Annotated in this window: 57 protein-coding genes and 2 tRNA genes (2 of these 59 cut by a window edge); 43 read left to right on the top strand and 16 right to left on the bottom strand. The window is 62.9% G+C overall.

From position 1 onward, the window contains the following. The 16 genes from D4Q51_RS14355 to D4Q51_RS15805 form a co-directional block, all read left to right on the top strand. Positions 1 to 228: the 3' portion of a GatB/YqeY domain-containing protein gene (locus D4Q51_RS14355; protein WP_120078503.1), read on the top strand. Its footprint begins 225 nt before the window's first position; the window shows 228 of its 453 coding nt (coding positions 226-453); the start codon falls outside the window, past its left edge; its stop codon occupies positions 226 to 228. 56 nt (positions 229 to 284) lie between these two features. Then, positions 285 to 2,192 carry a DNA primase gene (gene dnaG / locus D4Q51_RS14350; RefSeq protein WP_120078502.1) on the top strand — a complete coding sequence of 636 codons (1,908 nt, stop codon included), beginning with the start codon at positions 285 to 287 and terminating at the stop codon, positions 2,190 to 2,192. A gap of 8 nt (positions 2,193 to 2,200) precedes the next feature. After that, a complete protein-coding gene (gene rpoD, locus D4Q51_RS14345) occupies positions 2,201 to 4,231 on the top strand; it encodes an RNA polymerase sigma factor RpoD (RefSeq protein ID WP_120078501.1) in 2,031 nt (676 codons plus the stop codon). Between the two features lie 26 nt (positions 4,232 to 4,257). Beyond that, a complete protein-coding gene (locus D4Q51_RS14340; protein WP_120078500.1) occupies positions 4,258 to 4,806 on the top strand; it encodes a DUF2059 domain-containing protein in 549 nt (182 codons plus the stop codon). Between the two features lie 6 nt (positions 4,807 to 4,812). Further along, positions 4,813 to 5,364 carry a pseudouridine synthase gene (locus tag D4Q51_RS14335; protein ID WP_120078499.1) on the top strand — a complete coding sequence of 184 codons (552 nt, stop codon included), beginning with the start codon at positions 4,813 to 4,815 and terminating at the stop codon, positions 5,362 to 5,364. 78 nt (positions 5,365 to 5,442) lie between these two features. Continuing rightward, positions 5,443 to 6,075 (top strand): ParA family protein, encoded by a 633-nt coding sequence (locus D4Q51_RS14330; RefSeq protein WP_120078498.1) that lies wholly within the window; start codon positions 5,443 to 5,445, stop codon positions 6,073 to 6,075. A gap of 105 nt (positions 6,076 to 6,180) precedes the next feature. Next, the gene (locus D4Q51_RS14325) at positions 6,181 to 7,620 is read left to right on the top strand and encodes a sensor histidine kinase (protein ID WP_120078497.1); all 1,440 of its coding nucleotides are present in this window, start codon (positions 6,181 to 6,183) and stop codon (positions 7,618 to 7,620) included. Next, positions 7,617 to 7,979: a response regulator gene (locus D4Q51_RS14320; RefSeq protein ID WP_120078496.1), complete on the top strand. Its 363-nt coding sequence runs from the start codon at positions 7,617 to 7,619 to the stop codon at positions 7,977 to 7,979. The genes D4Q51_RS14325 and D4Q51_RS14320 overlap by 4 nt, the downstream gene beginning before the upstream one ends. A 127-nt stretch (positions 7,980 to 8,106) precedes the next feature. Then, entirely contained in the window at positions 8,107 to 8,541 is a 435-nt protein-coding gene (rpiB, locus tag D4Q51_RS14315; protein ID WP_120078779.1) for a ribose 5-phosphate isomerase B, read from the top strand. Positions 8,542 to 8,551: 10 nt separating this feature from the next. Continuing rightward, positions 8,552 to 9,868 (top strand): serine hydroxymethyltransferase, encoded by a 1,317-nt coding sequence (glyA, locus tag D4Q51_RS14310; protein WP_120078495.1) that lies wholly within the window; start codon positions 8,552 to 8,554, stop codon positions 9,866 to 9,868. 17 nt (positions 9,869 to 9,885) lie between these two features. Further along, entirely contained in the window at positions 9,886 to 10,107 is a 222-nt protein-coding gene (locus tag D4Q51_RS14305) for a hypothetical protein (protein WP_120078494.1), read from the top strand. A gap of 3 nt (positions 10,108 to 10,110) precedes the next feature. After that, positions 10,111 to 10,596, top strand: a complete 486-nt coding sequence (gene nrdR / locus D4Q51_RS14300) for a transcriptional regulator NrdR (protein WP_120078493.1) — start codon at positions 10,111 to 10,113, stop codon at positions 10,594 to 10,596. Continuing rightward, positions 10,583 to 11,314: an RNA methyltransferase gene (locus tag D4Q51_RS14295; RefSeq protein ID WP_120078492.1), complete on the top strand. Its 732-nt coding sequence runs from the start codon at positions 10,583 to 10,585 to the stop codon at positions 11,312 to 11,314. The genes nrdR and D4Q51_RS14295 overlap by 14 nt, the downstream gene beginning before the upstream one ends. 71 nt (positions 11,315 to 11,385) lie before the next feature. Further along, a complete protein-coding gene (locus D4Q51_RS14290; RefSeq protein ID WP_120078491.1) occupies positions 11,386 to 11,718 on the top strand; it encodes a hypothetical protein in 333 nt (110 codons plus the stop codon). A 170-nt stretch (positions 11,719 to 11,888) separates the two neighbouring features. After that, positions 11,889 to 12,503, top strand: coding sequence for a 30S ribosomal protein S4 (gene rpsD, locus D4Q51_RS14285; protein WP_120078490.1), 615 nt, complete (start codon positions 11,889 to 11,891; stop codon positions 12,501 to 12,503). 120 nt (positions 12,504 to 12,623) lie between these two features. Next, positions 12,624 to 12,800 (top strand): hypothetical protein, encoded by a 177-nt coding sequence (locus tag D4Q51_RS15805; RefSeq protein ID WP_162925345.1) that lies wholly within the window; start codon positions 12,624 to 12,626, stop codon positions 12,798 to 12,800. 277 nt (positions 12,801 to 13,077) lie between these two features. Here D4Q51_RS15805 and tgt read toward each other — a convergent pair whose 3' ends face one another. The 9 genes from tgt to D4Q51_RS14240 form a co-directional block, all read right to left on the bottom strand. Continuing rightward, positions 13,078 to 14,217, bottom strand: a complete 1,140-nt coding sequence (gene tgt / locus D4Q51_RS14280; protein ID WP_120078489.1) for a tRNA guanosine(34) transglycosylase Tgt — start codon at positions 14,215 to 14,217, stop codon at positions 13,078 to 13,080. Then, entirely contained in the window at positions 14,207 to 15,151 is a 945-nt protein-coding gene (locus D4Q51_RS14275) for a DUF481 domain-containing protein (protein WP_120078488.1), read from the bottom strand. Before D4Q51_RS14275 ends, tgt begins: the two co-directional genes overlap by 11 nt. Before the next feature lie 20 nt (positions 15,152 to 15,171). Then, positions 15,172 to 15,939, bottom strand: a complete 768-nt coding sequence (locus D4Q51_RS14270; protein WP_120078487.1) for an ABC transporter permease — start codon at positions 15,937 to 15,939, stop codon at positions 15,172 to 15,174. Further along, positions 15,936 to 16,880: an ABC transporter ATP-binding protein gene (locus tag D4Q51_RS14265; RefSeq protein WP_120078486.1), complete on the bottom strand. Its 945-nt coding sequence runs from the start codon at positions 16,878 to 16,880 to the stop codon at positions 15,936 to 15,938. Before D4Q51_RS14265 ends, D4Q51_RS14270 begins: the two co-directional genes overlap by 4 nt. 36 nt (positions 16,881 to 16,916) lie before the next feature. Next, entirely contained in the window at positions 16,917 to 17,951 is a 1,035-nt protein-coding gene (queA, locus tag D4Q51_RS14260; protein WP_120078485.1) for a tRNA preQ1(34) S-adenosylmethionine ribosyltransferase-isomerase QueA, read from the bottom strand. Between the two features lie 12 nt (positions 17,952 to 17,963). After that, on the bottom strand, positions 17,964 to 18,671 hold the full coding sequence (locus tag D4Q51_RS14255) for a peptidylprolyl isomerase (RefSeq protein WP_120078484.1): 708 nt from the start codon (positions 18,669 to 18,671) through the stop codon (positions 17,964 to 17,966). 89 nt (positions 18,672 to 18,760) lie between these two features. After that, entirely contained in the window at positions 18,761 to 19,273 is a 513-nt protein-coding gene (coaD, locus tag D4Q51_RS14250) for a pantetheine-phosphate adenylyltransferase (RefSeq protein WP_120078483.1), read from the bottom strand. A gap of 378 nt (positions 19,274 to 19,651) precedes the next feature. Continuing rightward, positions 19,652 to 20,557: a polyprenyl synthetase family protein gene (locus D4Q51_RS14245; protein ID WP_120078482.1), complete on the bottom strand. Its 906-nt coding sequence runs from the start codon at positions 20,555 to 20,557 to the stop codon at positions 19,652 to 19,654. A gap of 5 nt (positions 20,558 to 20,562) precedes the next feature. Then, complete coding sequence (locus tag D4Q51_RS14240) at positions 20,563 to 20,811, bottom strand: exodeoxyribonuclease VII small subunit (RefSeq protein ID WP_120078778.1); 249 nt, start codon at positions 20,809 to 20,811, stop codon at positions 20,563 to 20,565. A gap of 63 nt (positions 20,812 to 20,874) precedes the next feature. On the opposite strand from D4Q51_RS14240, the gene D4Q51_RS14235 reads away from it, so the two are divergent. The 4 genes from D4Q51_RS14235 to D4Q51_RS14220 all read left to right on the top strand — a co-directional run bounded on the left by D4Q51_RS14235 (position 20,875) and on the right by D4Q51_RS14220 (position 24,690). Then, the gene (locus D4Q51_RS14235) at positions 20,875 to 21,276 is read left to right on the top strand and encodes a DUF2177 family protein (protein WP_120078481.1); all 402 of its coding nucleotides are present in this window, start codon (positions 20,875 to 20,877) and stop codon (positions 21,274 to 21,276) included. A 77-nt stretch (positions 21,277 to 21,353) separates the two neighbouring features. Continuing rightward, entirely contained in the window at positions 21,354 to 23,588 is a 2,235-nt protein-coding gene (gene purL / locus D4Q51_RS14230) for a phosphoribosylformylglycinamidine synthase subunit PurL (RefSeq protein WP_120078480.1), read from the top strand. Next, positions 23,588 to 24,007, top strand: coding sequence for a DUF3052 family protein (locus D4Q51_RS14225; RefSeq protein WP_240624759.1), 420 nt, complete (start codon positions 23,588 to 23,590; stop codon positions 24,005 to 24,007). Before purL ends, D4Q51_RS14225 begins: the two co-directional genes overlap by 1 nt. Continuing rightward, positions 24,004 to 24,690 (top strand): nitroreductase family protein, encoded by a 687-nt coding sequence (locus D4Q51_RS14220; protein WP_240624757.1) that lies wholly within the window; start codon positions 24,004 to 24,006, stop codon positions 24,688 to 24,690. The genes D4Q51_RS14225 and D4Q51_RS14220 overlap by 4 nt, the downstream gene beginning before the upstream one ends. On the opposite strand, the gene serB is transcribed toward D4Q51_RS14220, so the two are convergent. Then, on the bottom strand, positions 24,687 to 25,568 hold the full coding sequence (gene serB, locus D4Q51_RS14215; RefSeq protein ID WP_120078478.1) for a phosphoserine phosphatase SerB: 882 nt from the start codon (positions 25,566 to 25,568) through the stop codon (positions 24,687 to 24,689). The two genes, D4Q51_RS14220 and serB, sit on opposite strands and share 4 nt — an antisense overlap. Between serB and miaA the strand changes: the two genes are divergently transcribed. From miaA to leuA, 7 genes are all read left to right on the top strand, one after another. Then, positions 25,561 to 26,508, top strand: a complete 948-nt coding sequence (gene miaA, locus D4Q51_RS14210; RefSeq protein ID WP_120078776.1) for a tRNA (adenosine(37)-N6)-dimethylallyltransferase MiaA — start codon at positions 25,561 to 25,563, stop codon at positions 26,506 to 26,508. The genes serB and miaA overlap by 8 nt on opposite strands. A 133-nt stretch (positions 26,509 to 26,641) precedes the next feature. Further along, positions 26,642 to 28,384 (top strand): biosynthetic-type acetolactate synthase large subunit, encoded by a 1,743-nt coding sequence (gene ilvB, locus D4Q51_RS14205; RefSeq protein ID WP_120078477.1) that lies wholly within the window; start codon positions 26,642 to 26,644, stop codon positions 28,382 to 28,384. Positions 28,385 to 28,397: 13 nt separating this feature from the next. After that, on the top strand, positions 28,398 to 28,913 hold the full coding sequence (ilvN, locus tag D4Q51_RS14200) for an acetolactate synthase small subunit (protein WP_120078476.1): 516 nt from the start codon (positions 28,398 to 28,400) through the stop codon (positions 28,911 to 28,913). A 78-nt stretch (positions 28,914 to 28,991) separates the two neighbouring features. Next, the gene (gene ilvC / locus D4Q51_RS14195; protein WP_120078475.1) at positions 28,992 to 30,011 is read left to right on the top strand and encodes a ketol-acid reductoisomerase; all 1,020 of its coding nucleotides are present in this window, start codon (positions 28,992 to 28,994) and stop codon (positions 30,009 to 30,011) included. Between the two features lie 10 nt (positions 30,012 to 30,021). Further along, complete coding sequence (locus D4Q51_RS14190) at positions 30,022 to 30,393, top strand: DUF2200 family protein (RefSeq protein WP_120078474.1); 372 nt, start codon at positions 30,022 to 30,024, stop codon at positions 30,391 to 30,393. A 90-nt stretch (positions 30,394 to 30,483) separates the two neighbouring features. Beyond that, positions 30,484 to 31,128, top strand: a complete 645-nt coding sequence (locus D4Q51_RS14185; RefSeq protein WP_120078473.1) for a YceI family protein — start codon at positions 30,484 to 30,486, stop codon at positions 31,126 to 31,128. Between the two features lie 271 nt (positions 31,129 to 31,399). Continuing rightward, entirely contained in the window at positions 31,400 to 33,097 is a 1,698-nt protein-coding gene (gene leuA, locus D4Q51_RS14180) for a 2-isopropylmalate synthase (protein WP_120078472.1), read from the top strand. A 6-nt stretch (positions 33,098 to 33,103) separates the two neighbouring features. Here the strand turns inward: leuA and D4Q51_RS14175 are convergent, their stop codons facing one another. Then, the gene (locus D4Q51_RS14175) at positions 33,104 to 33,625 is read right to left on the bottom strand and encodes an AHH domain-containing protein (protein WP_240624756.1); all 522 of its coding nucleotides are present in this window, start codon (positions 33,623 to 33,625) and stop codon (positions 33,104 to 33,106) included. Positions 33,626 to 33,648: 23 nt separating this feature from the next. Next, the gene (locus D4Q51_RS14170) at positions 33,649 to 34,329 is read right to left on the bottom strand and encodes a hypothetical protein (RefSeq protein ID WP_162925344.1); all 681 of its coding nucleotides are present in this window, start codon (positions 34,327 to 34,329) and stop codon (positions 33,649 to 33,651) included. Positions 34,330 to 34,605: 276 nt separating this feature from the next. On the opposite strand from D4Q51_RS14170, the gene recJ reads away from it, so the two are divergent. The 12 genes from recJ to D4Q51_RS14110 all read left to right on the top strand — a co-directional run bounded on the left by recJ (position 34,606) and on the right by D4Q51_RS14110 (position 46,090). Then, positions 34,606 to 36,387 (top strand): single-stranded-DNA-specific exonuclease RecJ, encoded by a 1,782-nt coding sequence (gene recJ / locus D4Q51_RS14165; protein ID WP_120078469.1) that lies wholly within the window; start codon positions 34,606 to 34,608, stop codon positions 36,385 to 36,387. Positions 36,388 to 36,467: 80 nt separating this feature from the next. Next, positions 36,468 to 36,542 (top strand) — tRNA-Glu (locus D4Q51_RS14160). A 56-nt stretch (positions 36,543 to 36,598) separates the two neighbouring features. After that, a tRNA-Glu gene (locus D4Q51_RS14155) sits at positions 36,599 to 36,673 on the top strand. Between the two features lie 84 nt (positions 36,674 to 36,757). Next, positions 36,758 to 37,945, top strand: coding sequence for a sensor histidine kinase (locus D4Q51_RS14150; RefSeq protein ID WP_120078468.1), 1,188 nt, complete (start codon positions 36,758 to 36,760; stop codon positions 37,943 to 37,945). A 152-nt stretch (positions 37,946 to 38,097) separates the two neighbouring features. Next, positions 38,098 to 39,501, top strand: a complete 1,404-nt coding sequence (locus tag D4Q51_RS14145; protein ID WP_120078467.1) for an OprO/OprP family phosphate-selective porin — start codon at positions 38,098 to 38,100, stop codon at positions 39,499 to 39,501. A gap of 123 nt (positions 39,502 to 39,624) precedes the next feature. After that, entirely contained in the window at positions 39,625 to 40,668 is a 1,044-nt protein-coding gene (locus tag D4Q51_RS14140; protein WP_120078466.1) for a substrate-binding domain-containing protein, read from the top strand. Between the two features lie 17 nt (positions 40,669 to 40,685). Then, positions 40,686 to 42,071: a phosphate ABC transporter permease subunit PstC gene (gene pstC, locus D4Q51_RS14135; RefSeq protein WP_120078465.1), complete on the top strand. Its 1,386-nt coding sequence runs from the start codon at positions 40,686 to 40,688 to the stop codon at positions 42,069 to 42,071. Continuing rightward, positions 42,064 to 43,323: a phosphate ABC transporter permease PstA gene (pstA, locus tag D4Q51_RS14130; RefSeq protein ID WP_120078464.1), complete on the top strand. Its 1,260-nt coding sequence runs from the start codon at positions 42,064 to 42,066 to the stop codon at positions 43,321 to 43,323. The genes pstC and pstA overlap by 8 nt, the downstream gene beginning before the upstream one ends. Before the next feature lie 83 nt (positions 43,324 to 43,406). Further along, positions 43,407 to 44,153 carry a phosphate ABC transporter ATP-binding protein PstB gene (gene pstB / locus D4Q51_RS14125; protein WP_240624817.1) on the top strand — a complete coding sequence of 249 codons (747 nt, stop codon included), beginning with the start codon at positions 43,407 to 43,409 and terminating at the stop codon, positions 44,151 to 44,153. Continuing rightward, a complete protein-coding gene (phoU, locus tag D4Q51_RS14120; protein ID WP_205689509.1) occupies positions 44,153 to 44,821 on the top strand; it encodes a phosphate signaling complex protein PhoU in 669 nt (222 codons plus the stop codon). Before pstB ends, phoU begins: the two co-directional genes overlap by 1 nt. A gap of 114 nt (positions 44,822 to 44,935) precedes the next feature. After that, complete coding sequence (phoB, locus tag D4Q51_RS14115) at positions 44,936 to 45,625, top strand: phosphate regulon transcriptional regulator PhoB (RefSeq protein WP_120078461.1); 690 nt, start codon at positions 44,936 to 44,938, stop codon at positions 45,623 to 45,625. Between the two features lie 234 nt (positions 45,626 to 45,859). Further along, on the top strand, positions 45,860 to 46,090 hold the full coding sequence (locus tag D4Q51_RS14110; RefSeq protein ID WP_120078460.1) for a hypothetical protein: 231 nt from the start codon (positions 45,860 to 45,862) through the stop codon (positions 46,088 to 46,090). An 80-nt stretch (positions 46,091 to 46,170) separates the two neighbouring features. Here the strand turns inward: D4Q51_RS14110 and D4Q51_RS14105 are convergent, their stop codons facing one another. From D4Q51_RS14105 to D4Q51_RS14090, 4 genes are read right to left on the bottom strand one after another with little or no spacing between them, the layout of a single operon-like run. Further along, complete coding sequence (locus D4Q51_RS14105) at positions 46,171 to 46,896, bottom strand: extensin-like domain-containing protein (RefSeq protein WP_120078459.1); 726 nt, start codon at positions 46,894 to 46,896, stop codon at positions 46,171 to 46,173. Between the two features lie 2 nt (positions 46,897 to 46,898). Continuing rightward, positions 46,899 to 50,417 (bottom strand): error-prone DNA polymerase, encoded by a 3,519-nt coding sequence (locus D4Q51_RS14100; RefSeq protein WP_120078458.1) that lies wholly within the window; start codon positions 50,415 to 50,417, stop codon positions 46,899 to 46,901. Positions 50,418 to 50,431: 14 nt separating this feature from the next. Continuing rightward, on the bottom strand, positions 50,432 to 51,865 hold the full coding sequence (locus D4Q51_RS14095) for a UdgX family uracil-DNA binding protein (RefSeq protein ID WP_120078457.1): 1,434 nt from the start codon (positions 51,863 to 51,865) through the stop codon (positions 50,432 to 50,434). After that, complete coding sequence (locus tag D4Q51_RS14090) at positions 51,862 to 53,106, bottom strand: putative DNA modification/repair radical SAM protein (protein WP_120078456.1); 1,245 nt, start codon at positions 53,104 to 53,106, stop codon at positions 51,862 to 51,864. The genes D4Q51_RS14095 and D4Q51_RS14090 overlap by 4 nt, the downstream gene beginning before the upstream one ends. Before the next feature lie 178 nt (positions 53,107 to 53,284). Between D4Q51_RS14090 and D4Q51_RS14085 the strand changes: the two genes are divergently transcribed. The 4 genes from D4Q51_RS14085 to D4Q51_RS14070 form a co-directional block, all read left to right on the top strand. Further along, positions 53,285 to 53,680 (top strand): PilZ domain-containing protein, encoded by a 396-nt coding sequence (locus D4Q51_RS14085; protein WP_120078455.1) that lies wholly within the window; start codon positions 53,285 to 53,287, stop codon positions 53,678 to 53,680. Between the two features lie 103 nt (positions 53,681 to 53,783). Beyond that, positions 53,784 to 55,124: an MFS transporter gene (locus D4Q51_RS14080; RefSeq protein ID WP_120078454.1), complete on the top strand. Its 1,341-nt coding sequence runs from the start codon at positions 53,784 to 53,786 to the stop codon at positions 55,122 to 55,124. Between the two features lie 2 nt (positions 55,125 to 55,126). Continuing rightward, positions 55,127 to 56,020: a TauD/TfdA dioxygenase family protein gene (locus D4Q51_RS14075; protein WP_120078453.1), complete on the top strand. Its 894-nt coding sequence runs from the start codon at positions 55,127 to 55,129 to the stop codon at positions 56,018 to 56,020. A 181-nt stretch (positions 56,021 to 56,201) separates the two neighbouring features. Continuing rightward, positions 56,202 to 56,660 carry the 5' portion of an acyltransferase family protein gene (locus D4Q51_RS14070; protein ID WP_162925343.1) on the top strand. It continues 441 nt past the right edge of the window, so only the first 459 of its 900 coding nucleotides appear in the window; it begins with the start codon at positions 56,202 to 56,204; its stop codon lies off the right edge, out of view.

Below are 56,660 nucleotides of genomic sequence, written 5' to 3'. Positions count from 1 at the left end.
ACCGAACTCGCCGAGCAGGAAAAGGGCGAGCTGGCCGTGATCGAGGAATTCCTGCCGCAGCAGATGAGCGAAGCCGAAACCAAAGCCGCGATCGAGCAGATCAAGGCGGACACGGGCGCCGAGGGCATGAAAGACATGGGCAAGGTGATGGGCGAACTGAAGGCCCGCCACGGCACGCAGCTCGACATGGGCCGGGCCAGCGGCTGGGTGAAGGAATCGCTCAGCTAGGGAACTATCCCCAGCCCCCTCTCGCGGCGAATCGCCTGCGCGGTTAGGATGCGGCCATGGCGCTCTCTCCCCAATGGCTGGATGAACTCAAAAGCAGGATCACGCTGTCCACGCTTATCCAGCGGACGGTGAAGCTCCAGCGCGCCGGACGGGAGTGGAAAGCCTGCTGCCCGTTCCATTCGGAGAACACGCCCAGCTTCTACGTCAACGATCAGAAGGGTTTCTACCACTGCTTCGGCTGCCAGCAGCACGGCGGCGCGATCGACTGGATGATGGAGCAGCACGGCCTCCCGTTCATGGATGCCGTGAAGGAACTCGCTTCCGAAGCCGGTATGGAAGTTCCCGCCCCCGATCCGCGCGCGGCGCAGCGGGCGGAACAGCGTGCAACCCTGCACGACGTGATGGCCGCGGCGCAGGACTGGTTTGTGGCGCAACTCGCATCGCCCGCCGGGCAACAGGCGCGCGCCTATCTCGAACGGCGGGGGCTGAACGAACACACGATCCGCCGCTTCGGCTTTGGCTGGGCGCCGGACGACAAGCAGGCGATCAAGAAGGCACTGGAAAAGTTCGACGAGCGGCTGCTGATCGAGGCAGGGCTGCTGATCGAGGTCGAGGACAAGGTGCCCTACTCGCGCTTCCGGGGCCGCGTGATGCTGCCCATCCAGGATGCGCGCGAACGGGTAATCGCGTTCGGTGGACGTATCTTGGCTGATCGTGAAGGCGTTGCGAAGTATCTCAACAGCCCGGACACGCCTTTGTTCGACAAGGGCCGCACGCTCTACAACCTGCACCGCGCCGCTGCCGCCTCACGCAAGACCGAGCGCGTGATCGTGGCCGAGGGCTACATGGACGTGATCGCGCTCGCTGCTGCCGGGATCGAGGATGCCGTCGCCCCGATGGGCACGGCGCTCACCGAACAACAGATCGAACTGCTCTGGCGCATGGCGGACAAGCCGGTGCTGTGTTTCGACGGTGACAAGGCGGGCACCCGCGCCGCCATGCGTGCTGCCGAACGCGCCCTGCCCCTCCTACGCCCCGGCCACTCACTACGCGTCGTCCAGCTTCCGACCGGCCTCGACCCGGATGACCTCATCAAGCGCGACGGGCGCAAGGGCATGGACAAAGTGCTGGAGGAGCCGAAGTCGCTGCTGGACCTCGTCTGGGAGCATGAGCGCGACGCGTCCCCCCTCGCCTCTCCCGAGGACAAGGCCGGGCTAAAAGCGCGCCTGATCGAGCATACAGAGGCCATCCAGCACCCCGATATCCGCTCGCTCTACCGCCGCGAACTGCTGGAGCGATACGGTGCTTTTGCCTATCCGCCTCGAGAGTTCCAGAAACGGGGCGATTTCCAAAAGAGCGGCTTCCGAGGCAATCGTCCGTTCGATCGCAACGCGCCCCAGCGCACCCCGCCCGACGTCGCGCAGCGCCTGCGCAAGGCCACGACCGGAGCCTTTCGCGACATGCTCACCGCCGCCGTCCTTAACGGGCTGGCGCGGCATCCGGGTGAGATCCATCGCCACGCCGATGCCCTGCTGGGTCTGTCCAGGGGTGATGCGAAATTGGCGCATGCTGTGAATTTTCTTCTCGATCACGCCCAAGAGCTTGAAGCGAGCGCAAATTCGCCCATATCTGGCCAAGACAACCTGCCGCCTGCACCGGATAACACCAGATTTTCCTTCCTGATGGAAGGCCACGATCCGGACGAGGCGCGAGAGGATCTGGCCGAAGCCGTTGCCCTGCTGGTCGAAAGGCCCGCACTCGAAGCGGCTATTGCAGAGGCCACGCGTCGCTTCGATACAGACCCCGAAGGCGCGTTTGCGGAGCAGCAACGCTTGCGCAAACGAAAGCTGGAAATCGATTCGCGACTCGGGCAAATGGCAAGAAAACGCGCCGCTTCGGAGGCGCTGGACAAAGACGATGTAGCCGCCAGCGAAACTACGGCGGCCGAACAGGAAACGGATTGACAACCCCTATGGCGTCCAAGGCCAAGAACAAGCAGAACGACGATGCTCCGCTGATCGACCTCAACGAGGCATCGATCAAGAAGATGATCGCGAAGGCGAAGCGCAAGGGCTACATCACCTATGATGAGCTGAACGAGGCGCTGCCTTCGGGCGAGATGAGCTCCGACCAGATCGAGGATATCCAGTCCGCCCTTTCGGACATGGGCGTGCAGATCGTCGAGAATGCCGAGGAAGCCGAGGACGAGGACGACGACGGCCCTGAGGAAATCGCGCCGACCGGTTCTGAATCGCAGGCCTCCGACAACAACAAGCAGAACGTTCCGGAAAAGAAGAAGTCCACCGCCGGCGAAGGCCGCACGGACGATCCCGTTCGCATGTACCTGCGCGAAATGGGCGCGGTGGAACTGCTCAGCCGCGAGGGCGAGATCGCCATCGCCAAGCGTATCGAGGCAGGCCGCGACACCATGATTATGGGCCTGTGCGAAAGCCCGATCACGTTCCACGCCATCATCACGTGGTCCGAAGCGCTCAATTCCGAGGAAATGCAGCTGCGCGAGATCCTCGATCTCGACGCCATGCTTTCGAAGGAACCGCCCGTCGACAAGATGGAGCAGGGCGAGGACGATAACGACGGAGAAATCTCCGAGGAAACCGCCGGCCCCTCCATCCGTGACGATGATGACGATATGGACGACGAGGAAGATGCGGACGGCGACGACGAGGACGGCGAAGGCTCCTCCCGCAAGCGCGAGGAAGAGGACGAGGAGGACAACACCATGTCCCTCGCCCAGATGGAAGCCGCGCTGAAGCCCGACGCACTGGAGCGGTTCGCCCGCATCACCGACCTGTTCAAGAAGTTCGAGAAGCTCCAGGCGGAGCGGGTCGAGGTGCTGGGTCGCGGGGAGGAATTCCCCAAGGCCAAGGAAAACAAGTACGAATCCCTGCGTGAGGAGCTGACCGCCGAAGTCGAGTCCGTGCAGTTCCACGCCACGAAGATCGAATACCTGGTCGACAACCTCTACGCCTTCAACCGTCGTCTGACCGCGCTCGGCGGCCAGATGCTGCGCCTTGCCGAACGGCACAAGGTGAAGCGTATCGACTTCCTCAACAGCTACGTCGGCAACGAGCTGGACGAGAACTGGCTGGCCGACAAGTCGAAGAAGGACAAGAAATGGGCCGCCTTCGCCGAGAAGGAAGCCGAAGCGGTTGAGCGTATCCGCGCGGAAATCGCCGACATCGCCAGCCAGACGGGCATGAGCCTCGACGAGTTCCGCCGCATCGTGAACATGGTGCAGAAGGGCGAACGCGAGGCGCGTATTGCCAAGAAGGAAATGGTCGAGGCGAACCTGCGTCTGGTGATCTCCATCGCCAAGAAATACACCAACCGCGGCCTGCAATTCCTAGATCTGATCCAGGAAGGCAACATCGGCCTGATGAAGGCGGTCGACAAGTTCGAATACCGCCGCGGCTACAAGTTCAGCACTTACGCCACGTGGTGGATCCGGCAGGCGATCACCCGCTCCATCGCGGACCAGGCGCGCACGATCCGCATCCCGGTCCACATGATCGAGACGATCAACAAGCTGGTGCGCACCAGTCGCCAGTTCCTGCACGAGCAGGGCCGCGAACCGACGCCGGAGGAAATGGCCGAACGCCTTTCCATGCCGCTGGAAAAGGTGCGCAAGGTGATGAAGATCGCTAAGGAGCCGATCAGCCTCGAGACGCCCATCGGCGACGAGGAGGATTCGCACCTGGGCGATTTCATCGAGGACAAGAACGCCATCATTCCGGTGGATGCGGCGATCCAGGCGAACCTCAAGGAAACCGTCACCCGCGTGCTGGCGTCGCTCACACCGCGTGAGGAGCGCGTATTGCGCATGCGCTTCGGCATCGGCATGAACACCGATCACACGCTAGAGGAAGTCGGGCAGCAGTTCTCGGTTACCCGCGAACGTATCCGCCAGATCGAGGCGAAGGCGCTGCGCAAGCTCAAGCACCCGAGCCGCAGCCGCAAGATGCGCTCATTCCTCGATCAGTAAAGTCGCCGTTCACCGAAGGGTTTGCCATGAAATTCGTCTCTGCAATTGCCGCTGTGGCAATGTCCCTCGGTGTGCCCTCAGTCGTGCAAGCACAGGACGCGACTCCGGCAGAGGCAAGTTCCGTCGAATTACAGCTGGCGCGCGAGATTATCGACAATGGCTATCCGCCCGAAACGCGGATGGGCATGTTCGATGAAGTGATCAATCAGTTACTTACTCAGATGCGCGCGTCTTTGCCCAATGTCGGAGACAATCCGCAGATGGCAGTCGTATTCGACCGCCATGTGGCCCGCGTTCGCGAGACAGCCATGAAAGTGCTGGCCGATCACATAGATCCAATCATGGAAAGCATGGTGATCGCCTATGCTGACCAGTTCACCGCAGAAGAACTGCGGGGCTTGCACAGCTTCATCATGACGCCGGAAGGCCACGGCTTCCTTTTAGGCATGTCGGAGGTGAACGGCCATCCTGCCTTTGCCCAAGCAAACCAAGCCTACATGCAGGAATACCTTGCTGAAATGCCGAGTTTGATGGAACAGCTTCGCGCCGATGCGGAGAAAATCAGCAGCGAATAGGCGACCATGCCGCGCCTCATTCTCTTCAACAAGCCGATGAACGTGCTGTCGCAATTCACCGACCGCGGCAGCCCGACTTCGCGTGCCACATTGTCGGACTTCATCGACGTGCCAGGCGTCTATCCCGCCGGGCGCTTGGACCGCGACAGCGAGGGCCTGCTCCTGCTCACCGACGACGGAAAATTGCAGGCACGCATTGCCGATCCGAAGTTCAAGCTTCCCAAGACCTATCTCGTCCAGGTCGAAGGCGAACCGGACGAGGTCTCCCTCACGAAACTGCGCAACGGCGTTGAACTCAAGGACGGCCTCACCCGCCCTGCCCTCGCAGAGGTGATTGCAGACCCGCACCTGTGGCCGCGCGATCCGCCGGTACGGTTCCGCAAGACCGTGGCCGATACCTGGCTGCGCCTGACTATCAGCGAAGGCCGCAACCGCCAGGTGCGCCGCATGACAGCCGCCGTGGGCCATCCCACCCTGCGCCTTGTGCGCTGGTCGATCGGCGATTGGAGCCTCGACGGGATGGAGCCCGGAAAATGGTGCAATGCAGCAATCAAGTGATGGACGCCCAAACCAACTCCTGACATAATCGCAGCGGAGGAGAGGAGTGCCGGTTCAGTAAACAGGAGCGCTCTTTTCGTGCCAGAAACCCCTCCCAAGGTCATCGCTGTCGTCAGCCAGAAAGGCGGCTCGGGCAAGACCACGCTCGCCCTGCACCTGGCGACCATCGCGGTGCAGAAGAAGATGCCGTCGTGCGTGATCGATACCGATCCGCAGGCCACGGCCGCCGCCTGGGGAGACTGGCGCGGCGATTTCCTGCCCGCCGTCGTCACCAGTCCGCCCGCACGGCTTGCCCGCACTATCGAGAATGCCGGGCGCGAAGGGCTGGACCTGGTGGTGATCGACACCCCGCCCCATGCAGAGGCCGCGATGCGCGAAGCGGTGAAAGCGGCCGACCTCGTCCTCATTCCCACGCGCCCGCGCGCGTTCGACCTCCATGCGCTGGAAGGCATTGCCGACATGGTGACATTCACCGGCAAGCCAGCCTTCGTCGTATTCAACGGTGTGCCGGCCCGCGCGACGAAGATGGTCGCAGGGGCGCAGGAGGCGGCGGAAAAGCTGGGGTTGCAGGCATGCCCCGTCACCTTCGGCGAGCGCGCAGACTTTCACCATTCGTCCTCCAAAGGCGAAGTCGCCAGCGAGATCGACGCAAGCGGCAAGGCCGCGCAGGAAGTCGACGCGCTATGGAAGTGGGTCCGAAAAATCATGTGATTGATTTGTCACACTCGCGACTTGTTGAAAGTCGCGGGAACTTGGTTGTCTGCAGAGCGCTGATGATACCGGAGCGAGGTGGAAAAATCAGCGTGAGCATAATCGTTGCCTATTGATTTCGAGGCATTGTTGGGCCTGTCGCCCAACCCCTATGTCATCATGGATACGGAACTCCACCTCGTCTGGATGAACGAGGCGTATCTGCGCGTCACCATGCGCCAGCGCGAGGACATCATCGGGCGCAAGATGTTCGACGCCTTCCCGAGCGATCCTGACACCGAGAGTTTCCGGCAATTGAACAGGTCGCTGCGGCGCGTTCTGGATACTGGCGAAGTCGATGAAATCGCGCTCATTCGCTATGATATTGCCCGTCCCGACGGCGGTCTCGACGTGCGCTTCTGGAGTGCGACGCACACGCCGCTGCTGGGTGACAACGGCAAGGTGAAATACATCCTCCAGCACACCGTCGACGTTACTGAGTTGCACAACCTGCGGCGGCTGCGTGATGAAATGGGCGTAGTTCGCCGCGCCGACGCCGTGGAAGCGCGCAACCGCGACCTGCAGGAAGAATCGCGCCGGATGACAGAACTGTTCGAGCAGGCGCCCGGTTTCGTCGCCGTGCTGGAGGGACCGGAACACCGCTTCCGCATGACCAACGAGGCCTATCTCGATCTCGTCGGGCGTAGCGACATTCTCGGCATGCCCGTTCGCGAGGCTTTGCCCGAGATTGTTGACCAGGGCTTCGTCGATATCTTGAACTCCGTGCGGGAAACCGGGGAACCCTATGTCGGCAGGCGGGAAATGGTATTGCTGGAGAAGGAAAAAGGCGAAGGGGCGTCGAAACGCTTCCTCGATTTCATCTTTCAGCCGATCTTCGACAAGGACGACGCCGTCACCGGCATCATGATACAGGGCTATGACATTACCGAGGAAGTCGAGTTCGAAGAGCGTCAACGCCTGCTGATCAACGAACTGAACCACCGGGTGAAGAACACGCTCGCCGTCGTGCAGGGGCTGGCTGGCCAGTCGTTCGGCACGGTCGAGGGGTCCGACGAAGCGAGAACCATTTTCAATGGCCGACTGCAGGCGCTTGCCGCCGCGCACAACCTGCTCACGCAAACGAGTTGGGGCTCTGCCTCAATTCACGATATCGTCACCGGATCGGCTGAGGCGACAGCAGGGGACCTGATCGAGCGCTTCGACATCAGCGGCTCGCCGCTCACCCTTCCCCCACAGACCTCTGTCTCGCTGGCGATGATCGTGCACGAGCTTTGCACCAACGCCATCAAGTACGGCGCCCTTTCCACCGACGCCGGCTCGGTTTCGGTCGAGTGGGATCTGAACATGAGCGAAAGCGAACCCCGCCTCCGCCTCGTCTGGAAGGAGAGCGGCGGACCACCGGTCGAGGAACCTGCCCGGCGCGGGTTCGGGACCCGGCTCATTTCACGCGGGTTCTCCGCCGATCAGGGCGAGGTCAAGATAGACTTCCGGCCCGAGGGTCTCGTCTGCACGATAACGGCAAAGCTGATGGAGGAAGCGATATGAGCATCGCCGGACGCAAATTCCTGCTGGTGGAAGACGAGCCGGTGATCGGTTTTGCGCTGGAGGACATGATGATCGCGGAAGGCGCCGATACGCAGTTTGCGTCCTCGCTCGACGAAGGGCTGTCCTTGGCCGACGCGCACGAGTTCGATGCCGCCGTGCTGGACGTAAACCTGCACGGGCGGGAGAGCTATCCGCTTGCGCGCAAGTTGCGGGAAAAGGGCGTCGATGTCGTCTTCGCGACCGGATACGGGGTAGAGCCGCTGCCTTCCGATCTTGCCGAGGTGGAAACGGTAGCCAAGCCCTATTCCGTCGAATCGATCAGGGCCGCTTTCGCGCGGTTGCAGCAAGCAGGCACCTAGTCCGGCCCGGACACCAGCGGCGGTTTCGGTCAACGAGAAGCGATACAGCCTCGCTTGTCGGGGAGAAAGGCTTTCTGGGGGCCTTTTCGGGTAGCGAAAATTGCCGCTGCCGACTATGTGGGCGCCCATGAAGATTGCCATCGCTTCCGATCACGCCGCGCTCGACCTGAAGGCCGACTTGCGCGAATGGCTCATCGAACTGGGCCACGAAGTCGCCGATCTTGGACCAGATACCGCCGAGTCGGTGGACTATCCGGACTTCGGCTACCTGCTCGCAGGCGTCGTCGCGGAAGGCACAGTGGAGCGCGGGATTGCGCTTTGCGGATCGGGTATCGGCATTTCGATGGCCGTCAACCGCAACGCTGCCGTACGTTGCGCGCTGGTATCGGAGCCGGTCTCCGCCCGGCTCTGCCGCGAGCATAACGATGCCAACGTCATCGCCATGGGCGCCCGCCTGATCGGGCCGGATATGGCGAAAGCCTGTATTGAGACATTTCTGCAAACGGAGTTTGAAGGCGGTCGGCACCAGCGCCGCATCGACAAGCTGTCCAATCCGTCCTGAAAGATCTGACATGACCACCGCAACCCAAACCGCCCCTTCCGCCACCTGGCTCAACCGCTTCTGGAGCGACGACCTGGAAGCCGCCGATCCCGATGTCGCCGCCATCATTGGGCGCGAGCTGGGTCGCCAGCGCGACGGGATCGAGCTGATCGCGAGCGAGAACATCGCCAGCCCCGCGGTGCTGGAGGCTTGTGGTTCGGTCTTCACCAACAAGTATGCGGAAGGGTATCCCGGCAAGCGCTACTACGGCGGCTGCGAGTTTGCCGACGAGGTGGAAACCCTCGCCATCGAGCGCGCGAAGCAGCTGTTCGGCTGCAACTATGCCAACGTGCAGCCCAATTCGGGCAGCCAGATGAACCAGGCGGTGTTCCTCGCCCTGCTTCAGCCTGGCGATACCTTCATGGGGCTGGACCTCGCCAGCGGCGGACACCTGACCCACGGCTCGCCCGTCAACATGAGCGGCAAGTGGTTCAACGTGGTGCCCTACGGCGTACGAAAGGACGACTGCCGCATCGACATGGAAGAGGTTCGCCGCCTTGCGCACGAACACAAGCCCAAGCTGATCATCTCGGGCGGCACGGCCTACCCGCGCACCTGGGACTTTGCCGAATTCCGCAAGATCGCCGACGAGGTGGGCGCATACCTGCTGGCGGACATCTCGCACTTCTCCGGCCTTGTCGTGGGCGGCCAGCATCCCTCGCCGTTTCCGCATGCACACGTCGTCACCAGCACGACGCACAAGAGCCTTCGCGGGCCCCGTTCCGGCATCATCCTGTGGAACGACGAGGAACTGACCAAGCCGATCAACATGGCGGTCTTCCCCGGCATGCAGGGCGGCCCGCTGATGCACACCATCGCCGGCAAGGCGGTGGCCTTCGGAGAGGCGCTGCGCCCCGAGTTCCGTCTCTATGCGCAGGCCGTCGCGGAGAATGCGAAGGCGCTGGCATCCAGCCTTTCCGAAGCTGGCATATCCATCGTTTCCGGCGGTACGGACAACCACCTGATGCTGGCCGATCTCACGCCGAAGGACGTGACGGGCAAGGCAGCCGAAAAGGGCCTCGACCGCGCCCTGATGACCTGCAACAAGAACGCCATTCCCTTCGAACCGCGCTCACCCTTCGTTACCAGCGGCGTGCGGCTCGGCACGCCCGCCGGCACGACGCGCGGTTTCGGTCCGGCAGAATTCCGCAAGGTCGGCGCGCTGATGGCCGAGGTGATCGACGGCATGGCCCGCAACGGCGATGAAGGCGATGCGCAGGTCGAGGAACGGGTGCGCCGCGAAGTAGGCGACCTGTGCGCGGCATTCCCCGTCTATCCCGGCAGGTAAGTTCCGAAAGGTAAGCCATGACCGACCCTGAAAAGCCCATCGACAACCGTATCCTTGCCGACGCCGTCGACGAGGTGAAGGCCATGGGTAAGGAAGGATTGGCTCACCCGTCTTCCAAGCCCGTGCTGACTGGTGCCGCCGTCGGCGCGGTGGCGGGCGGATTGCTGCCGGTCGTCACTTGGCCGGTGGGCCTGATCGCGGGTGCGGGATACATGATCTACAAGCGGATTCGACCCTAGACTATGCGCTGCCCGTTTTGTGCGAACGAAGACAGCCAGGTCAAGGATTCGCGCCCTACCGAAGACAACACGGCCATCCGTCGCCGTCGCCAGTGCGAAGGCTGTGGCGCGCGCTTTACCACGTTCGAGCGGGTGCAACTGCGCGACGTAACCGTGCTGAAATCCACCGGCGAAGGCACCCCGCCCCGGCGCGAGAGCTTCGACAGGTCCAAGATCGAACAGTCGGTCGCCCTCGCATGCCGCAAGCGCGGGATCGAGCAGGAGCGTATCGACCAACTCGTGTCCGGCATCCAGCGGCAGGTCGAGACGGCGGGCGACAGCGAGATCCCCTCGGCCCGCATCGGAGAAATGGTGATGGAGGGTCTGCGCCAGTTGGACTCGGTCGCCTACATTCGGTTCGCATCGGTCTATCGCGATTTCTCCGAGGCGCGCGATTTCGAAGAGTTTGCCTCTACCGTGCAGCAGGCCGGTGGCCATGGCGAAAGCTGACACCGATAGCCCGGTCATCGTTCTCGTACGCCCGCAACTTGGCGAGAATATCGGCAAGGCTGCGCGGGCGATGCTCAATTTCGGGCTGACCGAGATGCGGCTGGTGAGCCCGCGCGATGGCTGGCCGAACCCCTCCGCCGGCCCGGCGGCAGCGGGCGCGGATATCGTGCTGGAGAAGGCGCAGGTTTTCGAAACCACGGCAGAGGCGGTGGCCGATTGTGCCTACGTCTATGCCACGACCGTGCGCAAGCGCGGCGTCACCAAGCCGGTACAAACACCTGAAGAAGCCGCGCGCGACATTCCCCGGCAGGCCGGACGCAGCGCGATCCTGTACGGGCCAGAGCGATCGGGTCTCGAGACCGAGGATGTCGCGCTCGCCCGCACCATCATTACCGCGCCGATCAACCCGGAATTCGGCTCGCTCAACCTTGCTCAGGCCGTGATCCTGATGGCTTACGAACTTTCGAAATACGCCGACCTGGTGATGCCCACGCAGGAAGACCTGCTCCCCCCGGCCCCGCAGGAAGAACTCGAAGGGCTGATCGCTCATCTGGAGCGGATGCTGGAGCCAAAGGGCTATTTCCTGCCGGAGGCGCGCGCCGATGCCACGCGCCGCACATTGCGGGGCGTGCTGACGAAGCCGGGCTGGAACCACCTCGAGGTACGCACCTTGCGCGGCGTTTTGTCTTCACTGGAGCGAAAGCCCCGCGAAGATTGATTGCTCAACTTCCTTGCTGACATGCTCCTCGGGGGCTGATAGCCTGCGTAACGCTTTGGGGAGAAAGCAGCATGAAATTCAGCATTTACCCGGCAATCGCGGCACTGGTAATCGGCGCCCCCATTCTCGCGCAGGACGGCCAACAACAGGATGCAACCGCCACCCAGTCGGCGGCCTCGCAGCCCGCAGAAGACGAGCGCAGCGAGGAGGAGAAAGCGCGCGGGCAGGAGGTCGTCTGCCGTACCGAGCGCATTACCGGATCGCTCACCCGCCGCAGCCGCACCTGCATGACCCGCGATGAGTGGGCGGCGGTGGAAGCCCGGACGCGCGACGACATGATCCGCTCGGGCCGCAACGCCTCGGGCGGAGTAGAATGCCGACAGGATGCTTTCGGCGGCTGCTAAGCCTTCCTGCACACTTGACTTCCACGCCTGCGCAGCTAAATGCGCGCCTTCGCTGAAATTGGCTCCGCACCCCGGTGAAGCGGTGGCCGCGCCTGACGAATGGTCAGGCGGTGCGATGCCGGGTTGAATGGCTGCCGATGGGGCAGTCCAGCAAATGAAGGAAGTGACTTATGTCGAAGCGCACGCGCGCCAAGCACAAACTCGACCGCCGGATGGGCGAAAACATCTGGGGTCGTCCCAATTCCCCGGTGAACAAGCGTTCCTACGGCCCCGGCCAGCACGGCCAGCGCCGCAAGGGAAAGATGTCGGACTTCGGTCTGCAGCTGCGCGCCAAGCAGAAGCTGAAGGGCTACTACGGCGACGTCACTGAAAAGCAGTTCCGCGCCACCTACAAGGATGCCACCCGCATGAAGGGTGACACCGGCCAGAACCTGATCGGCCTGCTCGAGCGTCGTCTTGACATGATCGTGTACCGCGCCAAGTTCGCGCCGACGATCTTCGCGGCTCGCCAGATCGTTTCGCACGGCCACATCAAGGTGAATGGCGTTAAATGCAACATTGCCTCGCGTCGCTGCGACGTGGGCGACGTGATCTCGCTGGGTGACAAGGCCAAGGAAATGGCCCTGATCATCGAAGCGCAGAGCCTGCCCGAGCGTGAAATCCCCGATTACGTTGCCCAGGAAGGCAACGACTCGGTCACCTTCAGCCGCGTTCCCACGCTGGATGAAGTGCCCTACCCGGTGCAGATGGAACCGAACCTGGTGGTCGAGTTCTACTCGCGCTAATCCGAGGCGGATCACGCATCCGGTTACGAAAAAAGGGCGGTCCCTCGGGGCCGCCCTTTTTTGTTTCGGTTCAACGTCTTGGCAGGAACCGGCGGGGCTTTCGCGAATTCAGTCGTAGCCATGACACAGTATCGTTTCATCACCCCCAAACGCCGCGGCAAGTGGTACGATACGCTTGCCATGGCGCAGACCCACGCTCAGAGGCTGGGCGCCGGTTTCCTTGACCAGGCCGGACAGTTCGTCGCCTATCGCGGCACCATTCTGCAGATGCGCAGCAAGGCCTGGCCCGGAGATTAAATCCGCCGGCTGTCGGCCGATGAAGCATTCATCGTCTGCTCGTCGCATTGGAACGCCACCGCTCACGGCGTCGTATCGCCAGCGAAACCAGCGACCAAACTTCTCGGCACTTGCGATCCCGGCGAGATGCAGGCGATCGTTTTGCCCGAGGGTGAGAAGCTGATCTCGAGAAGATAGGGCCGCACGCCAAATACCGCTGCAACGGCTCCGCTATCCTCGCTCTGTATGGCCGCAGGCGATGCAGAAAGCACAAGGGCGGACACCGCGACCGCGGCACTTAGCGCGTCGCAAGGTAGTCATGCCGGAAACTGTCCGCAAAACGGGCGAAATTCCCGTTTGCGATGGCATCACGCATCGCCTGCATCAATTGCTGGTAGAACGAGAGGTTGTGTTCGGTGACGAGCATCGCGCCCAGCATCTCGCCCGATTTCTGCAGGTGGTGCAGGTAGGCGCGTGAATATTTCGCACAGGTGGGACAGGTGCAGCGTTCGTCCAGAGGGCCGCTGTCCTCGGCGTGGCGGGCATTGCGGAGGTTGATCGGGCCGTTCCAGGTGAAGGCCTGCCCGTTGCGGCCGGAACGGGTGGGCAGCACGCAGTCGAACATGTCGACCCCGCGCTCCACCGCGCCGACCAGATCGTCGGGCTTGCCGACCCCCATGAGGTAACGCGGCGCATTGTCCGGCAACTGTCCGGGCGCATAGTCGAGCACGCCGAACATGGCCTCCTGCCCTTCCCCGACGGCGAGCCCGCCGATGGCATAGCCGTCGAAACCAATCTCGCGCAGCGCCTCGGCGGACCGTGCCCGCAGGCTCTGGTCCAGCGCACCCTGCTGGATACCGAACAGGGCGCTGTCGGTTGCATGTTCGCCGCCTGCATCGAAAGCGTCGCGACTGCGTTTCGCCCAGCGCATGGAAAGCTCCATGCTCGCCTCGATCTCCGCCACCGGGCGGTCGGCGCGCGGGCATTCGTCGAAACACATCACGATATCACTGCCGAGCAGGCGCTGGATTTCCATCGAACGCTCTGGACTGAGCATGTGCTTCGAGCCGTCGATGTGACTGCGGAATTCGACACCTTCCTCGGTTAACTTGCGAAGTTCAGAAAGGCTCATCACCTGATAACCGCCGCTATCGGTGAGTATCGGGCGGTCCCAGCGCATGAACTCATGCAACCCGCCCAGCCTTGCTACGCGCTCGGCGCCGGGGCGCAGCATGAGGTGATAGGTATTGCCGAGGATGATGTCGGCCCCGGTGGCGCGCACGTCCTCCACCCTCATGGCCTTGACCGTCGCCGCAGTGCCCACCGGCATGAAGGCAGGCGTACGGATGGTGCCACGCCGCATGGCGATCTCTCCGGTGCGCGCCTTGCCGTCCGTAGCGTGAACGGTGAATGCGAAGCGGGGGCGCTCAGAAGCCATAGACGAGCGTGAAGCGGGACAGCGTGTCGGTCTTCACCGCGCCTGCGGGCGGGTTGCTGTCGTATTCGATGGTCCACGAAAGGCGGGTGCTCAGGGCATCGGTCAGCCCGGCTTCGAGCCCCGTGGTGGCGGCTATGCTGGTGTTGGTGCTATCAACGATCACCAGCGCCTGGCCGCCGGTTTCAACCGTGGAACTGGCGTCCTGCGTGAACTTGAGGTTGTCGGAAATATCCCAGGCGAAATCCGCGCCGAACAGGCCCGCGAGGCGGCTAGCGCTGGTGCCATCGGTGAAATTGGTGACGCGATAGGCCGGGCCTGCCTTGATCGACAGCTCCATGTTCTCCTCGTCGATCACCTTGTAACCGATGCCGCCAGACAGCGCATAGCGCGCGGAATAGCCCTGCCGCCGGTCACGTTCGTACTGGGCAAGGCCATAGGCGAAGAGGCGTTCGTTGATCTGGTAGCGCGGTTCGTAGCGGGCCAGGAACTGCTCGCGCGAGGTCGCGCCGTTCAGGCGGCGATAGTCTGCGGTCAGGCGCAGGCGATGCTCCCAATCGATGCCTTCGCGCTCCAGCGCAAGCGCTGCGGTGACGCCGAATTCATCTGTGTTGCCGCTGGACTGGAATGCACCGATCTGCCCTTCCCCGTTCCAGTTCTCGAACAGACCCGCCTGGCGAAGTTCGGCCTCTTCCTGCGCGGCTTGCGCAGCGGCGATCTCCGCCTGCTCGGCTCGGTACTGGCTCCAGATTGCGTCGATTTCGCCCGCGTCGTCGGGAAAGGCAGCGCGGGCGGTGGCGACCACGGCCTCCACCCGTTCGGCATCACCGCTGGCGATGGCGGCCTCGATCATCGTGCGCGCGGCTTGGGGAAGCTCGGCTGCGGCAGGGGCGGAAAGCAGGAGGGCGGGAATGGCGAGAAGAGGCAGTTTCGTCATGACTGCACCCCGCTAGCGCGTCATTCGCGCAATCGCCAGCCTGTCTTGAAGATCCACGCAATGATGCCGATGCACACCAGCAGGAAGCCAAGCGTCGCAGCCAGCGAAATGGCAATCGGAAAGTCCGACTGGCCAAGAAAGGTCCAGCGAAGGCCGTTCACCAGATAGACAACCGGGTTGACCATGGCGATCGAGCGCCAAGGTTCACCCAGCATGTCCAGCGAATAGAAGGTGCCGCCAAGGAAGGTGAGCGGCATGATGATGAGCAGCGGCACGATCTGCAGCTTCTCGAACCCGTCCGCCCACAGGCCGATGATGAAACCGAGCAGCGAAAACGTGGCTGCCACCAGCAGGATATAGAAGAAGGCGTAGACCGGGTGTTGTAACTGGTAATCCACGATCAGCGCCGCCGTGCCGAGGATCACCACCGCGAGGATCAGCGACTTCACGGCTGCCGCGCCGACGAAGCCAATCAGTGTCTCCGCCACGCCGACAGGCGCAGACAGCAGCTCGTAGATCGCGCCGGTGAACTTGGGCATGTAGATGCCGAAACTGGCGTTGCTGGTGCTTTCCGTCAGCAGCGTCAGCATCAAGAGGCCGGGCACGATGAAGCTGGCGTAGTCCGTGCCGCCGGGCAGCTCCATGCGGCTGCCGATCGCCGCGCCAAACACCACGAGGTAAAGCGACGTGGTGATGACCGGCGAAGCGATGGAGCCGAAAGCCGTGCGGAACATGCGCATCAGTTCGTTCTCGAAAATGGCAAAGGCACCGCGGGCGTTGAAAGTCATGCCGTTACCTCCGGCTCGTTCAGAAGGTCGACGAAGATGTCCTCCAGCGTGCTCTCGCGGGTTTCCATCCCGGTGAACACGATGCCCTCGCGCGTCATCGTGTGGGCAATCTCCGCCACGTCGCGCTTGCCCTGCCCGGTGCCGTCGCCGCCGCGATAGACAAGGCATGTGCCGCCCCGTTCCAGGTGCACGGGATAATCGGAGAGCGAGGCGGGGATTTCGGCCAGCGGCGCGTCGAAAGTGAAATGCGCCTCCGTGCGGCCGAGCTTGGCCATGATGGCGTCCTTCTCGTCCACCAGCAGGATGCGCCCCTTGTTGATCACGCCCACCCGGTCGGCCATTTCCTCGGCCTCCTCGATATAATGCGTGGTGAGGATGATCGTGGTCCCGCGCTCGCGCAGGGCATCGATCTGGCGCCACATGTCGCGCCGCAGTTCCACGTCCACGCCGGCGGTCGGTTCATCGAGGAAGAGCAGCTGCGGATCGTGCGCCAGCGCCTTGGCGATCATCACGCGGCGTTTCATCCCGCCGGACAGTTCGCGAATGGCGGCGTCGCGCTTGTCCCACAGGCTGAGGCTGCGCAGCACTTCCTCGATGCGCTTCTCGTCGGGCGCGCAACCGAACATGCCGCGCGAATAGCGCACCTGGCGGATGACCTTGTCGAACATGTCGAAGCTGAGTTCCTGCGGCACCAGCCCGATATCGCGGCGCACCTGCTTCCAATGCTTTGCCAGGTCCATGCCGAACGCCGTGATCGAGCCGCCGGTGGGACGCACCATGCCACAGACGGAGCCGATCAGCGTCGTCTTGCCCGCCCCGTTTGGCCCCAGCAGCGCGAAGATTTCGCCGCGTTTGATAGTGAGATCAACGCCGTCAAGCGCCTTCACGCCGCCCTTGTAGGTCTTCTCCAGGCCGCGAATGTCGAGAATCGGTTCGGACATGAAAGCCCTTGTGGGGCGGCAATCGGGAATTACAAGCTACACCTGGGGGATGAGCAGGCTGGAATCGCCGTAGCTGTAGAACCGGTATCCTTCCGCGATGGCGTGGACGTAGACTTCCTGCATCCGCTCGGTGCCCATCAGGGCGGAGACGAGCATCATGAGCGTGGACTTGGGCAGGTGGAAGTTGGTCATCAGCCCGTCCACGGCGCGGAACTTGTACCCCGGCGTGATGAAAATGGACGTATCGTCCGAGAACGGGCGGATCACGCCGTCCTCCCCGGTCGCGCTTTCCAGCAGTCGGAGGCTGGTAGTGCCTACCGCGATCACCCGGCCACCGGCCGCGCGCGCCGCGTTGAGGCGATCTGCGGTTTCGGCCGAAATGGTGCCGAACTCGGCGTGCATCTGGTGGTCGTCGGTATCCTCCGCCTTCACCGGCAGGAAGGTGCCTGCACCGACATGCAGGGTCAGCGTCTCGCGACCGATCCGGGCCTCGTCCAACGCGGCGGTCAGCCGGTCAGTGAAATGCAGCGCGGCCGTGGGGGCGGCAACGGCGCCATCCTCCCGCGCGAACATGGTCTGGTAGTCTTCGCGGTCCTGCGCGTCGATATCCCGCTTGCCTGCGATATAGGGCGGCAGTGGCATTCGCCCGGCCCGCTCCAGCAGGACCTCGACAGGTTCCTCCCCTTCAAAGGCCAGGGTGAAACTGCCGTCGTCATGACGCTCCTCCGCCAAGGCAGAAACATCCGCGCCGAACTCGATGCGATCGCCGGACTTCAGGCGCTTGGCATTGCGGATGAAAGCCTGCCAGCGGCGCAGGTCCAGCCTTTTGTGCAGCGTCGCGCCGATGCGCGCTTCGCCGCGCCGCCCTTCAAGCTGGGCGGGGATGACGCGGGTATCGTTGAAGACCAGCACATCGCCCGCGCGCAGCAGACGGGGCAAATCCAGCACGCCGCAATCTGCAAACGGCTCGTCCCCATTCACGACCAGCATACGCGCAGCATCGCGCGGCCGCGCCGGGCGCAGCGCGATCAGTTCCTGCGGCAGGTCGAAATCGAAGAGGTCAACCCGCATGGGCCAGCAGGCTTACTCGTTGCCGGCGGCGTTGAGCATGTCGAGCGTGATGCGCTCTTCGCGCTGCGGCGCCTGCGAGGGCATCACCTGCGGCACGTTGTCCGCCGCGATGCTCGCCTGCAGGATGCGCGTGGGGTTGCTGGGCGGCTCGCCCCGCTGGATGGCGTCGACGGCGGCCATGTTGTTGATCACGCGGCCGAAATTGGTGTAGCGGCGATCCAGCGCGAAGCGCGGATAGAATACGATGAAGAACTGGCTGTTCGCGCTGTCTTCTGAATCAGCGCGGGCCATGGAGACGGTGCCGCGCACGTGCGGCAGCATGTTAAATTCTTCCTCCAGGTCGGGAAGCGTGGAGCCGCCCTGCCCGGTGCCGGTCGGGTCACCGGTCTGCGCCATGAAGCCGTCGATCACGCGGTGGAACGGCACGCCGTTGTAGAACCCGTCGCGGGCCAGCATCTTGATCCGCTCCACGTGATTGGGCGCCCATTCGGGCACCAGCCGTATCGCCACGCGCTCTCCGGTCGACAGGTCGAGCAGGAGGATGTTCTCGCGGTCTTCCTGCATGTCGAAATTGACGCGGATCGGAAGCTGCCGGGTCTGCTCGTTGGTGGACTCGACATTCTCCACAGCCGGCGTGAGCGACATGTCCTGCGCGGCGGCAGGAGCGGCGGAGAAGGTGAAAGCGGCAGCGATGGCCGTCAGCGCGAAGTGGCGGATCATGGTCCCGTCCGAAAGTGAAAGGTGAATTGGGATGCAGCCCTATCGGCTGGGGGCTGACAGTTCAATGAACATAATGGTAGCGCGGCCCTCTACAGTTCGCCGCGCCGTCCGATTTCCTCCACGCGCTTCTCCACGTGCTCCTTGATCGCCGGGCTGACGAACGGCGCGATGTCGCCGCCGTAAAGTGCGATTTCCTTCACCAGCTTGCTGGCGATGGGTTGCAGCGAGATATCGGCCATCAGGAAGACGGTTTCGATGGAATCGTCGATCTGCTGGTTCATGCCCGCCATCTGGTACTCGTATTCGAAATCCGCGACGGCGCGCAGGCCGCGAATGATCACGCTGGCGCCGACGTGGCTGGCGAACTTCATCAGCAATGCATCGAACCCGCGAATCTCGACATTGTTGAGGCCGAGCCGCTTGATCTCGGACTTCATCATGTCCATCCGCTCGTCCGGCGTGAACATGGGGTTCTTGCTGGGGTTGGTGGTGACGCCGATCACCAGCCGGTCCACCAGCTTGGCACCGCGCCGGATGATATCGGCATGGCCCAGCGTGCAGGGATCGAAGGTGCCGGGGTAAAGGCCGATGCGTTCAGTCATGACACTCTCGGAAATTGGCTCCGAATTCTGAAATTAGACCTACTCGCACCATCGTATCTCCATGCCGACGTATCATAATAACCTCTTCCCCACATCCGGCATTGCCACGCATAAAGCCGCCATGTTCAAACCCCTGAGAGAAACGCTCGTCAGATCTTAGGTTTCGTGTCCAACGATTGATGCAGTCTGGCGATGTTTGTATTTCCAAACTAAGTCCTGAACCGTCAGCTCCACCTCCAGGAATACGCTCAACGATCTCGATTTCGGCATTGCTGCATTCAGGCATGCCCGCTTCCGTAATCAGTGTTTCTTGAAGGCGTCTCTCACGTTCATGGTTGGCGCAGCCGCATAGAATGAACACAAGGAACCAGGCCGCCTTCAACGATCTCTCTCTACGATAAACCGCGCGAGCGCCCGCAGGAGGTCCGCTTCATCGCCGTGCCCGGAAAGATGGCCAATGGCCTGCTCTGCCAATGCGTGCGCTTGCGTCCGCGCACCTTCTGCGCCCATCAGCGAAACGAAGGTCGCCTTGCCCTGCCCCGCATCCTTGCGCAGCGCCTTTCCGGCTTTCTCCTCGTCGCCTTCCTCGTCCAGCAGGTCGTCCGCGATCTGGAAGGCGAGGCCGATATCGCGGGCGTAATTGCGCAGGTGGCCGCGCGCGTCTTCCGGCACTTTCGCCAGGATCGCGCCCATCTCGACAGCCGCGCCCAGCAGCGCGCCAGTCTTGAGCTGTTGCAGGCGGGTGACGCCGTGCAGGTCGAACTGTTCCTTCTCCGCCGCCATGTCCATCACCTGCCCGCCGGCCATGCCGTTGTGCCCGCTGGCACTTGCAAGCGCGTGGACAAGCTCTGCCCGAATGAAGGGATCGGTGCTGACCAGCGTTCCGCCGAGGATTTCGAACGCCAGCGCGTGCAGCGAGTCGCCCGCCAGCACGGCGGTCGCCTCGTCATACTGCTTGTGCAGCGTGGGCTTGCCGTGGCGCAGGTCGTCATCGTCCATGCACGGAAGGTCGTCGTGGATCAGCGAATAGACGTGGATCGCCTCAATCGCGCAGCCTGCCCGCACGGCGGCATCGCGGCTGGCACCGTACATCTCTGCCACCGTCGCCAGCAGCATCGGGCGCACCCGCTTGCCGCCGTCGATCACGGCATAGCGCATGGCTTCCACCAGCGGCGCGCGGGCATCGCCGGGCACCGGCAGCAGCTGGTCGAAACAGGCATCCACCTCGCGCTGAATGCGCTGGAGCCCCCTGCCGAGAACATCGTCCGCCATCACCAGCCCCATTGCCGTTACCCTGCGTCGAAGGGCGCGGTGCCCGTTGGCTTGCCATCGGGACCGGCAACGATCTTCTCTATCCGCTCCTGCGCCGCGTCGAGCCGCGCCTGGCAATGGCGGCGCAAAGCCTCGCCGCGTTCATAGAGCGCGATGCTCTCGTCCAGCGGCACTTCGCCGCCTTCAAGCCTGCGCACCACGTCCTCGAGGCTACGGAGCGCCTCTTCGAAACTCATCGCCGAAATGTCGGGACCACTGTCTGCCATGCGGGGGACCATTGACGGTGGCAAGGCGCAGGGTCAAGCTGTGCGAGGAGCAGGAGAGCCGTAATGAAGTGGATTATCGCCTATATCGCCGCTGCATTGGCTTTCGGTGCGCTGGACGCGGTTTACCTGCGCTGGGCGGCGGATAATCTCTATCGCCCGGTGATCGGCTCCATTCTCGCAGACGAGTTTCGCATGGGCGCGGCGATCGCTTTCTATCTCATATATATTGCCGGGACGGTGTGGTTCGCGGTGAAGCCGGGGATAGAGGCGGGCAGCGTGGGCACGGCCTTGCTCAACGGTGCGCTGCTGGGGGGTCTGTGCTACGCCACGTTCGACCTTACCAGCCAAGCCGTGATGAAGGTGTGGTCCACCCACCTTTCGCTGATCGACATCGCCTGGGGTGCCTTCGCCACGGCCATTGCTGCCAGCGTGGCAACCTGGGCCACGCTGCGGTTCGCCGGCTGATCCCTACGCGCTAATCTGGGTAAAATTGGCGATCAGGGGACTGGCGAAGCGTGGACGCCGGGGCTAAGGCGCTGCCCATGTCAGAGATTACCGCAGAAGTCGTCGCCCAGCACGGGCTGTCCGAGGAAGAATACGAGCGCGTCCTGCACGCTCTTGGCCGTGAGCCCAACCTTGTGGAACTGGGCATCTTTTCGGTCATGTGGAGCGAGCACTGCTCCTACAAGTCCAGCCGCCTTCACCTGAAGAAGCTGCCGACCGAGGCACCGTGGGTAATCTGTGGCCCCGGCGAGAACGCGGGCGTGATCGACATCGGCGATGGTCAGGCGGCCATCTTCAAGATGGAGAGCCACAACCACCCCAGCTACATCGAGCCCTACCAGGGCGCGGCGACGGGCGTCGGCGGAATCCTGCGCGACGTGTTCACCATGGGTGCCCGGCCGGTGGCCAACGCCAACGCGCTGCGTTTCGGCCGTCCCGACCATCCGAAGATGAAGCACCTGGTGCAGGGCGTCGTTGCGGGTATCGGCGGCTACGGCAACTGCGTGGGGGTGCCCACCGTGGCTGGCGAGACGAACTTTCACCCGGCCTACGACGGCAATATCCTCGTGAACGCCATGACTGTTGGCGTCGCCGATGCGGACAAGATCTTCTACTCCGCCGCCACGGGCGTTGGTAATCCCATCGTTTACGTCGGCTCCAAGACCGGGCGCGACGGCATTCATGGCGCGACGATGGCCAGCGCCGACTTCGGCGAGGATGCAGAAGAAAAGCGCCCCACGGTGCAGGTGGGCGATCCCTTCACCGAGAAGCTGCTGATCGAGGCGTGTCTCGAACTGATGGCGACCGACGCCATCGTCGCCATCCAGGACATGGGCGCGGCCGGCCTCACTTCCTCCAGCGTGGAAATGGCTACCAACGGCAAGGCGGGCATCCGGCTCGACATGAACAAGGTGCCCTGCCGCGAGGAAGGCATGACACCTTACGAGATGATGCTCAGCGAGAGCCAGGAGCGCATGCTCATGGTACTTAAGCCCGGCAAGGAAGAAATGGCCGCCGCCATTTTCGAGAAGTGGGAACTGGATTTCGCGGTGATCGGCGAAGTCACCGACACCCGCCACATGGTGCTCGAATTCGATGGGGAGGTCGTCTGCGACATTCCGCTCGGCCCGCTTGCCGCCGACGCGCCGGAATATGATCGTCCTTATCTCTCGAAAGAGGAATACGCGCAGTGGGCCGGTATCGAGCCGATGGTCGCGCGCCCCGACAGCGGTAATCCGGGCAAGGACCTGCTCGAGCTGCTGGCCTCCCCAAACCTCGCTTCCAAGGCGTGGATTTCGGAGCAGTACGACAGCCAGGTGGGCGCGGATACCCTGCAGACCGGCGGCGATGCGGGCGTGGTGCGCGTGCACGGCACGAAGAAGGCGCTGGCGATCAGCACCGACTGCACGCCGCGTTACGTTTATGCGAACCCCTACGAGGGCGGGAAGCAGGCGATTGCCGAGGCTTATCGCAACCTGTGCGCCGTGGGCGCGCGTCCGCTGGCCGTTACCAACTGCCTCAACTTCGCCAACCCGCAGCGGCCCGAGATCATGGCCCAGTTCGTCCACGCACTGGACGGCATGGGCGAGGCCTGCCGCGAGCTCGATTTCCCGATCGTGTCGGGCAACGTCTCTCTCTACAACGAGAGCAAGGCAACTGGAGGCGGGTCTGCGATCCTTCCGACACCCGCCATCGGCGGCGTGGGTATCATCGACGATTACGACACGATGATGACCATGGGCTTCAAGGCCGAGGGCGAGACGATCTACCTGATCGGCGCAGAGGCCTGGGCCACGCCCGATCCCGAACGCTCGCACCTCGGCAAGTCGCTGTGGCTCAGCGTGGTGCATGGCCGCGACGAGGGCCGCACACCGCCTGTCGACCTGACGCTGGAAAAAGCCGCAGGAAAGATCGTGCGCCAGCTGATCGCAGATGGGCTGGTGAGTGCGGTTCACGACGTATCCGACGGCGGCCTTGCCGTGGCGCTTGCGGAAATGGCCATGGCGAGCGGCATCGGCGCCGAGGTCGAGCAGAACGAGCGATACACCGCTGCGCAGTGGTGGTTCGGCGAGGACCAGGGCCGCTACGTCGTCACCGTTCCCGATCCGCAGGCGCTGAACGAGGCGCTGGCGAAGGGCACCGAGGACGAGGACCAGGCCCGCGTCGGATTCCGCCGTCTGGGAAAGACTGGCGGCGACAGCCTGCTCGGCGTTTCGCTGGACGACATGCGCACCGCGCATCGCAGCTTCTTCAAGGAATGGATGGAGGGCTGATGCCCTCTGACATCTCCGGCGGCTATTCCGATACGCCTCTCGCGAAGAAGCTGAACCTTCGCGACGGTCAGCGGGCGTGGTTCTGGGGGATGCCCGATAGCGTGGAGGAGGAGATCGCCGAATACGCGCTCGACCTGATCTTCGTTGCGGAGCCGGAGGAAGGCGTGGATGCCGCGCACATCTTCGTGACCGAGCGCGAAGCATTGGCGGGCATTCTATCAAGACTGCGCGCAGCCCTGGTCAGCGATGGCCAGGTCTGGGTCAGCTGGCCCAAGAAAGGGTCGGGAGCGGAAGGCACGATCGACGAGCATGACGTACGCGCTGCCGGCCTGGATCTCGGTTTCGTCGACACCAAGAAATGCGCCGTGGACGAGGTATGGTCCGGCCTGAAACTCGTGATCCGCAAGGAATTGCGTTGAGCGACACACACCGGCCTTTTCCGAGCCTGCCCCACCTCTCGGATGAAGAGCGGCTTGCGCGGGCGCGCGATGCGTTCGAGAAGCTGAGAACGCGCCGCTCCTGTCGCGCCTTCGCGGATGCGCCAATTCCGCGCGAAGTGATCGAATATGCCATCCGCGCCGCAGGCACCGCGCCAAGTGGTGCCAATCACCAGCCGTGGCACTTCGCCGTCATCGGTTCGGCGGAAAAGAAGCGCGCCATCCGCGAAGCCGCCGAAGCCGAAGAGCGCCGCTTCTACGGCGATGAAGGCGACAAGCCCAAGGCGAGCGAGGAGTGGCTGGACGCCCTCGCCCCGATCGGCACCGATGCCAGCAAGCCGTTCCTCGAAACCGCACCGTGGCTGATTGCGTGCTTCGCGCAGCGCACCGGCGGGATCGAGGAGGACGGGCAGACCCAGAACTACTACGTCAACGAAAGCGTCGGCATTGCCTGCGGACTGCTGATTGCCACGCTGCACGAAGCGGGACTCGCCACGCTGACGCACACGCCGTCACCGATGGGTTTCCTGCGCGATTTGTGCGGGCGCCCTTCGAATGAAAAACCGCTGATGATCGTCGTGGTGGGTCATCCCGCCGAGGATGCCACCGTTCCCGGCCACGCCCTGAAGAAGAAGCCGTTGGAGCAGATTTCCAGCTGGCTTTAGGCCACCCAGTCCTTCTCGGGGACTTCCAGCAGTTTCAGCAGCGCAGTCAGGTCCCCGCGGTCGACCCAGCCATTGGCCGCCGCGCGCGCTTTCGGCTTGGCGCGATAGGCGATACCGAACGCGGCAGCCTCGATCATCGGGATGTCGTTTGCACCATCGCCCGCCGCCATGCCCACAGCATCGTCGCCCAATCGGGCCATTTCTTCTTCAAGGACGGCTTTCTTGGTGGAACTGTCGGTGATGCCGCCGACGAGGCCGCCGGTCAGTTTCCCGGCGACGACTTCCAGCCTGTTGCCGACAACCCGCTCGAACCCGATCTGATCGGCCACGACGTCAGCGAAATGATGGAAGCCGCCCGTCACCAGCACCGTGCGGCAGCCTTGCGCCTTTAGCGTCTCGACCAGAACCCGCGCGCCCTCGTTCGGTCGGATTCGTTCGTCGAGGCAGCGTGTGATCGCATCTTCGCCTAGCCCTTCCAGCAGGGCCACGCGTTCGCGCAGGGCGCTTTCGAAATCGAGTTCGCCCTGCATGGCGCGTTCGGTAATGTCGGCGACCTGCGCTTTAAGGTCGGCGAAATCGGCCAGCTCGTCGATGCATTCCTGGCCAATCATCGTGGAGTCCATGTCCGAGATAAACAGCTCCGGCACGCGAAAGGCATCACGGGCGATGATCGCGTCGCTGGGGGCGAAATGCGTGTCGATGGCATCGCGCAACGCCGCAAGGTCATCGCCGGGCGTTTCGATCTGCAACACGTCGCCGCAGAAATCGAGCATTGCGGCATGGGCCACAGGCACGGACGTGCCGGAAAGCGCAACGGTCATCGCGTCGAGGCGACTTTCCAGTGTGGCGGGGTCTGCTATCAGCCGGGCAATGAGCAAGTCGGCAACTCCAGATAAGAAACAGGTGGCGCTCATTGCAGGGCCGACCGCCAGCGGCAAGAGCGATCTGGCCGTGGACCTCGCCCTGGCTCTGGAAAATGCGGGCCGCCCGGCACTCGTCATCAACGCCGACAGCGCGCAGGTCTATGCCGATCTGCAGGTTCTGAGCGCGCGACCGAGCGAGGACGACATGCGCGGCGTGCCGCATCGCCTTTTCGGCGCATGGGACGGCGCGCAGCCCTGCTCTGCCGCCGACTGGGCCGAAGCCGCAAAGCGCGAGATAGAAAATGCCCACCTTGCCGAAATGGTGCCGATTCTCGTTGGCGGCACGGGTCTTTACATCCGCACCTTGCTGGAGGGCATCGCACCCATCCCCGCTATCGACGAAGCCATCCGGGCCGAGGTCCGTTCTCTGGATGCTCCTGCTCTCTATCAGGCGGTGCAGGCAGAAGACCCCGCAGCAGCGGCGAGACTAAACGCCGGCGATACGCAGCGCCTCGCCCGCGCCCTTGAGGTCGTCCGCTCCACCGGCAGGCCCTTGCACGGGTGGCAGGAGAAGAAGGTCGGCGGCATCGGCAATGCCATAACCCTCGCCCCGCTGGTGCTGCTGCCGGATCGCGAGTGGCTTTACGAAAGGTGCGACAGGCGCTTCGCCCTGATGATGGAGAACGGTGCGGTCGAGGAAGTCGAGCGCCTGCTCGCGCGAGACCTTCCCGAAGATCTGCCGGTGATGCGCGCGATCGGCGTGCCGCAGATCGCCTCTTACCTGCGCGGCGAACCCACACGGGACGAGGCGATCGCGCTCGGACAGCAGGTCACGCGCAACTATGCAAAGCGGCAGTACACATGGCTGCGCCACCAGCCGCCGGAAGAATGGACCCGTCTCTCGCCCGAAAATGTCGATTTGGAGAAGCAATTTGAAATATTGTTTTCCAGATAGCGGTTGACAAGACAGAATATTCCCAATAGTGACGCCCTCGGTGAGTAGGAGAGGATGACCCGGCGCAAGCGATTGTGCCGGGTCAATCTTTTCCGGCGAGCCGGGATCGCATGGATCATGCAAGGAGAGTAACGTGTCGGATGAACGCAGCGGCGCTGCGATACTGGTCGAAAGCCTGGTGCGGCAGGGTGTCGAATTCGTGTTCGGCTATCCCGGCGGCGCAGTGCTGCCTATTTACGACGAATTGTTTTCGGACCAGCGTATCCGCCATATCCTCGTACGGCACGAGGCCGGCGCGGCGCATGCGGCGGAAGGCTATGCCCGTTCCACCGGCAAGCCCGGCGTGGTCCTCGTCACCTCCGGGCCCGGTGCAACCAATGCCATCACCGGCATTGCCGACGCCTTTCTCGATTCCATCCCGCTGGTCGTGATCACCGGGCAGGTGCCCACGAACCTGATCGGCACCGATGCCTTCCAGGAAGCCGATACGGTCGGCCTGACGCGGCATTGCACGAAGCATAACTACCTCGTCCGCGATCCGGCTGACCTTGCCGCCACGATCGAGGAAGCATTCGAGATCGCCTCCACCGGTCGCCCCGGCCCTGTCGTCATCGACGTTCCCAAGAATGTGCAGATCGCCACGGCAGAAATGCCCGCAGGCGCAGCCGAACGTAAGAAGCGCTACCAGCCGCGCACGGTCGCCTCACCGGAGGAAATTGCCGAGGCTGTTGAATTGATAGCCAATGCCGAGCGTCCCGTGCTCTATACCGGCGGCGGCGTCATCAATTCCGGTCCGGATGCATCCGAGGCGCTGCGCAGGTTCCAGAAACTGACGGGCGCGCCGCTCACCAGCACGCTGATGGGTCTCGGCGCATTCCCCGCCGACCACCAGGATTGGCTCGGGATGCTGGGAATGCACGGCACCTATGAAGCCAACATGGCGATGAATCAGTGCGACGTGATGGTCTGCGTCGGCGCGCGTTTCGATGACCGCGTGACGGGCCGCCTCGATGCATTCTCGCCGGACTCGAAAAAGATCCACATCGATATCGACCGGGCCAGCATCAACAAGGTGGTGCCTGTCGACCTCGGCATCGTCGGCGATTGCGGCACGGTGCTGGAACAGATGATCGAGTGCTGGGGCAGCCGCAAGGCGAAGGACCTTGGCGAATGGAAAGCCCGCGTCACCGGCTGGAAAGCGCGCGACAGTCTCGCCTATCCGGAAAAGGGTGAGGCATTGATGCCGCAGAAGGCGGTCGAGACGCTGTTCGCCATGACTAGGGACCGCGACCCCATCATCACTACCGAAGTGGGTCAGCACCAGATGTGGGCGGCACAGTATTTCGGCTTCATGGGGCCGAACAAGTGGCTAACCAGCGGTGGCCTCGGCACGATGGGCTATGGCCTTCCCGCCGCCATCGGCGCGCAGCTGGGCAATCCGGACAGTCTCGTGATCGACATTGCGGGCGAGGCCAGCATCCAGATGAACATCCAGGAACTGGGCACCGCCAGCCAGTTCCGCCTTCCGGTGAAGGTGTTCATCCTCAACAACGAATACATGGGCATGGTTCGCCAGTGGCAGGAACTGACCTACGAAAGCCGCTATTCGAACAGCTATTCGGACAGCCTGCCCGACTTCGTGAAGCTGGCCGAAAGCTATGGCTGGAAGGGAATTCGCATCACCGGCGAGCACGAACTAGAAGACGGCATTCGTGCCATGCTGGAGCATGACGGGCCGGTGATCGTCGACTGCCAGGTGTCGAAGGACGCGAACTGCTTCCCGATGATTCCATCGGGCGCGGCACATACTGAAATGCTGCTTTATGGCGATCAGCACGGCGGGACCATGGCCGACGAAGCCAAGGCCCTGGTGTAAGGAAACACGCGACATGAAGATCGAACATCGCGCAGCCGAGCGCCACGTGCTGACCGTGGTGGTGGACAACGAACCGGGCATCCTCGCCAAGATCACCGGCCTGTTCACCGCGCGCGGCTACAACATCGACAGCCTGACCGTGGCGGATATTTCCGAAGACCACGCCATCAGCCGCATCACCATCGTCACCGGCGGCCCGCCGCAGGTGATCGACCAGATCATGGCACAGCTTGAACGGCTGGTGCCCGTCCACCGCGTGACCGACCTCACCGAGGAAGGCCCGCACGTGGAGCGTGAGCTGGCGCTGGTGAAAGTCAAAGGCACGGGCGAGCACCGGGTGGAGGCACTGCGCATCGCCGACGTCTTCCGCGCCAGCGTGGTCGACACAACGACGGAAAGCTTCGTTTTCGAACTGACCGGCGCGAAGGACAAGATCGACAGCTTCATCGCGCTCATGCGCGGCCTTGGTCTTGTCGAGGTCGGCCGCTCCGGCATCGTCGGCATGATGCGTGGCAGCGAGAGCGCCTAGGACGCGCCCATTCCAATCATTCACCGGGAAGCCTATGCCTCCCGCCATTCGAACACATGAAGAATAACAGGACGGACCATGAAAGTTTATTACGACGCCGATGCCGATCTCAACCTGATCACCGACAAGAAGATCGTTGTTCTCGGGTATGGCAGCCAGGGCCATGCCCACGCCCAGAACCTGCGCGATTCCGGCGTGAAGAACGTCGCCATCGCCCTGCGTGAAGGTTCTGCCACCGCGAAGAAGGCCGAAGCCGCCGGTTTCGAAGTGCTTTCGAACAAGCAGGCAGCGGAGCAGGCCGACATCCTCATGATCCTCGCGCCGGACGAGCACCAGGCCGCGATCTGGGAGAATGATCTCAAGGGCAACATGAAGCCGGGCGCCGCCCTTGCCTTCGCCCACGGCCTGAACGTCCATTTCGGCCTGATCGAGGCGCCCGACGACATCGACGTCATCATGATCGCACCCAAGGGCCCCGGTCACACGGTTCGCAGCGAATACCAGCGCGGCGGCGGCGTGCCCTGCCTGATCGCGATCCACCAGGATGCCAGCGGCAACGCGCATGATCTTGCCCTCGCGTATGCCAGCGGCGTCGGTGGAGGCCGCTCGGGCATTATCGAGACCAACTTCCGCGAGGAATGCGAGACCGACCTGTTCGGTGAGCAGGCCGTGCTGTGCGGCGGCATCACTCACCTGATCCAAGCCGGATTCGAAACGCTGACCGAAGCCGGTTACGCGCCCGAAATGGCCTATTTCGAGTGCCTGCACGAAACCAAGCTGATCGTGGATCTGCTGTATGAAGGCGGCATCGCCAACATGCGCTACTCCATCAGCAACACCGCCGAATACGGCGACATCACCACCGGCCCGCGCATCATCACCGAGGAAACCAAGGCCGAGATGAAGCGCGTGCTGGACGATATCCAGTCGGGCCGTTTCGTGAAGAACTTTGTGCTCGACAACCGCGCCGGCCAGCCCGAGCTGAAGGCTGCCCGCAAGCGCGCCGAGGCCCACCCGATCGAGCAGACCGGTGCGCAGCTGCGCGCAATGATGCCTTGGATCAGCGCCAACAAGCTGGTGGACAAGGAAAAGAACTAAGGCATCACTCTTGGCCGAGCACCGCATCTTCTCGATGACGTTCGCGAGCATCTACCCGGTCTACGTCAACAAGGTCGAGAAAAAGGGGCGCTCGAAAGATGAGCTCGACACGGTCCTGCGCTGGCTCACCGGCTATTCGCAGGACCTGCTCGAGCGCCAGATCGAGGCGCAGGTCGATTGCCGCACTTTCATCGAGGATGCGCCGCTCAACCCTGACAGGGTGCTGGTTACCGGCGTCGTATGCGGCGTTTGCGTCGAGAACGTGGAGGACCCGCTGATGCGGGAGCTGCGTTACATGGACAAACTGGTCGACGAACTCGCGCAGGGAAAGAAGCTGGCTTCGATCCTGCGGCAGCCGAAGCCGCTAGAGGATGGACTTTAGGCCCGTAAAGGCAAACCCCGGTAGACATTGTCAAACAGGCTCGCCATCTTGCGTGGCACCCCCTCACCCATTCACCGGGAGATATTTCTGATGCGTAAGACAATTCTGGCCCTTGCAGGCGCAGCAGCCATTTCGACCTTCGCGATCAGCGGCGCCCACGCTGATAACCACGAAGACGGCGAGATGGATACCAGCGCCATCACCTCCGGCAGCTATTCCGCAGACCCGGCTCACACCCTGGTCGTCTGGGGCCTCGATCACCTCGGCTTCAATGATTACTTTGGCATCTTCGGTGACATCACTGGCACGCTGGAACTCGATACGGCAAACCTAGCCAACTCCAGCGTCGACGTGTCCATTCCGATCGCTGACGTGACCGTGGCCAGCGCCGGCCTGAAGGATCACCTGCTGCGCGCAGGGACTGACGGCGCCGATCCCGATTTCTTCGGCCCCAACCCCGAAGCCGCCCGCTTCGTTTCCACCTCGGTCACGCCGACCGGCGATACCGAGGCGGACATAACCGGGAACCTGACATTCAACGGCGTAACCAAAGAAGTGACCCTTGATGCCGAACTCGCCGGCATGGGCACCAACGCCATGAACCAGAAGGAAACCGTGGGCTTCCACGCAGAGACCACCATCATGCGTTCCGAATGGAACCTTGGCTGGGGCATCCCCTTCGGCCTTGGTGACGAGGTCGAGCTGGAAATCACGGCAGCGTTCGAAAAGAACTGATTGCAGTTGAAAGTAAATCCGGGGCCGCAGGACCGACTTTTCGATCCTGCGGCCCCAATTGTGTCTGGACCTGTTAACCAATCATCCTTAAGACTGGCCTTCATGACGCAGGCCTACAGCCTATCCCTGCTTCGACTTACTCGCCCTTAGGCGTGCCATTTCCCGTGCCTGATGCGCTGGGACCACTCCTAAGGGCTAATCCACCACAGGTTGATTAATTCGCACCGGTCGTTACCCGCGCGGTGCAAAGTCGAAGAAAGCTGTTTTCACAATGCCCATGTTGTCCGATCCCTCGGCCAAGTACCGCCCGTTTCCCCAAGTTCCCTTGCAGGACCGGCAGTGGCCCAGCCGCACGATCACCGCCCCGCCCCGCTGGCTCTCCACGGATCTGCGCGATGGCAACCAGTCCATCATCGATCCAATGGACCGCGCCAAGAAGACGCGCTTCTTCGATCTGCTGGTGGAAGTGGGCGTGAAGGAAATCGAAGTCGGGTTTCCCGCCGCGGGCCAGACCGAGTTCGATTTCATCAGCTGGCTCGTGCAGTCGGACAAAGTGCCCGAAGACGTGGTGGTACAGGTGCTCACGCAGTCGCGCGAAGACCTCATCAAGCGCAGTTTCGAAAGCCTCGAGGGCGCGCATTCGGCCATCGTCCATCTCTACAACGCGGTTAGCCCCGCCTGGCGCGATATCGTCTTCCGCATGAGCAAGGACGAAGTTAAGCAGATCGCCGTCGAGGGCGCGCAACTGCTGGTGGACGAAGCGGCGAAACGACCGAACACGAAGTGGCAGTTCGAATATTCGCCCGAAACGTTCTCCACCGCCGAACTCGATTTCAGCCTCGAGGTTTGCGAGGCCGTGATGGACGTGGTCGGCCCGACGAAGGACTGGCCGATCATTCTCAACCTGCCTGCCACCGTGGAAGCGGCAACGCCGAATATCTACGCCGACCAGATCGAGTATTTCTGCCGCAACCTGCCCAATCGCGACGCGGCGGTCATCAGCCTGCACACGCACAACGATCGCGGCACCGGCGTTGCGGCGGCGGAGCTTGGCATGATGGCAGGCGCGGACCGGGTCGAGGGTTGCCTGTTCGGCAACGGCGAGCGCACCGGCAACTGCTGCCTCGTGACCGTCGCGCTCAACATGTACACCCAGGGCGTCGATCCCGGTCTCGATTTCTCTGACATCGACAAGGTGATCGAGACGGTGGAGTACTGCAACGAATTGCCCGTGCACCAGCGCCACCCCTATGGCGGCGAACTCGTTTTCACGGCTTTCTCCGGCAGCCATCAGGATGCCATCAAGAAGGGCTTCGAAGCGCACGAGCAGCAGAACGACGAGCAGTGGCGCGTTCCCTACCTGCCCATCGACCCGGCCGACCTGGGCCGTGATTACGAGGCGGTGATCCGCGTCAACTCGCAATCGGGCAAGGGTGGTTTCGCCTGGGTCTTGCAACAGACGCAGGGGCTGAAACTGCCCAAGAAGCTGCAGGCCGATTTCTCCAAGCACGTGCAATACATGGCGGACAACACGGGCCGCGAGATCAACGCGGCAGACATCTGGGAATGCTTCAAGCAGACCTATTATCTGAAGGTCGACAAGCGCAAGTTCCGCCTGATCGATTACGAGGAAGCCCGCGCCGCTGACGGGGATCGCGTCTTCAGCGGCACCATCGAAGTGGACGGCGAAGAGCAGCGGGTTTCGGGTCGCGGAAAGGGCCTTATTTCCTCGGTGCTCTCCACCATTCGTGCCACTTATGACCTGGATTTCGAAGTCTGTGACTATTCCGAACACGCGATGGGCACAGGCGTCGATGCGCGGGCTGCGGCTTACATCGAGTGGGCCCTGGCCGACGGGCGTACCGGCTGGGGCGTGGGTATCGACGAGGACGTGGCCACTGCCAGCGTTCGCGCGATTCTCTCGGCTGCCAACGGCGCGGCGCACGGCCCTGGTACGCCCCGGTTCTAACCGTGACTAGAGCATTGTGGCTGGCCACAGCTGGTCGACCAGAGCATCGAGTTCGCTGAAATCCCGCTCGCTGACGAAAGGATCCTTGCGGCACAGCGTCAACCGGTCGCGCGCGGTGTCGAGCAACCGGCGCCGCAGGGCTCGTTGCAGGAGAGTGAGACGATCGATCGCGTCGCGTCGCGCGGAAAGGGGGCAGCGCCCTGCCCGCTGCGCCCATTCCCGCTCGATCTGCCCTACTCTCTCCGCGACCATCACGTTGTACTGGCGGTGCGGGCCGCGATGGAGCGGCATGCCTGCGCGTAGTGCCGCTGTTTCGCTGGCGGGCAGCAAAAGGCCGTTGCGGCGAAAATCGTCGAAGCCCACGTGGTCCCTGCCAAGATGATCGAGCATCTGCGCGAGGCCTGCCGTGCCCAGCAACTGCTGCGGCAACAGATGATGGCGCTGCATGTCAGGCAGATAACCGGGCTTGCCCCTGACGTTCACTGAGCGAAACGAGAGCTTCGGTCGTCGCACGACGACGCGCGTCACCTCTGCCCGGCGGGCAAGGTGGTTTAGTGCGACCCTCTCCACACTTCGACAATGCCGAGGTTATCCACAGGTTCAAGTCGTAATGTTTCGCCCGAAGGCCCTGTAAACGAAAAACTTTCGGTGATCCGGCCGTTTTCGACCAGCCAATCGAGCAGCCGCAACGCGATCTTCGAGCCTTCGGCCATGTCGTTCGCCACTTCCGGTCGTACGTGAAGTTCCTGCCCGGTGAACAGCGACAGTCCTTCGCTTCGCACGCCGCCATTGCCGTCGCTGGCCAGCGCAGCAAGGCCGAGAGCGGGGAAGACCCCTCCCTCTATCCAGTTCGAGACGGTGCGACGGAAATAGCCCGCGTCGACGGCGCAGCGCGCGGGATGCCATGCGACCGCTTGCACACCATCGAGTGCAGCAAGGCTTGCCGCGATCATCGCCAGCGTCCGCACGACGGGGAACATCGCTCCGCCAGCGGAAAGATGGGGGCCGGGCCGGATCGAAATCGCCTGGTGTTCGTCCGCAGAAAAAGCGGGAGGGAGAGCATAGGAATGGGCAAGATCGGGAACTTCGCTCCCCACCTGCGGGGCAAGGCCGGTGCAATCGAACGTCAGCCCGTTCGCCAGCAATTCCAGCCAGCCTTCCTCCTGTCCGCCTTCGGCAGAGGGATCAAAGCTGATCGAGAATTGTCCGTCAGTGTCAGCGAGGCGGCGCACGTGGGCTGCACGCGGCCGGTTTCCGGGCGCGAACAACAGCGAGACTGCCGAAGTCCTCTTGTCCTGATCAAGGCGTTCGGCGCTGGCTATCGTCTTTACCCCGCTGGTTCTGCTGGCATTTTCTACGGCAAAAGGTTTTCAGGTCGAGTCCCGACAATGCATCGTCCCGGAATTGCTCACTAATCCGGGTGCATGACTATCGCCGCGATTAACATTACTGTCGAGTTCAACAGCCTTCAGATTGGAGTGGACTGCCAAACAGGCTAGATCGGCGCAATGGCCACACGATCTGCGATTCTCGGTGTCGAACGTTCCCTTTCCGGCAAGAGCTGGCAGTGGCGCGGGGGCAACATGCAGGTGGATGGCGATGTCAATGCGCTAGGCAACGACATTAGCACGCAGTTGCTTCTCTCTCGGGGTGTCTCTCCTGAAGACCTTGACCGGCATCGCCAGCCCTCGCTGCGTGACTTCCTGCCCGACCCCTCCCAGTTCAGCGACATGGAGCGTGCGGCAGAACGCATTGCGGACGCCGTTATCTCGCAAGAGACGGTAACGATATACGGCGATTATGACGTAGATGGTGCTACCAGCTCCGCGCTGATGATCCGGCTCCTGCGTATGCTGGGGCACGATGCACGGCACTACATTCCCGATCGCCTCCTGGAAGGCTACGGCCCAAGTGGCGAGGCGCTTCTGAAGATCGGACAGGACGGCTCCAGCCTGATCGTCACTGTCGACTGCGGCGCGATGGCGCACGAGGCGCTCGGCATGGCGCACGACGCCGGGATCGACGTGATTGTGGTGGACCACCACAAATGTTCGCCCGAGCTTCCGCGCACCTACGCGCTAGTCAATCCCAACCGTCTCGACGAGAATGACCTTGCAGCCTCGCACGGACATCTGGCCGCGGTGGGCGTGGCCTTCCTGCTCGCTGTTGCTGTCGTGCGCACACTCCGAGAGCGGCAATACTTCAAGGATCGTCCCGAACCGAACCTGATGGCGCTGCTGGACCTTGTCGCGCTGGGCACGGTGGCGGACGTCGCCGCCATTCGCGGGCTCAACCGCGCATTCGTCGCGCAGGGCCTGAAAGTGATGGGCAAGCGCGCCAACACCGGCATGGCTGCCCTGATCGATGCAAGTCGGCTAAAAGCCGCGCCCAAGTGCAGCGACTGCGGCTTCGCACTGGGTCCGCGCATCAACGCCGGTGGCCGCGTGGGCGAAGCAACGCTGGGCGTGCGCCTGCTGACGACGGAAGACCCGGACGAAGCGCGCGAGATCGCTGCGCAGCTTTCGCAACTGAACGAGGAGCGCCGCGCTATCGAGGCGGCGGTGCAGGAAGAGGCGGAGGCCCAGTTGGCCGCGCAGCACAACCGCGCCGTGATATGCGTTGCGGCGAAGGGGTGGCATCCCGGTGTGATCGGCATCGTCGCGGGACGGATCAAGGAAAAGACCGGCAAGCCCAGCCTTGCCATCGCGCTGGATGCGGAGAGCGGCCAGGGCAAGGGCTCGGGCCGCTCGATCGCCGGTGTGGACCTTGGCGCTGCCATTATCGCCGCGCGCGAGGCGGGTCTGCTGGTGGCCGGCGGCGGCCACGCCATGGCCGCAGGGCTGACCGTTGAAGCCGGACAACTTGAAGCTTTCTCCGAATGGCTGGACGAGAAGCTGGCCGACAAGGTCGCTAGGGCCAGCGCGGAACAGACCATGCTGCTCGACATATCCGTCGCGCCGGGCGGACTGACACCGGACCTGGTGGAAACCCTCGAAGGGGCCGGCCCCTACGGCGTTGGCTGGCCGGGGCCGCGCGTGGCCGTAGGACCGGTGCACGTAGTCAAGGCCGACGTGGTGGGCAACGATCACCTGCGGATCATCGCCGCCGGGCAGGACGGGCGCAGTTTCAAGGCTATCGCTTTCCGCGCGGCAAACAGTGAAATGGGACAGTCGATCCTGCACGGCGCAAAGGGGCGCAGGCTATGGCTGGCAGGCCGGGCAAAGATCGACGACTGGGGGGCCCGCCCGGCAGCGGAACTGCACCTTGAGGACGCCGCCTGGGCCGACTGAGCCGCACGTTCGCGAGATTGTTGAAAGTGGGGCTTGACCACGCGCCCCCATCCCCCTAATTGCGCCGCTCCATCGCACGTGGCCCCTTCGTCTAGCGGTTAGGACGCGGCCCTTTCACGGCTGAAACACGGGTTCGATTCCCGTAGGGGTCACCAGCGATGGAATGCTATCCCGACATTTCGCGCCGCTAAGCTGGCCGAAGCATCGGCTTGGCCCCTTCGTCTAGCGGTTAGGACGCGGCCCTTTCACGGCTGAAACACGGGTTCGATTCCCGTAGGGGTCACCACCACCACGATGCAATCGCTCCGGTGCGTGGATCATTTCACCTTAGCGGTGGAAACTGTCACAAAACTCGCCCATTAGGCCTGCCATGCAGGCGTCACGCATACCAGTTGCCGCGATCATGCTGGCCGTCGTTTGCGGCGGCGTGCTGATATATTCGGGCGCCGGTATCGGCGTTTCGCTGGCTTTTGTCGGGGTCTGGATCCTCTCGTTCTGGCTGGTGAATCCTCCCCCGCCGGAGGCGCGTGAATCCGCGCAGGAATCGCTCAACATCACGCGTTCGGGAATGCGCGACCTGATTGAGCATTCCGGCCTTCCCCTGCTGCTGATCGACCGCAACCGTATCGTCATCGCAAATGCCCACGCCCGCGAGGCGATCGGCAAGCATATCCTCGGACAGGATGCGCGCGTCGCCTTGCGGCACCCGGCCGCGGTTGACCTGCTTTCCCGGCCGGAAGGCGGCAGCATCATCGTGCAGGGTCTAACCGGGCCGCGCAGCAACTGGCAGATGACACGCCAGAAAATCGACGAGCGCTATTCGCTGATCGAGCTGATCAACCGGACATCGGAAGCCGATGTCAGCCGCGCGCACACCGATTTCGTCGCCAATGCCAGCCACGAACTGCGCACGCCGCTGGCTTCCATCATCGGCTACATGGAAACGCTTGAGGACGAGGGCGAGGACATCGATCCCAAGCAGGCCAACAAGTTCTATTCCACCGTATTGCGCGAAGCACGGCGCCTGCAGACACTTGTCGATGACCTGATGTCACTGAGCCGGGTCGAGGCGGAAAAGCACGATACGCCCCGCGAACCGCTCGCCTTCGCGCCGCTGGTGCAGCAAGCATCGCGTGATGGCGCAGGCCACGAGCGCTTCGATCGCGTGCGTTTCGATATCGCGGATGCCAGCCTGCAAGTGCGCGGCGATCATCGCCAGCTTGAACAGCTCGTACGCAACCTTGTCGACAATGCTCTGAAGTATGGCGGCGACAGCGAACCGGTAGAAGTCGCGCTCCGTACCGACGAGCGTGACATGGCGGTGCTGACCGTGCGCGATCATGGCGAGGGCATCGGGCCCGAACACCTGCCCCACCTCACGCGCAGGTTCTACCGCACCGATCCCGGCCGTAGCCGCGCACAGGGCGGCACCGGGCTTGGCCTGGCGATCTGCAAGCATATCGTCGAGCGCCACCGTGGGCGGCTGGATATCGACTCGAGGCTGGGCGACGGCACCACGGTGACCGTACGCCTTCCGCTCGTTCCCGAAGAGCAATAAGCTTCCTTACTAAGGGGCCGCGCTTCGGCGACCCGCATTTATCGACGACTTTTCTCCAAGGCCAAGCGCCTCATGCACCCTTTGTAACAAAGTCGTCACAATGCAGTCATAGCGGGCACACAACTTCGCCACAAAAGTGAAACCAGATTGTCATGAAAAAGCTTGTCGCAGTCGCCCTGCTCGCCGGGACCGCGCTCACTCCGGGAACTGCGCTCGCGCAGGAAACCTCGCTGGAACAGCAGGTTGCCGCTCTCGCCGCGGAAGTCGCACGGCTGAACCAGCGCGTCAGAGAGCTCGAAGCGGAACAGGCACAGGCCGAAGCTCAGCAGAGCGAATCAGTCGCGCAGCAAGCGGCCATGGCAGCGCAAGTGGCCTCCATCGAAGAAGCCGCAGCCGCGCGCCCTGCCCCAAGCGTGACTTCCGGCGCGCCGGTCGAGATAAGCTGGGCCGGCGCGCCTGAGATCGAAGGCGAAGGCGGCTGGTCATTCAAGCCCCGTGGCCGACTCAACATTGATGCAGGCAGCTTCAACGCGCCCGATTCGACCGGCCGCGAAGATGGCTTCAACAGCGAGATCCGCCGCGCACGCCTCGGCGTCGAAGGCGATATTCCGGGCGGTTTCGGCTACAAGTTCGAGATCGACGTTGCCGGCAACGAGGTCGAAGTAACCGACGCCATCCTGACTTACGAGGACGGTCCGCTGACGGTGAACGTCGGCCAGCACAACACTTTCCAGTCGCTGGAAGAACTCACCAGCAGCCGCTGGTCTTCCTTCATCGAACGCGCCTCCTTCACCGATGCCTTCGGTTTCGAGCGCCGCCTTGGCGTGTCGGTCGAACTCGAACCGAGCGATACCGTGCTGATCCAGGGCGGCTTGTTTTCCGACAATATCGGCGACCTGCCGGGCAAGGCGATGAGCGCCGACGGCCGCGTGGTCTTCATGCCGGAATTCGGCGACAACCAGCTGCACCTCGGCGCCAGCGTGCACTACACCGACGTACCCGAGGGCGACACGGTCCGTTACCGCCAGCGCCCGCTGGTTCACTTCACCGGCGAACGCTTCATCAACACCGGCAACCTGCCCGCCACAAGCGAGTTCGGTGCCGGCATCGAGGCGGCCTTCATTTCCGGTCCGTTCCATGCCGTTGCCGAAGGGTTCTGGCAGAGCAGCAACATGGTCGCCGGAATGGAAGACGCCAACTTCTTCGGTGGCTACGCCGAAGCCGGGCTGTTTCTGACGAAGGGCGACAGCCGCGGCTATCGTGGCGGCACGTTCAACCGCACTCGCCCCGCCAATCCCGTGGACGAGGGCGGCATGGGCGCGTTCCAGCTCAACCTGCGTTACGACTATCTCGACCTGACCGATACCGGCGCAGGGATCGTTGGCGGCACGCAGAACGGCTACATGGCGAGCCTCGTATGGGTGCCCACCGACTATACTCGGTTCCTGATCAATTACGCTCGCCTGGACTATAACGATGCCGTGCACGCGGCAGCCGGGGGTGACCGCGATTACTCCGTCGATGTGCTGGGGATGCGGGCGCAGATCGACTTCTAGAACACCATCCGCAAAGCCTGGCGACGAATATGTCGTTCGGTCACGAACCGAACGCCGGTTTGTCGCAAAGTCGTCATACGTTAGACCTAGCGGTCTGCCATCTGAACCGAAACGAGGATAATCATGAAACTCAATATCCGCACAGCCGCATCGGCTCTCGCCCTGGTGGCACTCGCCGCTTGTAACAACGCAGGCAGTGGCGGCGAAGCACGCGATTCCGTGCACGCCGTCGGCTCCTCCACCGTCTATCCCTTCGCCACCCGCGTGGCAGAGGCTTTCACCCGCAACACCGACAACGCCTCCCCGCTGATCGAATCGACCGGCACCGGCGGCGGCATGGGCCTGTTCTGCGCCGGCGTCGGCGCTTCCACGCCCGACATCGTGAACGCCTCGCGCCGCATGAAGCCCGGCGAGTTCGAGACCTGCCAGGCCAATGGTGTGGAAGCCATCACCGAAATCCAGGTCGGCATGGATGGCATCGCCTTCGCCTCCGCCAATGGCGGCATAGATTTCGACCTGACGCCGGAAATCGTCTACCGCGCGGTTGCCGCCAACCCCTATGGCGAAGAGCAGACCGCAGAAATGTGGAGCGACATCGATCCCTCGCTGCCGAACAAGCCCATCCTCGTCTACGGCCCGCCCGCCACTTCGGGCACGCGCGACGCGCTGGTCGAGCTGGTGCTGATCCCGGGCTGCGAAGCCGGAGCGGGCATGGCCGAACTGGAAGAGCAGGACGAAGACCGGTTTGAGGCGATCTGCACCGAAGTTCGCACCGACGGCGCCTATGTGGAGCAGGGCGAGCAGGACAACCTGATCGTGCAGAAGATCGAAGGCAATGCCGATGCCATCGGCGTGTTCGGCTTCTCCTACCTGGAAGAAAACCTTGACCGTATCCACGGCCTGACGGTGAACGGCGTGGAGCCGACTTACGAGAATATCTCCAGCTTCAATTACATCGGCGCGCGTCCGCTCTATATCTACGTGAAGAACCAGCACCTTGATGCGATCCCCGGCCTGCGCGAATTCATCGCGACCTGGGTCGAGTCCTGGGGAGCAGGCGGTCCGCTGGCCGAGGTTGGGCTTGTGCCGAACCCTGAAGACGTTATGGCACGCCAGAACACCGCCGCGACCGAGTTCACCCCGCTCGCCGCATCTGACCTTCAGTAGGACTTTAACCTAGACCCATGTCGGCCAGTACCCTGATCCTATTAGTCCTTGGACTGGGGCTGGCCGGCTGGCTGGTCGCCCGTTCGCGCGCCGCGATGTTCCGGCGCGCCCATGGGGGCAAGCGCATTGCCTCCCTGCCCAACTACCACGCGTGGTATGCCGCGTTGTGGATTGTCGTCCCCACTCTGCTGTTTGCGCTGATCTGGGCGCAGATTGCCGATAACCTGGTGATCCAGCACGTGCTGGCGAGCCCGGCGGCGGCCGATCTGCCTGCTTTCGGAATGCAGCGCGAGACGATGCTGGCCGAGGCCCGCGCCGTGGCAACCGGTGCCGCGCCCGGCGTCTTCAACCCGGAAGCAGCGGCCTTGGTCGAGCCTTTCGACGAAGCGCTCACCCGCTACAACATCATCGGCCTGGTTGTGACGATCCTGATCGCGCTGGCGGGCGGCGCATGGGCATTCCTGCGCCTCAAACCCGATTTCCGGGCGCACACGCGTGTCGAGCGGGCCGTACTCGGCGTTCTGCTGATTGCTTCGCTTGTCGCCATTCTCACCACGCTCGGTATCGTCGCCAGCCTGGTGTTCGAGACCGTGCGCTTTTTCGGCATGGTCAATCCGATCGATTTCCTCACCGGCGTCAACTGGTCGCCCAACCCGATGACTGACGGATCGAACCCCGATCCCGAACGCTACGGAGCGGTGCCGCTTTTCTGGGGCACCTTCTTCATCGGCGTAGTCATCGCCATGATCGTTGCCATTCCGCTGGGCATGATGAGCGCGATCTATCTCAACCAGTATGCCGCACCGCGCGTGCGCACCTGGCTGAAGCCAGCGTTGGAAGTGCTCGCGGGCGTGCCGACGGTGGTTTATGGCTACTTCGCCGCGCTCACCATCGCGCCGGCCATTCGCGACATCGCCATGTCGCTGGGCGTGCAGAACCCGTCCAGCGAGAGCGCGCTGGCGGCAGGCCTGGTAATGGGCGTAATGATCATTCCCTTCGTGTCTTCAATGGCCGACGACTCCATCGCCGCCGTGCCGCAGGCAATGAAGGACGGCTCGCTCGCCATGGGCGCCACGCAGAACGAGACGATCAAGCGCGTGCTGGTGCCCGCTGCCCTGCCCGGCATCGTTGCCGGCATCATGCTGGCGATCAGTCGTGCCATCGGCGAAACCATGATCGTGGTGATGGCTGCCAGCGCCACTGCGCGCCTTTCCGCCAATCCGCTGGAAGCCATGACCACGGTGACGTACCAGATCGTCGCCAACCTGACCGGCGAAGCCAGCCTCGATTCGGCCTCCACCCTCGCCGCCTTTGCGCTGGGCTTCGTACTGTTCCTGGTGACGCTGGTTCTCAACATCATCGCGCTGCGCATCGTTAAGAGGTTCCGCGAAGCTTATGAATGACGTGGCCCACAACGTCCGCCCGACGCGCACGGCCGCTTTCGAGGCGCGCCTGAAAAACCGCTATGCGGCAGAGAAGCGCTTCAAGGCGATCGGCCTCGGCGCGATCGTCTTCTCGATTGCCGTGCTGGTGTTCCTGCTGGTCACCATGGCGATGAACGGCATCGGCGGTTTCCAGCGAACGGAACTGCGCGTGCCGGTGGACTTTACCAATGCCCCCGTCACCATTCCCGCCAATCCTGAGGACGAACGCGCGGTCGTCCAGTCGCTTGAGCGGCAGGGGATGCGCGACATCATCATTTTCAGCGCGGAGCAGGCGCTGGGCGAGGAAGCGGCCGCGCACGTCAACAGCGAATCGTGGCGCTTGGTCGCACAGGAAATCGCTGCCGACCCCAGCCTTGCGCGCGGTCAGCAGGAATTCTGGCTCCCGACCGACGAATCGCTCGCCAGTGCCTATGCGGGGGACGGCAGCGCCGATCTTCAGCCGCTGGCCCAAAGGCTGGCCGAAGAAGGCCATTTGGCCGACAATTTCGACGAAGGATTCCTGTCGCGCTCGGATGCCACGGACCCGCAGCTGGTAGGTATCTGGGGTGCGCTCAAGGGCTCGATCCTGACCATGATCGTCACGCTGCTGCTGGCTTTTCCCATCGGGGTGCTGGCGGCCCTCTACCTCGAAGAATACGCGCCAAAGAACCGCTGGACTGACCTGATCGAAGTCTCGATCAACAACCTGGCGGCGGTGCCCTCCATCATCTTCGGTCTGCTGGGTCTTGCGGTGTTCCTGTGGATTTTTCCCAGCTATCGTTCCGCCCCTCTTATCGGCGGTATGACGCTGGCGTTGATGACGATGCCCGTGATCGTGATCGCCGGGCGCAACGCCATCAAGGCCGTACCACCCTCGATCCGCGACGGCGCGCTCGCCATCGGGGCATCACCGGTGCAGGTGGTGTTCCATCACGTGCTTCCCCTCGCTCTGCCAGGCATCTTGACCGGCACGATCATCGGCATGGCCCGCGCGCTTGGCGAAACCGCACCGCTGCTGCTGATCGGCATGCGTGCCTTCGTTGCCAGTCCGCCCGAGGGCTTCACCGACAATGCCACGGTCCTGCCGATGCAGATCTTCCTGTGGTCCGACGAGATCGACCGCGGTTTCGTGGAACGCACCAGCGCGGCGATCATCGTGCTATTGATATTCCTCCTGCTGATGAATGGCCTCGCCATTTACCTGCGTAATCGATTCGAGAAGAAGTGGTGATGGCCGACATAGCTGACAGCCCCCTCGCAAATCAGGCGAACAAGTCGCTCGAGCATGAGAACATCGAAACCGGCGAGCCCAAGATGCGCGCCCGCGATGTGGACGTGTACTATGGGCAGAAGAAAGCCATCGATAGTGTCGATATCGATGTCTATACCGAGTTCGTGACGGCCTTCATCGGTCCGTCGGGCTGCGGCAAGTCCACTTTTCTGCGCGCACTCAACCGCATGAACGACACCATTCCCTCGGCCCGTGTCACCGGCACGATCGAACTGGACGGCGAGGATATCTACGCCAGCGGGATGGATGTGGTGCAACTTCGCGCGCGGGTAGGCATGGTGTTCCAGAAGCCGAACCCCTTCCCAAAGTCGATTTATGACAACATTGCCTACGGCCCCAAGATCCATGGCCTCGCCGATGCCAAGCCCGATCTCGACAACATCGTGGAGAAGAGCCTGCGCCGCGCCGGTCTGTGGGAAGAAGTGAAGGATCGCCTGACCGATTCCGGCACCGCGCTTTCCGGCGGGCAGCAGCAGCGCTTGTGCATCGCGCGTGCCATCGCAGTGGATCCCGAAGTCATCCTCATGGACGAACCGTGTTCCGCTCTCGATCCCATCGCCACGGCAAAGATCGAGGAATTGATCGACGAACTGCGCGGCCGTTATGGTATCGTGATCGTCACGCACTCCATGCAGCAGGCCGCACGCGTTTCGCAGCGCACTGCCTTTTTCCACCTCGGAAACCTGGTGGAATATGGACACACGTCGGACATTTTCACTAATCCGACAGAGCAACGCACGCAGGATTACATCACGGGACGGTACGGCTGATGGTCGAGCATACAGTTAAGGCATTCGATGAAGACATCACCCGCCTGCGCGGCCTGATCGCGGAGATGGGCGGACTTGCCGAGGTCGCTATCCAGCAGGCGCTTCAGGCCCTTGTGAACGGCGACGAAGCGCTCGCCGCCGAAGTCGTGGAACGCGACGCCAAGCTCGACGCGCTGGAAACCGAAGTAGACGCCATGGCCGTGCGCGTGCTTGCCTTGCGCGCGCCGATGGCTGACGACCTTCGCGAGATCGTCGCCGCGCTCAAGATCGGCGGCGTGGTGGAACGCATCGGCGACTATGCGAAGAACATCGCCAAGCGCGTAGGCCGCATTGAGGGGCGCACGAAGTTCGAACCGCTTACCCTGCTGCCCGCCATGGGCGAAGTGGCGGCCGAGATGGTCCACGATGTCCTCACCGCCTATGCCGCGCGCGACCCGGTGATGGCGCGCGAGGTGATCCAGCGCGACGACAAGGTCGATGCTTTCTACGACAGCATCTTCCGCAATCTCGTCAGCCACATGGTGGAGAACCCGGCTACCATCAGCAGCGCGGCGCAATTGCTGTTCATCGCCCGCAACCTGGAGCGGATCGGGGACCATGCCACGAACGTAGCGGAAATGGTCCACTACTCCGCCACCGGGTCATATCCGGACGATATCGAGCGGTAATTGCATGCTGGCGTCGGTAATCGGCGTGCGTGCAACAAATCTGACACAGAATTGAAATATCAGGCCCTTGGCGGCATCATCTCCGGTGCCGCGATCCAGAGGGTCTGATAGATTATGTCCGCGCCGAAACTGCTGCTTGTCGAAGACGATACTGCCCTCGCCGAACTGCTCGAATACCGTTTCGAGAGCGAAGGTTACGACGTGCGCATTACCGCCGATGGCGACGATGCCCTCATCATGGCAGCGGAAGACACGCCGGACCTCGTGATCCTCGACTGGATGATCGAGGGCACGACCGGCATCGAAGTGTGCCGCCGCCTGCGCCGCGACAAGGCCACCGCGCACGTGCCCATCATCATGCTGACCGCACGCGAAGCGGAGGACGACAGGGTTCGGGGCCTGGAAACCGGTGCCGACGACTACCTGACGAAGCCGTTCTCGCCGCGAGAACTTCTGGCCCGCGTGTCCGCCGTGCTGCGCCGCGTTCGCCCTGCCCTTGCCGGAGAGACGATAGAGGCTGGCGACCTCAAGCTGGACCCGGTTGCTCACCGGGTCGAACGACGCGGCAAGGCGCTGCAGATCGGGCCGACCGAATACCGGCTCATCAAGTTTTTCATGGAGCATCCCCGCCGCGTTTTCTCTCGCGGGCAGTTGCTGGATGCGGTCTGGGGCACTGGCAGTGAGATCGAGGAGCGTACGGTGGACGTCCACATCCGGCGCCTGCGCAAGGCAATCTCGCTGGAAAACGCACGCGACCCGATTCGCACGGTGCGTTCTGCGGGGTATGCTCTGGAGCCAGTTTAAAGCCTTTCTGCGGGGTCTTACGGATGCGGGCCGTTATTGCATTGCAGCGATGCTTTCGATATCAAACGTTTGATCGAAGTGATTGTTTTCGAACGATCTCAGTGTCCACTTTGCAACGGTTCGTCGCAAATTAGGCCCGATCCGGAACGAAAGGCACTGATGCGGCTTCACATTAGTGAGTTACCCGAGTAAGGCATTCTCAACTCAAGTGCCTCCGATTTAAGAGGGAAAAGAATGAAAAAGATTATTGCAAGCACGCTCGCCGCTGGCCTCATTGCCGGCACGACCCTTACCGCAGCCGCAGCACCGACCGTGCGTGACGCTGCTGCCGTCGCTCAGGACGAAGAGCTTGGTGAAGGCGGCGCTGGCACGGTTCTGGTCGTTGCTCTGGCTGCAGCTGCTGCCGTCGGCGTTGTTCTTCTCATCGAAGACAACGAAGATGAGGACGTGCCGGTCAGCGCCTGATCAGCACTTCTGGGAATTACGGAAAACCCTCGCTTCGGCGGGGGTTTTTTGTTGTCAGCAGCAGATGTTGCGCAGACCGATTATCGGCAAGCACCCATTGCAGGGCTGCGCCCCTGGTCCAGATGGAAGTGGTCTGCATGGGCGGCGTTGTAATCGGGTGAGAGGACGGTGCCGAAGCTGTCGCAGGCAGCATCACGCACCGCCGTCAGGAAGCGGTCTTCGTCACGGCCGTTATCCCAGTCCTCCAGCACAGTGACGGTTCTGCCATCGGTCAAGCGGAAGCCTGCGATGTCGATCGCATTGCCGGTTGCATGTTCGCTCCACGCCGCGTCGGCATCGCCATACATGCGGCGACAGCTGTAGGTGCCCAGTTGCTCGACACGCTCCACGCTGCTGCCGAGAATATCCTGCGCGAGCGCCTGCACATCCTTCTCCAGCCACAGCACCAACCCGGTGGCGACCGGGCATGTCATCTCCGGAAAACGCGGAGCAAATGGCACTGCATCCAGCGTCAATCGATCGTCACGGCGGCATTGCCCCTCGCCCGTAGCGGGCAAGGCAGAAAAGGCGATCTCGCTACGATCCAGCACAGCCCTGCAACCCTGTGAATCGCCGCGCAGGCCTGAAAGCTTGGTTTGCGTGGCCCAGCCACGCTCGTCCCGCAAATCCAGCGGGGCCCACGGATTGTGCTGCGGATTCTCTGCCAGAAAGACGCGCGCCCCCAGCAGCAAGGTCAACAGGATCAGCGCAAAGACCAGTTTCCGGTCATCGGTAGGAGGCCGGGGCCATTTGCGTTTGCGCGTCATCCTCAATGAAAGTCGCGGGACTTGGGAATGATCCGCACATTTCGCGGATGGCCCCTGGTATTGGGCAACTGGTCAATCAGGTCGCGCGGGCGAATCGCCTGGTTAGCTGGGTCGTCAGAGCCACTGCGCAGGTCGTCCCGTGGGTTGAGCCGTCCCTGCAGCGGGCTGTTCACATGGTCAGCACGGGCGACAGGCGCGTTGAGCAGGTCGTCCGACAGGCGATGCAGGGCCTGCGTTGCATCGGTCATGTGATGGGCGATGACGTGGATCACTTCGTCATCGTATTCCACCCGCCCGCGCACTTCCATCAGCCGCGACCCCATCACCACGGTCCGCTGCTTTTCTTTCAGGTCGGGCCACACCACGAGGTTGATAACCCCGGTCTCGTCCTCCAGCGTGATGAAGCACACGCCTTTCGCGCTGCCCGGTCGCTGGCGAATCAGAACCACGCCTGCAACATTCACCATCGAGCGAAACTTGCGCCCCCGCAGGTCGCAGGCCCGTACGAAACCGCGCTCTGCCAGGCTGGCGCGCAGGAACGACATGGGATGCGCTTTCAGGCTGAGGCGCGTGGTCTGGTAATCGGCCACCACTTCTTCGGACAACGGCATCTTCGGCAGGATCGCCCTGCCCTGCTCCGCGCCCTCGTCACGCTCATCGGCATGGGCGAAAAGCGGCAGGTCCGAACCGCCGACAAGGCTGCGCGCATCCCACAAAGCCTGCCTGCGCGACATGTCCAGCGAGCCAAAGGCATCGGCGCTGGCGAGGCGCTCGATATGGGTGACAGGCACGCGCGCCCGGTCTCGCAGTTCGGCAACATCGGCAAAGGGTCCGCTCTCCGCGCGCACGGTGACAAGCGCTGCCGCCACGTGTTCGGGCAGGCCGTCGACCTGCCTCAGCCCCAGGCGCAAGGCGATGTGCCGATCGAGCCGGCCGCCTTTTGCATCATCAGCCTTGCCGATCACTTCCAACGTGCAATCCCATTCACTGCGGTTCACATCCACCGGCAGCACCTGCACGCCGTGCTCCCTCGCATCGCGCACGATCTGGGCAGGCGCGTAGAAGCCCATAGGCTGCGAGTTGAGCAAGCCGCAGGCGAAAGCGGCCGGGAAATGGCATTTCAGCCAGCTGGAGACATAGACGAGGTGCGCGAAGCTGGCGGCATGGCTTTCGGGAAATCCGTATTCGCCAAAGCCGCGTATCTGGTTGAAGCAGCGCTGGGCAAAGTCGCGGTCGTAACCGCGCGTTACCATGCGCTCCACCATCATGTCCTGAAGCTCGTCCACCATGCCGCGGCTGCGGAAAGTAGCCATGGCCTTGCGCAGCCGGTTCGCCTCCGCGCTGGAGAACTTGGCCGCATCCAGCGCGATCTTCATCGCCTGTTCTTGGAAGATCGGCACGCCTAGCGTGCGCTCCAGAATACTGGATAGCTCATCGGGCGGGCCATGATCGGGCGAAGGCGCAGGGATTTGCACCTGTTCGGCGCCCCGGCGCCGCTTGAGGTAGGGGTGCACCATGTCGCCCTGGATCGGGCCGGGTCGCACGATGGCGACCTGGATCACGAGGTCGTAGAACTCGCGCGGGCGCAGGCGTGGTAGCATGTTCATCTGCGCCCGGCTTTCAACCTGGAACACGCCGAGCGAATCCCCCTTGCGCAGCATCTCGTAGGTTTCCGGGTCCTCTCGCGGCACGCTCGCCAGAGTCAGCGGCCGGTCGTGATGATCCTCCAGCAGGTCGAGACATTTCTTGATGCAGGTGAGCATGCCCAGCGCCAGCACGTCCACTTTCAAGATGCCGAGCGCCTCGATATCGTCCTTGTCCCACTCGATGAAACTGCGATCGGGCATGGCACCATTGCCGATGGGCACGGTCTCGGTGAGAGGGCCGTCGGTCAGGATGAAACCGCCCACGTGCTGCGATAAATGCCGTGGCATACCAACCATTTGCTCGGTAAGCTTCAGAACCCGTCGCAGGTGAGGATCGGTCACGTCCATGCCGGTTTCCGCCGCGTGCTTCTCGCTCACCTCCTTGCCCCATCCGCCCCAGACGGTGCGTGCCAGAGCGCTGGTCACATCCTCGGACAAGCCCATCGCCTTGCCTACCTCACGGATCGCCATGCGCGGGCGGTAGTGGATGACGGTGGCGGTCAGCCCGGCACGGTGGCGGCCGTATTTCCTGTAGATGTGCTGGATTACCTCCTCGCGCCGCTCGTGCTCGAAATCGACATCGATATCGGGCGGCTCCTTGCGCTCTTCAGAGATGAAGCGGTCGAACAAAAGCTGGTGCTTGGCCGGATCGACCGAGGTGATCTCGAGGCAATAGCATACCGCCGAGTTCGCCGCGCTGCCGCGCCCCTGGCACAGGATGGGAGGATCAACCGAACGGGCGAAATCGACGATATCCTTGATAGTGAGGAAATAACGGGCAAGGTCCAGCTTGCCGATCAGCGCAAGCTCACGCTCAAGTGTTTTCTTCACCGTATCCGGCAAGCCACTGGGATAACGCCGTTTTGCACCTTTCCAGGTCTCGCTTTCCAGATGGGCCTGCGGCCTCATGCCGTCGGGATAGATCTCCTCCGGATATTCATATTTCAGTTCATCCAGACTGAATTCGCAGGCATCGGCCACCTCGCGCGCAGCCCTGATGGCATGGGGCCAGCGCGCGAACAGAACCTGCATCTGTTCGGGGCTTTTCAGGTGCCGTTCGGCATTGGCGTGCAGCAGGTGTCCGGCGCGTGCCACGGTGGTCTTGTGGCGGATCGCCGTCATCACGTCCTGCAACGGACGGCGGTCGGGCGCGTGGTAGTGCACGTCGTTGGTTGCCAGCAGGGACAGGCCATTGGCGCGGGCCAGCGCATCGAGCCGATCGATCCGAGCAATATCGTCACCGATGTAGAGGTAGCTGGCGGCAAGATGGCGCAGCGTGGGCAGCCCCGCGGCGAGGTGCGGCAGGATATCCGACAGCATACCCGTCACCGCGCCCTCGCGCAGCGTGCCATCCAGTGCCACGACATTGCTGGCCCAGCCGGGCACGGTGAAGTTCTCTTGGAAACCGGGCGGGGGTATGAGGACCAGTTGCACGTCTTCTGCATGGCGGGCGAGCATCTGCATGCTGATCTCGCACACGCCCTTGTCTTGCCACTCACCATTGAGCGTCGCCATGCGCCCTGCGGAAATCAACGTGGTGAGCCGACCGTAGGCGGCGCGGTTCATGGGATAGGCGAGGAAGGCAAGACCCTCGACGGTTTCGATGCGGCAGCCGATTACGGGTCGCATCTTCAGGGTCTTCGCCTCGGTATGTACGCGTACGACGCCGGCCATGGAATTGGCATCGGCGATCCCGATGGCATCGTAGCCAAGGCTGCGCGCTGTCAGCACGAGGTCCACCGCGTCCGACGCACCGCGCAGGAATGTGAAGCAACTGACGAGACCGAGTTCGACAAAAGCCGCACGCGGCGGTGCGTCTACCTGATCGGGGTCGAGTTCGATCGTGCGCTTGGGGAGGAGATCGCTGTCGGGCACGTCACGCTATCGGCTCACTGCGCCAGCTCCGCGAGTCGCTCCTTCACCGCGGCAAGGTCGGCGGCGAACAGACGTTCCTGCTCCGCCTTGGCGTCACCATCGAGACGCAGGAGGTAGGAGGGGTGCGCCGTCACCCACAGCTCGCTACCGTCGTCAAGCGCAATGGGCTCACCGCGCACTTTCGAAATGCTCACCGTCTTGCCCAGCATTGCCCGCGCCGCGCTGGCACCAAGAGCCAGCACCACCTTGGGCTTCACGATGGCGCGCTCCGCCTCGTGCCACCAGCGGCACACGTCGATTTCTTTCGCGGTCGGCGACTGGTGCAGACGGCGTTTGCCGCGTTGGACATATTTGAAATGCTTCACCGCGTTGGTGACATAGACCTCGCGCCGTTCGATGCCGGCCTGCTCCAGCCCGGCATCAAGAACCTGCCCCGCCGGGCCGACGAAGGGCTTTCCGGACTGGTCCTCCTGATCGCCCGGCTGCTCGCCCACGATCATCAGAGCGGCGTCGTCAGGCCCCTCCCCCATCACCGCCTGATTGTCGAGATTGCCGATCGGGCACTTGCGGCAGGCATGGATGGCCTTGTCGATCGCTTCCAGCGTCTCGGGCCGGTCTTCGAACTCGAGTGCGCCTGCATCCACCATTTCGCTCTCCCGCTTTTGTGCGCCTGCCACCAGCTCCGGAATCAGGGCGGCTTCGGGCATGTTCTTCCAGTACTTGCGGGGCATTTCCTTCAGCATGGCCCCGATCTTCAAACGCGCGGGGTTGAAGATGGATGCGTAATACTTGCGCCACAGGTCCTCCGCCGGATCGCCTTGCGGTGCGTCGGACTTCTGCGCCGGACCGCTTTCTCGCAGCGTCTCACCATCCCAGTGGATGCAGCCCTTCGGCGTCAGGATGGACCAGTGCATGTTGGCGAAACGGCGCACGAAGAAGCCCGCCTCGCGCCGGACGATATGATGATCGGGCTCGAACCAGGCGACGTAGTGCTCGTTCCCCTCTTCATCCTCCACCATGCGGAAGCGGACGAAGGCGTGCATCTTGTGCGCGTCGCGGCGCACGGCCTTGTCCATGTCCTCCAGCCGGCGCACCTGCGGGTCCGCCTTGTCCTCCATCAGCCGCGGGCTGGGCTGCAAGCGCCACAGCATCGCGTACAGCAGGGAAAAACGTTCCGGATCAGAATGATGAGCAACATTCCTGGCAATCGACAGGAACCGTTTGCTGGCGCGGATGATGCGCGTGTCGTCTTCAGGCAAAGGCAGCCGCTTGTCGCCGTGACTGAACAGCGAGCCATTACCACCCGGCTCCACCCAGGCGACGCGGTCGGGCGGCACATCGCACTGGATCAACAGGCGCGCGCGCTCCCGCCAGAAGGCGAAATCGTCCGGCTCGGGCAGATGCACGACGTAGTAGGTGCCGAGTTTTACGTGCTGGAGCGCCGTCATGCCGCGAACAGTTCCAGTTGCTCCTGCTTGGGTGCAAGCAAGCTGCGCAGGTCCGCCCGGTCTGTCAGCAGTGTAGGCCGCCAGTCGACGGTGCAGATGAACGGGCGCACCTTAGCTACGGAAACAGTGAGCTTCGCCACGTCGTCCAGCCGCAGGGTACGATGGCGACGGCTGGCGAGAATTTGCCCCACGGCCCGTGCACCCAGCCCCGGCACGCGCAGCAGATCTTCGCGGCCTGCGCGGTTCACATCCACCGGAAAGCGATCACGGAATTTCAGCGCCCAGGCCAGCTTTGGGTCAATATCGAGCGGCAGGTTCCCGTCAGCTTCGGTCGCCTGCATCACCTCTTGCGGGGCAAAGCCATAGAAGCGCATCAGCCAGTCCGACTGGTAGAGCCGGTGTTCGCGCATCAGCGGCGGGCGCTTCAGCGGCAGCACGGCGCTGGCATCGGGAATGGGCGAGAAGGCACTGTAATAGACGCGGCGCAGCTTGAAATTGCCGTAAAGGCGGCTTGCCTTGCCGACGATATCGCTGTCGGTTGCGGCATCGGCACCCACGATCATCTGCGTCGACTGGCCACCCGGCGCGAAACGTGGCGCGTGCTTGAAACGCTTGCGCTCGTCCTTCGACTGGCGGATCGCCATTTTCATGCCGCCCATCGCCCCTTCGATCTGGCGCGAATTCTTGTCCGGCGCGAGGCGGGTGAGCCCGGTATCGGTGGGCAATTCGACGTTGATCGACACGCGGTCTGCATAAAGACCCGCCCGGTGCGCCAGTTCGGGGTCCGCCTCCGGGATGGTCTTGAGGTGGATATAGCCGCGAAAATCGTGCTCCTCGCGCAGGATGCGCGCGGTTTCCACGAGCAGCTCCATCGTGTGGTTGGAGCTCTTGATGATGCCGGAGGAGAGGAACAGCCCCTCGATATAATTCCGGCGGTAAAAGGTGAGCGTCAGGTCCGCAACTTCGCGCGGAGTGAACTTCGCGCGGCGCACGTTCGAACTCTTGCGGTTGATGCAGTAGTGGCAATCGAAGATACAGTGGTTGGTCAGCAAGATCTTCAGCAACGAAATGCACCTGCCATCGGGCGCGTAGGCGTGGCAGATGCCCATGCCTTCCGTGGAGCCGACACCCTTGCCCCCCGTGGAGTTGCGCTTCGCCGTTCCCGACGACGCGCAGGAGGCATCGTATTTCGCTGCATCGGCAAGGATTTCCAGCTTCTGGATGGTTTCGAGCGCGGCCATTCGTTCCTTATATGTTCTCTAACACGATTCGCCAAGTCATTGCCGCTAACTCGCGATAATTCCGCGGTGAATTGCCCGAAGGCGCGGATCGGAGAAAAGTGGAATTAACCAGACATGTTGGCGCAGGCTTAACCAACCTTGCCCCACTCCCGTCGTTCATAAGAAAAAGGGGCAAGCCATGAAACTGTTCGCGCGCACGAAACCCGTGTCCGCTCCTGAGCGACGCAGCGGGCCGCGAACGCGCGTGGATTGCCTTGCCACGATGCTGATGCCCACCGGCAACCGTAGCGGTCGCCTGTTCGACATTTCCACCACAGGCGCGCGCCTGACGACGCAGGATCCGCCGCCCAAGGGCGTTTCCGCGATACTCGACTGGAGCCTGCACGAAGCCTACTGCCACGTGATCTGGACGAAGCCGGGAATGTGCGGTGTGGAATTCGACCGCCCCCTGCCCCAGCGCGTGCTCGACGAACTGATCGAGGAAGCGAGCACAGGTCCGCGCCTGGTTCACCGGTCTACCGATGACGACAGTCCCGGCGGCTCTCCCCGCCCGCCAACACGCTTCGTCGGCTAGGACAAAGTCAATCTTCAGTCTGGACGCGTCGCAATTGGCGTGACACAACTTCCCGGTCACCTCCGCAAGAGAGGCAAGCCTTGGGAGAGGCCGATTGAAGCGAATGCCATTCAGCGCGGCGATTGCCGATGCGCCGCTGCGCCCGTTCCAGATCGTCATCGCAGCCTTCGGCCTCGCTTTCCTGGTGATCGACGGGATAGACCTGCAATCGCTGGCGCTGGTCACACCGCTGATCCTTGACGAATGGCAGATCGACCGCGCGCTGTTCGGTCCAGCGCTTGCCGCATCGCTGTTCGGCATGGGTTTCGGCTCCATCCTGGGCGGCCTTTTGGGCGACAGGATCGGGCGGTTGAACACGCTTTTCATCGCTTCGCTGATTTTCGGTTCCACCACCATCGCCGCGGCCTACACGAACACCGTATGGGAAATGAGCGCGGTGCGCGCCATGGGCGGGCTTGGGTTCGGGGCCGCCTACCCAAATGCATTGGCACTCGTGAGCGACTGGGTGTCCGATCGCCATCGACCGCACGCCATCGCATTGCTCTCGGTGGGCATCCCGGTCGGCATCACGGTGGCGGCCGAACTGCTTCCTTTCCTGCTGCCGGACCACGGCTGGCGGGGCGCTTTCGTCATATTCGGAGTGGGATCGCTGATCTTCGGCGCGCTCATGCGACTGGTGCTGCGCGAGCCGCCAGCTTTCTACCTCGCCAAAGGCAATGCCGGAGCGGCGCAGAAAAGCGCCGCGCGCGTGATAGAAAGCGATATCGAACTCGCACCCGAACTCGAAGATGCGGATTTCGCCGAGACGGGCGAGCGCATCGGCATCTTCCACAAGCGCAATACCCGGCTGAACATAGCCATGTTCGTCAGCTTCTCTGCTGCGACGACGCTCGTCTATGGACTGCTGAACTGGACGACCGAATTGCTCACCTCCGCCGGATTCACGCTTGAGGAGGCGCTGCGGGCGACGTCGTGGCAAGGCATCCTTTCGATGATAGGCGGCATATCCGCGGGCTTCACCGTGCGCACTTTCGGTTCGCGCGCGATGATCCTTGGCGGTGCGGCGCTGATTACGGCTACGATCGTGGCGCTGGCGTTCATGGTGGAGGGGCTGGACGGGCCACCCACGTCGTCGCAGATCCACATCATCGTGGTGCTGGAAGGGCTGGCAGTCGGCCTCGTCTCCATGATGATTTCGCTATTCTACGTCGTCATGGCCTATGGCTACCCGTCGGCCTGCCGTTCGGGTGGGATAGGCTTCGTCATCACGTCCGGCCGCGTGTTTTCCATCGCGATGGTCTTTGCAGGAGGCTGGCTGCTGAACCTGGGGGCCGACAGCTTCGTGATCTATTTCGCCACGCTCGTCGCGATTGCCCTGCTGGTGTTCCCCGCCGCCTTCATCATCGACAACCACATTCCGCCCGCCCGCAAGAAGGAGTCCTAGTCATGGTCGTTATCGCCGGTCGCCGTGTCAGTCCGCAAAACCTTGGCGGTGAATACGAGCACATCACCGTCACGCCTTACGCTGGCGCGCTGGGCGCCATCATCGGCGGAGTCGACATCGCGACGGAGCAGGAAGAGGCCACCATCGCCGAAATTCGCCGCGCGCTCATCGAACATCAGGTGATCTTCTTTCGCAAACAGGATTTCTCGCCCGAGCAGCACCTCGCATTCGCCAGGCGGTTCGGCACGCTGAACCAGCATGACCAGGTGAAGGGGATGGAGGAATATCCCGACATCATCGAGGTGCGCCAGGAGCCCACCGACACGCGCAATTTCGGCGGTGCGTGGCACGGCGACGTGACTTACCTGCCAGAGCCACCTCTCGGCTCCATCCTCTACGCCAAGGAGGTACCGCCCGTGGGCGGGGACACGCTGTGGTCGAACCTTTATCTTGCCTATGAGGACCTGTCGCCCGGCTATCGCGCGATGATCGATCCGCTGACGGTGATCCACACGCCCGCACTGATCTACGGCACCAAGTCGATGGACTGGAGCAAGGACAGTTCGATGAACTCCTCTCCCACTGAGGCGGCGCATTATGAAGTTGAGCACCCGCTGGTGCGCACCCATCCCGAAAGCGGGCGCAAGCTGTTCTACGTCAGCGGTGCCTATACGCCGCGCCTCAAGGACCAGACCGAGGAAGAAAGCGGCCCCATCATCGACTACCTGATGTACCAGGCGACACGTGAGCCCTTTACCTGCCGCTGGCGCTGGCAGAAAGGCGACGTCGCCTTCTGGGACAACCGCGCCTGCCTCCATTACGCGTTGAACGATTACCACGGGCACCGGCGGATCATGCACCGCGTGACGATCAACGGAGAGCGGCCGGTGCGGTAGCATTGACACGATTCGTCTTGGCTTAACCCCTTTGCTCTAAGGGTATTCCCTGCGTCGCGAGAGGCGGCGAGGTCGTAGGGATTTTCAGATGCAAAGCCGGACTGTTCCGAGTGTAATTGATGGCCTGGCTTCTGCTTCTGCGGCCCGGCAGCCTACAGTCTCTGCGGACGAGCGCTTCTACATGCTCGATCTCCTGCGCGGCTTCGCTGCAATCGCCGTCGTGCTTTATCACGGAGATCGGCTCGTGCCGGCAGGCTATCTCGCCGTCGACCTGTTCTTCATCCTGAGCGGCTTTGTCCTTGCCCATGCTTACCGCGGTCGCTTGCACAGCAGGCAGGAGATCTCGTCCTTTCTGCTCAAGCGGGCAATACGCCTCTACCCTGTAATGTTCCTCGGAGCGCTTGTCGGCCTCGCCATCAATGGCGGATCATTGAAGACGCTTCTGCTGATACCGGAGGCGGACGGGGTGCTCTACCCTGCAAACCTACCGCTCTGGTCACTTCTGTTTGAAGCGATCGCCAGCGTTGCTTTCGGCTTGTTTCATCGCTTTGGAAAATTGATGCTGGCCGCATTCTTCTTCGTCGGTCTGCTCGTCTTCGCGCTCGGTGTTCTCAAGGCCGGGACTGCCGATCTCGGGTTC

The organism is Aurantiacibacter odishensis, assembly GCF_003605195.1.
Taxonomy (GTDB): Bacteria; Pseudomonadota; Alphaproteobacteria; order Sphingomonadales; family Sphingomonadaceae; genus Alteraurantiacibacter; species Alteraurantiacibacter odishensis.
The sequence above is the reverse complement of the archived record's forward strand: the minus strand, read 5'-3'. Positions and strand labels throughout refer to the sequence as shown.

Bases quoted from the DNA above. Each gene is read 5' to 3' on its own strand.
- dnaG (WP_120078502.1), top strand. From the start codon at position 285: ATGGCGCTCTCTCCCCAATGGCTGGATGAACTCAAAAGCAGGATCACG.
- rpoD (WP_120078501.1), top strand. From the start codon at position 2,201: ATGGCGTCCAAGGCCAAGAACAAGCAGAACGACGATGCTCCGCTGATC.
- D4Q51_RS14340 (WP_120078500.1), top strand. From the start codon at position 4,258: ATGAAATTCGTCTCTGCAATTGCCGCTGTGGCAATGTCCCTCGGTGTG.
- D4Q51_RS14335 (WP_120078499.1), top strand. From the start codon at position 4,813: ATGCCGCGCCTCATTCTCTTCAACAAGCCGATGAACGTGCTGTCGCAA.
- D4Q51_RS14320 (WP_120078496.1), top strand. From the start codon at position 7,617: ATGAGCATCGCCGGACGCAAATTCCTGCTGGTGGAAGACGAGCCGGTG.
- rpiB (WP_120078779.1), top strand. From the start codon at position 8,107: ATGAAGATTGCCATCGCTTCCGATCACGCCGCGCTCGACCTGAAGGCC.
- glyA (WP_120078495.1), top strand. From the start codon at position 8,552: ATGACCACCGCAACCCAAACCGCCCCTTCCGCCACCTGGCTCAACCGC.
- D4Q51_RS14305 (WP_120078494.1), top strand. From the start codon at position 9,886: ATGACCGACCCTGAAAAGCCCATCGACAACCGTATCCTTGCCGACGCC.
- nrdR (WP_120078493.1), top strand. From the start codon at position 10,111: ATGCGCTGCCCGTTTTGTGCGAACGAAGACAGCCAGGTCAAGGATTCG.
- D4Q51_RS14295 (WP_120078492.1), top strand. From the start codon at position 10,583: ATGGCGAAAGCTGACACCGATAGCCCGGTCATCGTTCTCGTACGCCCG.
- D4Q51_RS14290 (WP_120078491.1), top strand. From the start codon at position 11,386: ATGAAATTCAGCATTTACCCGGCAATCGCGGCACTGGTAATCGGCGCC.
- rpsD (WP_120078490.1), top strand. From the start codon at position 11,889: ATGTCGAAGCGCACGCGCGCCAAGCACAAACTCGACCGCCGGATGGGC.
- D4Q51_RS15805 (WP_162925345.1), top strand. From the start codon at position 12,624: ATGACACAGTATCGTTTCATCACCCCCAAACGCCGCGGCAAGTGGTAC.
- tgt (WP_120078489.1), bottom strand. From the start codon at position 14,217: ATGGCTTCTGAGCGCCCCCGCTTCGCATTCACCGTTCACGCTACGGAC.
- D4Q51_RS14275 (WP_120078488.1), bottom strand. From the start codon at position 15,151: ATGACGAAACTGCCTCTTCTCGCCATTCCCGCCCTCCTGCTTTCCGCC.
- D4Q51_RS14270 (WP_120078487.1), bottom strand. From the start codon at position 15,939: ATGACTTTCAACGCCCGCGGTGCCTTTGCCATTTTCGAGAACGAACTG.
- D4Q51_RS14265 (WP_120078486.1), bottom strand. From the start codon at position 16,880: ATGTCCGAACCGATTCTCGACATTCGCGGCCTGGAGAAGACCTACAAG.
- queA (WP_120078485.1), bottom strand. From the start codon at position 17,951: ATGCGGGTTGACCTCTTCGATTTCGACCTGCCGCAGGAACTGATCGCG.
- D4Q51_RS14255 (WP_120078484.1), bottom strand. From the start codon at position 18,671: ATGATCCGCCACTTCGCGCTGACGGCCATCGCTGCCGCTTTCACCTTC.
- coaD (WP_120078483.1), bottom strand. From the start codon at position 19,273: ATGACTGAACGCATCGGCCTTTACCCCGGCACCTTCGATCCCTGCACG.
- D4Q51_RS14245 (WP_120078482.1), bottom strand. From the start codon at position 20,557: ATGGGGCTGGTGATGGCGGACGATGTTCTCGGCAGGGGGCTCCAGCGC.
- D4Q51_RS14240 (WP_120078778.1), bottom strand. From the start codon at position 20,811: ATGGCAGACAGTGGTCCCGACATTTCGGCGATGAGTTTCGAAGAGGCG.
- D4Q51_RS14235 (WP_120078481.1), top strand. From the start codon at position 20,875: ATGAAGTGGATTATCGCCTATATCGCCGCTGCATTGGCTTTCGGTGCG.
- purL (WP_120078480.1), top strand. From the start codon at position 21,354: ATGTCAGAGATTACCGCAGAAGTCGTCGCCCAGCACGGGCTGTCCGAG.
- D4Q51_RS14225 (WP_240624759.1), top strand. From the start codon at position 23,588: ATGCCCTCTGACATCTCCGGCGGCTATTCCGATACGCCTCTCGCGAAG.
- miaA (WP_120078776.1), top strand. From the start codon at position 25,561: ATGAGCAAGTCGGCAACTCCAGATAAGAAACAGGTGGCGCTCATTGCA.
- ilvN (WP_120078476.1), top strand. From the start codon at position 28,398: ATGAAGATCGAACATCGCGCAGCCGAGCGCCACGTGCTGACCGTGGTG.
- ilvC (WP_120078475.1), top strand. From the start codon at position 28,992: ATGAAAGTTTATTACGACGCCGATGCCGATCTCAACCTGATCACCGAC.
- D4Q51_RS14185 (WP_120078473.1), top strand. From the start codon at position 30,484: ATGCGTAAGACAATTCTGGCCCTTGCAGGCGCAGCAGCCATTTCGACC.
- leuA (WP_120078472.1), top strand. From the start codon at position 31,400: ATGCCCATGTTGTCCGATCCCTCGGCCAAGTACCGCCCGTTTCCCCAA.
- recJ (WP_120078469.1), top strand. From the start codon at position 34,606: ATGGCCACACGATCTGCGATTCTCGGTGTCGAACGTTCCCTTTCCGGC.
- D4Q51_RS14150 (WP_120078468.1), top strand. From the start codon at position 36,758: ATGCAGGCGTCACGCATACCAGTTGCCGCGATCATGCTGGCCGTCGTT.
- D4Q51_RS14145 (WP_120078467.1), top strand. From the start codon at position 38,098: ATGAAAAAGCTTGTCGCAGTCGCCCTGCTCGCCGGGACCGCGCTCACT.
- D4Q51_RS14140 (WP_120078466.1), top strand. From the start codon at position 39,625: ATGAAACTCAATATCCGCACAGCCGCATCGGCTCTCGCCCTGGTGGCA.
- pstC (WP_120078465.1), top strand. From the start codon at position 40,686: ATGTCGGCCAGTACCCTGATCCTATTAGTCCTTGGACTGGGGCTGGCC.
- pstA (WP_120078464.1), top strand. From the start codon at position 42,064: ATGAATGACGTGGCCCACAACGTCCGCCCGACGCGCACGGCCGCTTTC.
- pstB (WP_240624817.1), top strand. From the start codon at position 43,407: ATGCGCGCCCGCGATGTGGACGTGTACTATGGGCAGAAGAAAGCCATC.
- phoU (WP_205689509.1), top strand. From the start codon at position 44,153: ATGGTCGAGCATACAGTTAAGGCATTCGATGAAGACATCACCCGCCTG.
- phoB (WP_120078461.1), top strand. From the start codon at position 44,936: ATGTCCGCGCCGAAACTGCTGCTTGTCGAAGACGATACTGCCCTCGCC.
- D4Q51_RS14110 (WP_120078460.1), top strand. From the start codon at position 45,860: ATGAAAAAGATTATTGCAAGCACGCTCGCCGCTGGCCTCATTGCCGGC.
- D4Q51_RS14105 (WP_120078459.1), bottom strand. From the start codon at position 46,896: ATGACGCGCAAACGCAAATGGCCCCGGCCTCCTACCGATGACCGGAAA.
- D4Q51_RS14095 (WP_120078457.1), bottom strand. From the start codon at position 51,865: ATGACGGCGCTCCAGCACGTAAAACTCGGCACCTACTACGTCGTGCAT.
- D4Q51_RS14090 (WP_120078456.1), bottom strand. From the start codon at position 53,106: ATGGCCGCGCTCGAAACCATCCAGAAGCTGGAAATCCTTGCCGATGCA.
- D4Q51_RS14085 (WP_120078455.1), top strand. From the start codon at position 53,285: ATGAAACTGTTCGCGCGCACGAAACCCGTGTCCGCTCCTGAGCGACGC.
- D4Q51_RS14080 (WP_120078454.1), top strand. From the start codon at position 53,784: ATGCCATTCAGCGCGGCGATTGCCGATGCGCCGCTGCGCCCGTTCCAG.
- D4Q51_RS14075 (WP_120078453.1), top strand. From the start codon at position 55,127: ATGGTCGTTATCGCCGGTCGCCGTGTCAGTCCGCAAAACCTTGGCGGT.